We start from the raw sequence: 57,282 nt of genomic DNA on the forward strand, positions 1-57,282 counted from the left end.
GGTGCACTGGCATCTGCCAATTGCTGCCACATGATTTCGGTCTGGCGCGCCGGATCGCTTTCACCGCCGATCACAACATCACCGTTTGATGAGAAATCATAGACGATCTTCGCACAGCTTTTGAGATCGCAGTCCATGACCGAGCGGAACCCATCACAGTTCACTTCGATCCAGGCAAGCAAGCTTGCGGCCTCCGGCATCGGTTCTTGGCCTTGTGCAAGGCGATCCTGATAGGTTTGAAGACGTTGGGCTGCGGCAGACGATCGCAAAACGGTCACGGTGATGGCTCCGAAACAGAAAAAGGCAGGGACGATGCCCTGCCTTTAGCTACATGATTATATAAGTGATCGGCAAGCTTTGGCTTACCAGTTGGTCACTTCGTATTCGCAGGACACGTCATCATCATCGGTGTCGGTCAGTGCAACCGTCAGACGGCGCATCTGCGGATTGAAGCGTTTTATGAAGTTCAAAAGCAGCAGCGATTCTTCGGAAAGCTCGCCTGCGTCTTCGTCATCTTCATCCAGTTCACAGAGCTCAACCAGCTCAAGGAACAGTGCGCCGAGTGCGCGTTTGACGTCTTCACCACCTTTAAGACCGCCGGTCAGATCGCCAAGCGGGCCCAGGTCGATTTCGAGTTTGCGCAGATTAGCACTCATCTGATCGATGGCATCTTCATCAAGAACCATCTCGGCCGCGATCATATGCGTGCCAACTTCGTTGATGTTCATGAAACCGACGAACTCAAACAGGTCATCCTTGGTGCGACCGTCTGCCAGCAGCTTTTCGGTATGTGCTTCGAATTCGTCGAAGTCGATATCTTCGCCAAGATCGTTTTCAAGATCGCTCATGTCGCTCTCCAATCAAAATTTGCGCTGCTGATACTCTGGATTGCGGGAAAACTCAACCCGGACTGGTGACATGGCCATCTGCTATGCAGCCATCACATTGCATGCCAAACAATATTGCGAACGATAACGCATTATCACTAGGATTAGAATTGATCTGATCGACCGGCTTTGAATGGAACCCGTTATGCCCACCTTTACGCTTCTCGATATCATTGCATTTTGCTGGGCCTTTGCCTGGTGGGTTGGCTACACGCTGTTTGCCGATGCCAGTTCAAGGCGTCGTAATTCCATCTCGGCCCATATGGCGCGCAACCGTCATCGCTGGATGGAGCAGATGCTTAAACGTGACATCCGGATGGTGGATACATCGATTTCAAGCAACCTGATTACCGGCATCAGTTTCTTTTCCTCGACCACCATTCTGGTGCTAATCGGTCTGGTCGCGCTTTTAGGCTATACCGACAAGGCGATTGAAACCGTATCTGCCCTGCCCTTTGCCGCTGTCACCACGGCCGGTGTTTGGGAGTGCAAGGTGGTTTTGCTGATCGTGATCTTTATCTATGCGTTCTTCAAATTCACCTGGGCTTTCCGGCTCTCAAACTATTGCTCCATCCTGATCGGAGCAGCACCGGGGGCAGATTCACCCGATGCCGCCCGTGCGGCGGCGCGTGCATCACGGATGAGCATGATGTCGGCCCATAACTTCAACCGCGGTATCCGTGCCTATTTCTTTGCCCTGTCGGCATTGGCCTGGTTTTACCACCCGGTTGCCTTCATCATCTGCGCGACCTGGGTGACGCTTGTGCTGTTTAACCGCGAATTCCGGTCCCACGCATTGGATATCCTGAGCGGCCATCACTGAGCGCAGCACCGACGAAAAAGGGCCGCGTTTGCGGCCCTTTCTAGTTCATAAGCGGTTATCTTCAAACGGCCTGCGCCCGGCGGCGGATCGCGAAGGTCGCAACAATCAGCAACACCAGACCGACCGGAAGCGCCGCACTGTAAAGCAGCGTTACCCACCCCGATCCGGCATAGATCGTGCCGGCCGACAGCGAAGCGATCGCGACGGTACCAAACACACAGAACTCGTTGATGGCCTGAACGCGCGCCTGTTCGGACGGACGATAGTTTTCGGTCAGGAACGTGGTGGCGCCGACAAACATGAAGTTCCAGCCAATGCCAAGCAGCACAAGCGATACCCAGAAATTGCCCATCAGGTCCTGCCCGGCAAGACCGACAGCCAAACAGACAAAATTCAGGATCGCACCGGCCTGAATGACTTTAAGCGCCCCAAACCGTTTGATCAGATTGCCGGTAAAGAAGCCCGGCGCATACATACCGACAACATGCCACTGGATGATAAAGGCGGCATCGCCGAAGGCATAATTGCAATCAAGGATCGCAAGCGGCGTTGCTGTCATCACAAAGCTCATGACCGCATAACCAAGCGCGCCGGCGATGATCGCAACAATAACAGCCGGCTGGCCCATCACGGTTTTAAGCGGGCGGGCTGGTTCCGGATGCTTGTGTCCGCGCATATCGGGCAAGCGCAGCTGACCAATGGCAATCACCAACAGGAACTGCAAACCTATCAGGGCCACAAAGGTGCCAAGGAACGGCACCGTGTCAAACCAGTCACGCGCAAAGCTTGCCAAGTTTGGCCCGATAAAGGCCGATGCCAGACCGCCCAGCATGGTGTAGGAAATCGCACGTGCCCGGAACTCTGCCGGTGCGGCTTCGGCTGCGGCAAAACGATACTGCATGGCAATGGCATTCCCGGCCCCGATGCAGGCACATGCGATGCAAAGCAGCCAGAAATTGGCGTAATAAACAGCCCCCATTCCCGACACCGCCCCCATCATCGCAATGGCAGCGCCCATCCAGAAGCCAAACCGACGCCCCTTCTTGGCCATGATCACGGCCGACGGGGCGGTCATCCCCATCATGGCAATCATCATGCACGCAACCGGCAAGGTTGACAGCGACTTGTCACTGGCAAGCGAAAAGCCAATCACGGCAGCGACGGTAAAAATCAATGACATCGCACTAGCAGACAGCGCGACGCACAGACTTAAAATCATGATGTTCCGGCGAACTTCCGGGCTCGACATTTGGGGCTCCCTATCTTGGCGGTGGTGGCGCCAATTTCATGTTTTTGACAAAACGCGCCTTTGGCAACGGCTTGCGTCTTGCTCTACAAGTTTGTCCTGTTATATTGGCTCTTCACCTTACGGGATAGTGTCAATGCACGGCTTTGCCGACAAAAAGTTGAAGATCGCCGAAAACACTGCACGCCAGATTGGCGTTGCGGCGGTCCGTGCTGTCCCGAAAGTCGCTTTTTTCAAAGAGCGAACTTGACCTCATCCTAAAATTCCTTTTCTTGTGCATTTACCCCGCGTAAACATGCGGGTCGTATATGTGCATTACTGAATTATGCCCGCAGATAAAGCAGAGTTGAGCCAACCATGATTGCCCTGACCCTTCCCGATGGTGCCGTGCGCGAATTTGACGGCCCGGTATCGGGTTTCGATGTCGCCAAAAGCATCAGTTCTTCGCTGGCAAAGAAGTCCTTTGCCATCATCGTCAACGGTGAAGTGCGCGACCTCGCACGCGAGATTGACACTGACGCGACTATCGAAATCGTGACCAAGGGCCATGCAGAGGTTCTGCCTCTGATCCGTCACGATTGCGCACATGTCATGGCTGAAGCCGTTCAGGAACTTTATCCCGATACGCAGGTCACGATTGGCCCGTCCATCGAGAACGGTTTCTATTACGATTTTGCCCGCGAAACGCCGTTCACGCCCGACGATCTGGTCAAGATCGAAAAGCAGATGCACAAGATCATCGAACGCAATGAGCCGATCGTGCGCGAAGTCTGGGATCGCAACGAAGCGATCAAATTCTTCCTGGACAAGGGCGAAAAGTACAAGGCCGAGATCATCCGTGATCTGCCGGAAACCGAAACCATCACCTGCTATCGCCAGGGCGATTTCATTGACCTGTGCCGTGGCCCGCATGCGCCGTCTACCGGCAAGATCGGCAAGGCATTCAAGCTGATGAAGGTTGCCGGTGCTTACTGGCGTGGTAATTCCGACAATGAAATGCTGCAGCGTATTTATGGCACCTGCTGGGAAAGCAAGGAAGACCTGGATGCCTATCTGCACATGCTCGAAGAAGCGGAAAAGCGCGACCACCGTCGCCTCGGACGTGAGATGGACCTGTTCCACATGCAGGAAGAAGCCCAAGGTTCTGTCTTCTGGCATGACAAGGGTCTGAAGCTGTATCGTCGGGTTGAAACCTATATCCGTGATCGTCTCGATGATGCCGGTTATCAGGAAGTCCGCACGCCGCAGCTTGTCGATCGCGTGCTTTGGGAAAAATCAGGTCACTGGGAAAAGTTCCGCGAGAACATGTTCACCACGACGCCGGACGAAGATGATCCCGAACGTGTTCTGGCGCTTAAGCCGATGAACTGCCCGTGTCACGTGCAGATTTTCCGACTTGGCAGCAAATCCTATCGTGACCTGCCGCTACGTATGGCGGAATTTGGTTGCTGTCACCGAAATGAGCCCTCCGGCGGCCTGCACGGTATCATGCGTGTCCGCCAGTTCATTCAGGATGACGCCCATATCTTCTGCACCGAAGATCAGATTGTCTCGGAAACCAAGATTTTCTGTGACCTTCTGAAGTCGGTTTACAAGGATTTCGGCTTTACCGACATTCTCGTGAAGTTCTCGGATCGCCCGGAAGTGCGTGCCGGTGCGGATGAAATCTGGGACAAGGCAGAAACCGCCCTTCGTGAAGCCGCGGAAGAAGCGGGCCTCGCCCTTGAAGTCAACCCGGGCGAAGGCGCGTTTTATGGGCCGAAGCTTGAGTTCGTGCTGCGCGATGCGATCGGTCGTGACTGGCAGTGCGGCACGCTTCAGGCCGACTTCGTCCTGCCGGAGCGTCTCGATGCGTCCTATATGGGCGAAGATGGTGAAAAACACCGTCCGGTCATGCTCCATCGCGCGATCCTGGGCTCGCTCGAACGTTTCATCGGTATTCTGATTGAAAACTATGCCGGTCGTCTGCCGCTTTGGCTGTCGCCGGTGCATGCTGTTGTCTGCACGATTACCAATGACGCAGATGACTATGCACATGAAGTCAAGGCAGCACTTGAAGCCAAGGGCCTGAATGTTGAGCTCGATACCCGTAACGAGAAAATCAACTACAAGGTACGTGAACACAGCCATGCCAAGGTTCCGATGATCCTGGCACTCGGCAAACGCGAAGCCGAAGAAAAGACCGCTTCGGTTCGCCGCATTGGCTTCAAGCACCAGAAGACCTTTGGCATTGATGAACTGGGTGATGCGATGGCGGCAGAAATCCGCGATCGCGTGATCGAAGCCGAGTTCTAATCAAGCCACGAGACCCAAATAAAAAGCCCGCAAGTCAGATGCTTGCGGGCTTTTCTTTTAACCAAATTCCAAATTATTCCGGCGGAAGTTTCGGTTTGTCTGACGGCGGCAATGATCCGCCACCTGCCCCGGACAGATCCAGCTTCGGCATCCCGCCCCCGGCCCGGCTTGCTGTGCGCGGGTCTGCGCATAGGCAACCGATGGATGGCGCGCATTGCCAAACACCTGACCGATAAAGCGCCAGATTTTTGGCACCAGCCAGACCAGAAGCAGCACGAACACAGCAAGCAGCACAAAGAACACCACCGGATGGAAGGCAACCGTGTAAAGGGCGCCAAAGACAGCCACATCTTCGGCGACTGATGCGACGCTGTTGCTGATTGGCTCAGGTGATGTGTTGATCGCAGCACGACTTCCCGCCTTGGTAAAGTGGCTTCCGGCTGCAACAGTGCCGCCAACCAGCAATGCAATCGCGGTCTGAACACCATCCCCCAATCCGACATCAAGGCCGCCAAGGGCCCCGGCCGCAAGCAATGCGCCAGCAGGGATACGGATAAAGGTGTGAATCGCGTCCCACACGCTATCGACGATCGGAATTTTATCAGCAACGAATTCGATCAGATAGAGGAACATCGCAAGGGCGAGTACCCACCAGCTTCCCAGAACCTGCAGTTCTGGTGGCAAATCAAGCAGTCCGAAGTTGTTCATGAAACCGAGAACAACGACTGTGCCATACAGGTTTACACCGCTGGCCCAGGCCCCGCCCATTCCCAAAGCAAGAGTTTCAATCACACCCAAGAAAAACGCCCTTTCAAAGCCACAATTCTCACCAACAAATGACTGGGCAAAACTTCCAGTTGTGATAAATCACACTTTCAAAGCGTCCCAACGCACGTATTAATGCCAAATCAGATCCAAAGAAAGGTACGACGATGAACCGTGAAGGTGAAACCCCAAAAATGATCAAGGCATGTGCTGTGGTGATGATGCTTGCTACCCCGCTTCTGGCAGGCAACGCTTTTGCGATGGGAAGCTCCGATAGCTGGAGCTCCGAGGGAACCGATCTTTCGGCCGTAACCGAGCTTGTCGATACCGAAATGTACGAGATGGCGATCGATAAGATCGAAACCATGCTCGAAGACGATTCTGAAAACGCCGATCTATATAATTACCTCGCCTACAGCCAGCGCAAGATGGGCGATTTTGACAGTGCTGCGCAGAACTATGAACGCGCGCTGATGATCAACCCGGAGCATGCTGGCGCCCTTGAATATCAGGGTGAATTGTTCCTGCAGACAGGCAAACCTGAGATGGCAGCGGAAAATCTGGCGCGCCTACAAGAAGTTTGCGGTACGGGTTGCGACGAATACAAAACGCTGGCGAGTAAAATCAGCAACTAGTCGACATGCTGGACCTCAGAAAACCTATTCGTCAGGATAGGTTCCCTTTTGTGGGCAGAAAGGCCATATGTCTGCTTTGGTTGGACTTACGCAAACGGGAAGATACATGTCAAACGCTGTGATGAGCAAAAGCTATTCGGTCGTTTGCCTGCGGGCCGCAGGGCAGCAGATGGAGCTGGAAACGGTATCCGATTACAGCGCTGCCCTGAGTTCTGCAAAAAGTGCAATTGCCAATAAAAGCAATTCTGAAGTCCGTATCGTCGAAAACAAGTACGACCAGGCAAGCCGCAAGGATAAAAAGCAGGTCATCAAGATTCTGACGCCCGAAAGTGCTGGCGTGACAAGTGGTTCTGCAGCGCGCCCTGGCAAAAGCCCCGGCATGACGCGTGAAACCGCCAAACAGGCCACCAAGGGCATTATCAATATCGTCATTGCTGTAACCGTTTTGATCCTTTTGGTGGGGATCATGATCCCGTTGGCGATGCGATAATCGATCACCACTTTGAGCCGCCGCCGACTTCTTTATCTTCCTGATTTTCCAGCAGACCTGATCACAGTCCCCCTGTTTGCAACAGTTGTCTTTGCAGCCAAGGAAAGATATAACTTTCCCTGATACAGCGATGATCAGGTGAAGCGTGAAAATCAGGTCTGCGACAACAAAAAACAACCCACGCCGCAATTGGCGATGGCTCACTGCCGCAGCTCTCCTGCCGCTTCTTGCTGGCTGCAGCACGGATGATCTGTCCGGGCTTTGGTTCGGGTCATCATCATCGCCGCAAGAAATCACCGCACCATCAACCAATCAGGCGACCGCGACCGAAAAGGCGGCCTTTAACCGCGCGGCCTGTGGGCTGTTTTTCGGCAACGGAAACTTGCCCGGCACAGCGCAAGGCGGCAATGGTGCCTCTGCCCCCATTTCACTGGATGGCAGTCCGCAGGAAAACCTGCTGCAGGCCATTTCCTATGACATGGACGGAAACTACGAAAACGCCCGAAAACTCTATGTCTGGCTGACCGCAACACCACCTGACATGAAAGTTGATCTTGATTGCGGACAGGGTGTCCGTCTGTCGGGCAGTATCAATTCCCTCGCACAAAGACGGCTTGTCGCGCTTGATGCGGCGTCGCCTGAATATGCGCGCTCGGCAGAAATTGACAAAGTTGTCGCCGCGGCAACGGTTGCCCCAGGTCCGGAATTGCCCGATCCGCCGCAAGTCGAGCGAGATCGCCGATTTTATGAGACCGGCGGGGTTGTGGAGGCTGAGCCGGAAGCACCGACCACGACCGTGGAACGCATGGAAATGGAAGTCAGCGACAACACCGCTCAGCTAACGCGGGTTGAGAGACGTACGACGTCTGCTGCGCCGGCATCGTCCCCCGCCCCAGCTGCGACACCGCGTGCAACGGCGGCACCTGCCGCTTCATCGGCAACAGTGCCTGCCCAAACACCGCCTGCCGATACAGTTGCCAAACTGGCACCGGTCGCAGCGCCCGACCCGGCAGCATCTGCACGCCCGGCCCCTGTGCTTGAAGCACCGACTATTGCCGGGGACGCAGCGACGACCGAGCATACCGGTGTTCGCGTCACCTCAAACAGCCGCCCGGTCGAACAGGGTGAGCTTGATATCGTTGATCGCCAACCAGAGGCCGCGTCAATGATCGAACTGCCGATTACCACGGCGCAAACGCCTGCCCCTGCGCCTGCGCCAACTCAGGCGCCACAACAAACAACCGCACCATCAGCAACGCAGGCGAACGCCCCTTACTATGCTGTTCAGCTGGCAGCCTATCGCTCACGCGGTCGGGCTGAAGCCGCTTGGTCGGATTTCCAGAATGCTCGCCATGGCATGCTTGCCGCGGCCGATCATGAAGTCGTCAGCATTGCGATTGAAGGAAAAGGTCTGTTTTTCCGCTTGCTCACGGGGATGTATGGATCCTCTTCGGAAGCGACGCGGGCGTGTAACACCCTTAAATCCGCGGGCACAGATTGCCTTGTGCGCCGTGTTACCCCTTAAGCGTTTGCCGTTGCTTGGCTGATGCCGCCATCTTGCGTGACCGCATCAGTCCATCCGGCCGGGTTTTTCGACCGTGCCTTCGAACAAAGCCGGGCATTTTTGCCAACAGATACTCGATCTTTGCGTTGTGTCGGTAGTAGCGCCAACGCAGATGCTGGATAAACCGTCTTGTCCGTTTTGAGCCCGCCGCGAGCAGCGGGATGCCAAGGGCAATAAAGACCATGCCAAAAAATGGCGGCGGCAGCGGCAAAAACACCAACCCGATCAGCAAACAGACCACGCCTGCAAGCATCAAACCCATTGATTGCAAATGCTTAAGCTTGCGCAAAGCCAACCCTAACGCGCAGTTCCACCGACTTTGAATGTGGATTATCCAGACGATGCAAAGCCCTGCCAAAAGAATGTTCAAAGACATTTGATCAAGAGGGGAATTGCTATTGTGCGCGTCTGGAGTACATTGCACCCATGAACGCAAAAAATTCTACGGGAAAAACGACATGTTCTCCGTGCTAAAAGCCGACAAACCAAAAATGCCAACCGCCGATACCGCCCTGCCCGGCCGCGACGAGGCCCTGCCCGTTGCCGATGCCAATGTGGTGACAGGCAATCCGATGAAGGGACCGTTCCCTGAACATCTTGAGATTGCGATCTTTGGCATGGGCTGTTTCTGGGGTGCCGAACGGCTGTTCTGGAAAGCACCGGGGGTTTACAGCACGGCTGTTGGCTACGCCGGTGGCTACACCAAGAACCCGACATATCGCGAAGTCTGCAGCGGCATGACCGGTCACGCCGAAGTGGTCATGGTTGTTTTTGATCCGACCGTGACGTCTTATGCGGCGCTATTGAAGCTGTTCTGGGAAAACCATGACCCGACGCAGGGCATGCGCCAGGGCAATGATGTCGGAACGCAATATCGATCCGTCATTTATGCCCGCACGGCTGACCAGCAACAGACGGCGACGAAGTCGCGCGAAGAATACAACGCCGCCCTGAAAGCGGCTGGTCAGAGTGATGTGACAACCGAAATCACCGAGGCGCCGGAATTCTTCTACGCCGAAGACTTCCACCAGCAATATCTTCACAAAAACCCGGACGGGTATTGTGGCCTTGGCGGCACCGGCGTTTCGTGCCCTGGCATGTGACAAACGCCTTAATCAGACCGGTTTGCCGCCGTATTCCCGACTAAGATCCGCACAAACCCGGCGGATCTTAAGGCCCAGTTGCTCGATGTGATCGTTGGGAATACGCGCGGCCGGACCCGAAAGTGACAGGGCCGCAATTGGCAGGCCTGTCTCATCACGGACAACACCAGCGACACAGCGCAAACCAACCGCGTGCTCTTCATCATCAAGGGCATAACCGCGTTGTCTGGAACGTTCCAGATCCTGTTCCAGTGCGCTCTGCGTGATGAGGGTTCGCTCGGTAATCTTTGGCAAGCCATGCTGGGCAACCACGGAATTCAGTTCTTCTTCTGGCAAGAATGCCAACAGAGCCTTGCCCACACCCGAACAATGCATCAAGGCACGGCGGCCCGGCGTCACCAAGGCACGCATCATTTTACGGCATTCGACCTGCGACAGGAAGATAACCTCCCCACCATCTGCGACAGCAAGATTGACGGTTTCACCGCTGTCTTCCATCAAGGCCCGCATGTAAGGCCGGGCGATCTGGCTCAAGTTGCGGTTCTTGGTAAAGGCATTACCAACACTAAAGGCCTGCACCCCGACAAACCAGAGGGTGCGTTCCCCGTCAAACGCAACATAGCGTTCATGTTGCATGGTGGTCAGCAGACGGTGGGCTGTTGAGGGCGGCAACTTCACCTGTTGCGCAATTTCGGTCAGAGTCATCCCGTCTTCGCTTTCGGCAAGCGCGTTGAGGATGCTTAATGCTCTGACCAGTGACTGGACCTGCTGCATTCAGCGACTTCTCCCTGCAAGTGGTCGATTATCCCGACCATCATTGTCATGTTGTCTCTGAATGTTAGGAGATCATCGTGCGGCTTGCACGGACTTTTGACGCATCCAGACGAAAGTGGAGTAACTGACCAGATAAACAGTCGCGGCCACAAAGGCGCAAACCGTCCCCCAGACAAGCCCGAGCTCAGGATAACCAAGGGTCACTGCAAGAATGTAAATCCATAGTGCTCCCATCCCGCGCGGGAAATTCCGGATCACGGTATGAACCGTTTCAGCACCATAGGAGAAATGCAGGATCAGCATCATCGGATAAAGCGTGACCGGAAAGCCCGATAACAACCCGGCCCAGCGCGGCCCGATCCAAGCCGCCATACCACTGATCAACAGCACAATGATCGCCGCCAGTGCGGCGCGCAGCAACACAACACCCTTTGTCAGGCGGACGCGATTAAGAATGCGCACGTTCTCGATCTTGCGAAACAGCACCAGCGCAACAAAGATCGCAACCAAAAGAATGATAGCCGCCTGGGTCAAACTCATCGGGGCCAGCTGAAACAACCACGATACCGCGATATATGTCACGAATGCGCCCGCCGAACTCAGCAGGATTTGAGGAATAACCGGCAACCCCACACACCGCCGCGATACCAGAAAATAGGCATACAGAAATGTCAGTGTCGAAATCAGGCCAGGCAAGGTGTAAACCGCGCTTTCACTGGCAAAGGCGACACCCTGCTCGACCGCAATGAAGTATAAAAGAATGGCCGTCCCAAGGGGATAACCGGACAAAACACCGGCCACGCGTGGCCCGGCCCGCTCTGCAAGCACAGATAATCCCAGAACTGTCCCAATCGAGACAGCAATCTTGGCAAGGATCAGTTCCAACAGCCTTATCCTTCAACTCAAACAACGATGACAACTTATCAACAAAGTGACAACATCGGTATCCGGTTTCTCGAAGACAGGCAAGCGCAAACGGCTTTGAACCGCCTAAAAGAAAACGGCCAGCCCGTTGGACTGCCCGTTTTAGCTTATCTGGAATGGCCGAAAGCCTCGCTATCGACTAGGGGCTGGCATTTATCGCTATGGGTGCCTGAACAATCACGCCGCGCCACCCAAGGCCTTCATAGGTTTCGTAACCCGGTGTCAGGGCGTAGGCCACCAACGAACCATCATCAAGCAGATACGCCCCACGTGCGGGATCATCGACGCGCAAATCAACCCTTTCGCTCAGGACACCTTTGTCATCCGATGCGGCAAGAACCCGGTTATTGGAGTCCACAAGCATCACGCGTGTGCGTTCCCGTTCTTCAGGGCTGAAATTCAGGGCCTTGACGATCATTGGCGCTTGGTCTTCCCAGTCAAAGAAAACCCCCATCACACCTATAACTTCACCATCGACGGCGCCGCCCTTGCGCACGGCGGTTGCATAGATCGGGGTGGCCGCATTGTTCAGCAAGGGATTCTGTTCAACATCAGCCACGGCATAATGTCCGCCATCGCGACAACGCAATGCTTCGTGGAACCATGCATGGTCTGAAATATTCTGGCCATTCAGCCGGTAGGTATCCGGGCGACCATTGGCAAGGATGTTGCCGTTTTTATCTGCGATCCAGAGATCAAGATACACCGTGTAGGAATCAAGAATAACGCCCAACCGTTGCGACGCACGTTGGGCGATCGACTCATCCTGCGGGTTTTCGCAGACATCGACGACCGCCGCATCGGTTGCCCACCAGCGGACATCGCAGGAACGCTCGAACAGGTTTCGATCCATCAATTCGACAGCATAACGTGCCAGATCAGAAAACCGGTCGCCACGGGCCGTCTGGGCGGTTTCCTCCAGATCGCTTGCAAGCTTGAGAAACATTTCTTCAAGCTCTTCCGTGATCCCTGTCACTCGTTGGGAGATGTCCTTGACCTCGTTGGCAACTACACCAAAACCACGACCGACCTCGCCAGCGCGCGCGGCCTCGATCAGTGCATTCAATGCAAGCGTACGCGTTGCCCGTGTGACGGCCTTGATTTCAGTGATTTTCTCGTTGGCCTGCCCGGACATTGCCGTCGCAACCTGCAGAATTCTTTCTGGCATTCAAGTAAAGCTCCCATAAGGACGTCAAGTTCCCTCCTGCTGCTGTTCGCTTTTTACTCAGTCATCAATTCTGCTTATCTTTGCAGCATTATTCTATCATAGGTCACTTCGATCTGGGCGTAAATAATGGAATTCACGCCTGCCCCAAAACCGCGCGTTGCACCGATAGAGCGTTTATATACTCAGCGCGTTTTGGCCCGCACTTTCATTCACTTAGATCAGATGCGCGCTAGCGAAGCACGATCGTTCAATTCTGGCGTTTGATCATACTTCGGCGTGGGTGTCAGGCCGTGAAGGCAAGGATCGAATCTGCCAGCAGCTTGATCCCTGTCAGGAACAGAAGGCTATAACAAACCCGGTAGAACAAAGTCACACTTACCTTGTCATGGGCCCACAAGCCCAGCCATGTCCCGAACAACGCAACAGGAATGAACACCAGCGACGTCCCAAGATTTGACGCGTCAAATTGCCCAAGCAAGGCATACGGGATCAGTTTGACGTAATTGACGATAATGAAAAACATCACCGTCGTGCCGACAAAGATCGACTTATCCATTTTTTGTGGCAACAGATACACCGAAACCGGGGGGCCGCCGGCATGGGCGACAAAGCTTGTGAAACCTGCGAGCGTGCCAAGAATGGTGCCCTTGCTGATCGTCGCCGATCCGGGGGCGTTGCTTGCATTGCGGCCACGCAACCAATGATCGAGCGTAAAGATGATCGCGATCAGGGCGATGATCAGTTTGACGGCCGCTTCGTTCAGGTAGCTAAACGACAATGTGCCAACCAGAATGCCAAGCAAAGCGGCAGGCACGAGGATGATCATGTTCCGGCGGTCCCAACGTTTGCGATAGGCCCATACATTCGCAAGATCCATGAGGCACAGAATGGGCAGCATGATCGCAGCTGCGGCCTGCGGCGATACGGCCAAGGCCATCAGAGGCACGGCTACGACACCAAGTCCGCCCCCAAAGCCACTTTTTGATATGCCTGCAATCAAGACGGCGGGAATACCAACAAGATAAAAAAACGGATCCGAGATGAATTCCATCGAAAGTCCTTATTTGGGGTGAACATCCCGGATGTCGGGGATGGCGTGCTGGCCGATGGGATTATTGTTCTAGAAGTCGCGGCATCAGCTCAACAAAGTTACATGGCCGGTGCCGGATATCGAGTTGGTAGGTCAGGATTTCGTCCCAGGCGTCCTTGCAAGCACCCGTTGATCCCGGTAAGGCAAACAGATAGGTGCCCATGCAGACCCCGGCAGTTGCCCTTGACTGAACAGTTGAAGTGCCAATTTTCTGATAGGAAATCCAACGGAAAAGCTCTCCAAATCCCGGGATTTCCTTTTCATAAAGGGCACGATGGGCTTCGACCGTGACATCCCTGCCCGTAACCCCTGTGCCACCGGTCGTGATGATCACATCGATATTTTGATCGGCACACCAGGCCCCCAGCTGTTTGCGCAAGGCGACCTGATCATCGGGCAGAATTTCGCGCTCATATACCCGATGCCCTTTTTCGATGATCCGCTCGCACAGGACTTCGCCGGAGGTATCGTTATGGAGATCACGTGTATCGCTGACGGTCAGGACCGCAATATTGATCGATACAAAAGGTTGGCTTTTGTCAATTCCCGCCACGGTTCTCTCCATATCCCATGAAATGCTGCACCAACCTAATATGCCCTGAAACAGGTGCAAGCGTTTTCACATCCAACAGTGTTCTCAACGCCCATACCGAATCAGGAAACAACAAAAAACAGGCATCATTTGATACTTTATTAGCAAATCAACGCACCAACCGACCACACGATCAAACAAATTTCCCTGCGAACATCCGAACACATTTACTCAGAAATACAGACACTTAACGACCACTCAAAACAAATCACTTTATCAAAAATCGCGCAATTGGTATTACCAATTAAACACATCTACGTGACTTCGCTTGCCGGTGTGTAATTTTACGCTTAGAAAAGCGGTAAAGGACTACCAAATTGGCGCGCCGAAACGATGCGTCGACACCACCAAGTATATTCGGCAGGAAACAAAGGACCCATCATGAGCGACTTGCTTTGGCAACCGACGAAGGAACGCGTTGAGAATGCAAATGTCACCCGCTTTCGCGACTGGGTGAATGAAAAGTATGCGCTGAACCTTCAGAGTTTCACGGAGCTCTATGATTGGTCTGTGTCCGAACTTGAACATTTTTGGCAGGCTGTCGTTGAGTATGCCGAACTCAAGGCCGAAACATGGGGTGAGCGCATCCTGATTGACGGTAACAAGATGCCCGGTGCGCAATTCTTCCCCGATGCCCGACTGAACTTTGCCGAAAACCTTCTGGTGCGTGACGATGACAGCGATGCCCTGATTTTCTGGGGTGAGGACAAAGTCAAAACCTGCCTGTCCTGGGCCGAGCTTAACATTGCCGTTTCCAAATTCGCGCAGGCACTGCGTGCCGAGGGCGTTGGCAAGGGCGATCGTGTATGCGGCTATATGCCAAACATGTCGGAAACCGTGATTGCGATGCTGGCAACGGCCGCCATCGGGGCCACCTGGTCATCCGCCTCCCCCGATTTCGGGGTTCAGGGGGTTGTTGACCGGTTTGGTCAGATCGAACCAACCGTGATGATAACTGTTGATGGGTACCATTATAACGGCAAGCAACATGACATCCGCGAAAAGGTGCGCGATGTAGTTGATCGCATCGACAGCCTGAAAAAGGTGGTGATCGTCGCTTACGCATTTGACGGGGACAACACCACCGACATTCCCAATGCCGTAAGCTATGACGACTTCATTGCCCCCTTCCCGACGGAGCGGATCGTCTTTGAGCAGGTTGAATTCAATCACCCGCTTTACGTGATGTTCTCATCGGGAACGACGGGGAAACCGAAATGCATTGTGCATGGCACGGGCGGGACGCTGTTAAAACAGGTATCCGAGCACATCTTGCATTGCGACGTCGCCCCGGGTGATCGCGTGTTCTATTTCACCACCTGCGGCTGGATGATGTGGAACTGGTTGATGGCGGGACTGGCAGCGGGTGCAACGCTGCTGCTTTATGATGGTTCGCCCTTCTATCCGAACGGTAACATCCTGTTTGATTATGCCGACGCAGAAGGCATGACACTGTTTGGCACGTCAGCCAAGTACATTGACGCCCTTGCCAAGGCCGAACTGAAACCACGCGAGACGCACGACCTTTCAACGGTACGCGCCATGACATCGACCGGGTCGCCGCTTGCACCGGAAAGCTTTGATTACGTCTATCGTGACATCAAGGAAGACATCCATCTGGCATCGATTTCGGGCGGCACGGACATCCTTGGCTGCTTTGTGTTGGCATCCCCTGTCCTGCCAGTCAAACGCGGCGTCATTCAGACCCGCGCCCTTGGCGTTGCGGTTGATGTGTTTGATGATGACGGCAATCCAGTGCGCAATGAAAAGGGTGAACTGGTTTGCACCAAGCCATTCCCGTCAATGCCTGTCGGGTTCTGGAATGACCCGGATGGTTCGCGCTATCACGATGCCTATTTTGATCGGTTTGAGAACATCTGGTGCCACGGGGACTATGTCGAGCTTGATGACGATGGCGGCATGGTCATTTATGGCCGATCAGACGCGACACTAAACCCCGGTGGCGTCCGGATCGGCACGGCCGAGATTTATCGCCAGGTCGAAAAGCTGCCTGAAATTCAGGAATCGATTGTGATCGGCCAGGACTGGGATAACGACGTTCGCGTGATCCTGTTTGTTGTGCTGCGCGATAATTACGCGCTGGATACCGCGCTGATCGACAAGATCAAGAAACAGATCCGCGCCAATTGCACCCCGCGACATGTGCCGGCAAAGGTCCTTGCAGTTGCCGATATTCCCCGCACCAAATCGGGCAAGATTACCGAACTTGCGGTGCGCGATGTTGTCCATGGCAGACCGGTTAAAAATCAGGAAGCCTTGGCAAACCCGACGGCATTGGAGCTGTTTTCCAATCTGTCAGAACTGAAAAACTGATCCTCCAAAGCCCCGCCACAAAGAGCGGGGCTTTTTTCTGCCTCGCCACAGATCGCTTCGAGACAAGAAACCCGTGACACGAGCAACAGTCCGATTCCGCACTGCAGTGATGCATGTTTTTTAAACAGCATGGCCTCATGCACTTTTTTTGATCACACCCCTTCTTTTGATGAAAAAAAGTTCGTGCAATTCCAGACCTCACCCCGAACCCTGCACGTTTTCGTACTAGCGCTTTGAATATACGAAGAAAACGCAGCTTTGTATAAAGTATCTAAGTGAAACTACGCAGGATATAACTGCAGAAAAACTCTCAATTTTCCGCTCAATTCACGCTCCCGGCTCACGCCCCGAATTTTTCACACTTGACACAAGGCAGCCTAAAATTTCTTAATTTGGCGGTCCGATCTTCTTCGGACGGATGGATATGCGGCTGTGCATATCCAGGGTGGCATAAAAGCTAAAAACAATGCTTTGCTAACAAGGGAGCTATCTTATGAAAATTCAAACGATCCTTGCCGCTGGCGCAATGACCGTTGCAGCCGTTGCCGCGCAGAACGCACAGGCAGGTGCCGTGCTTGACGGCATCAAGGACAAAGGTTTCGTTCAGTGCGGCGTGAACACCGGTCTTCCGGGTTTCTCCGCTGCCAATGCCGAAGGTAAGTGGGAAGGTATCGACGTTGACGTCTGCCGTGCAACTGCAGCTGCACTGCTTGGTGACGCAAACGCCGTTCAGTATACCCCGCTGACCGCAGCTCAGCGCTTCACGGCACTGCAATCCGGTGAAATCGACATCCTGTCGCGTAACACCACTGCAACCACCACCCGTGACGCGAAACTGGGCCTGACCTTTGTTGGCATCAACTACTATGACGGTCAGGGCTTCCTGATCCCGAAAGGTCTCGGCGTTTCGAGCGCAACCGAACTTGACGGCGCAACCGTCTGCGTTGAGCCGGGCACCACGACCGAGCTGAACCTTGCTGATTACTTCCGCGCCAAAGGCATGTCCTTCGAGCCGGTCGTTATCGAAAACATCAACGAAGCAACCGCTGCCTTCTTCTCGGGTCGTTGCGACGTTTACACCACGGACGCTTCGGGTCTTGCTTCCATCCGTACCCAGATGGCAGAAAACCCGGATGACTATGTCATTCTTCCGGAAATCATTTCCAAAGAACCGCTCGGTCCGGTTGTCGCCCAGGGTGACGAACAGTGGTCGGACGTCGTTCGCTGGGCCTTCACCGCAATGGTTGAAGCAGAAGAGTATGGCGTGACCATGGAAAATGTTGACGACATGAAAGCAAACAGCACCAACCCGGGCATCCAGCGTCTGCTTGGCGTAACCCCGGGCATGGGTGAAGCTCTTGGTCTCGACGAAGCTTGGGCATACAACATCATCAAGCAGGTTGGTAACTATGGCGAAAGCTATGAGAAAAACGTTACCGCCAAGCTGGGCCTCGAGCGTGGTCTGAACGCTCTGTGGACCGATGGTGGCCTGCAGTATGCATGGCCGGTTCGCTAATCCCTAGCAAACCGACTATCTGAACCTACGAAGCTCCGCCCCACTGCCTGAACGCATGGGCGGAGCTTTTCGTTAGGTGCTTGCTGATTTTGGATACAATCTACACCTGAGGGTCATATGAGTAAGCCTCAAAATGCCCCGGGGGATGTGCGTTCCAAGGGGCTCGTCGATTATCTCAATGACGAAAATGTCCGTGCGGTTCTCTATCAGATCATCGCAATCGGACTGATCGTTCTTGCGGGCTGGTACCTGGTGTCCAACACCCTGTACAACCTTGAACAACAAAACATCTCTACCGGTTACGGGTTCCTCGATCTTGAAGCTTCCTTCGAGATCAGTGAAACCATGATCGAATACAGCGCTCAAAGCAGTTATGCGACGGCGCTGATGGTCGGTCTTCTGAACACTGTGAAGGTGTCGCTGCTCGGTATCGTTTTGTGCACGATCATCGGGACAATCTTTGGCGTTGCACGCCTGTCCTCGAACTGGATCGTTCGCAAACTGGCAACCGTTTATGTCGAAACGTTCCGAAACATCCCGGTTCTGTTGCAGCTGTTCTTCTGGTACGCACTGATCCCGGGGGCATTCCCGCACCCGCGTGAAGCGTTGGAACCCATTCCCGGCGTCTTGCTGACGTCGCGCGGCATGTATATGCCGGTTCCGGAACCGGATAATGCCTATACGCTGATGGCAATTGCCGCCGTCATTGCCTGCGTTGTGATCTATTTCGTCAAGAAATGGGCCAAGAAACGCCAGGATGCGACAGGTCAGCCCTTCCCGATGTTCCTTGCCGGTCTTGGCATTTTCGTCGGTCTTGTCTTCCTTGCCTATCTGGCAGGCGGCGCACCGACCGAACTGAGCATGCCGGCCCTGAAAGGCTTTAACATTCGGGGTGGTTACAACATTTCACCGGAATTCATGGCGGTTCTGATCGGCCTTACGGTTTATACCTCGACCTATGTCGCAGAGGTTGTCCGTTCCGGTATCCAGGCCGTTCCGAATGGCCAGTGGGAAGCTGCCGACAGTCTTGGCGTTCGCCGTTCTGTGGCCCTTCGCAAGGTGATCCTGCCGCAATCGATGCGCGTTGCGATCCCGCCGCTGACCAACCAGTATCTCAACCTGACCAAAAACAGCTCGCTTGCGGTTGCTGTCGGGTATCCGGATCTGGTTTCTGTATCCAACACGACCATGAACCAGACAGGTCAGGCGATCGAGGCGATCTCGATCTTCATGTCGATCTATCTTGGTTTGTCCTTGTTGACCTCGCTCTTTATGAACTGGTTCAACAAGAAAATGGCACTGGTGGAGAGGTAAAATGTCAGAAAACGCAAAACTACCTCCTCTTCCAACCGGCACAGTTACAACGCGGGCTGTTACCTGGGCCAAGAAGAACCTGTTTGATGGCTGGTTTAATACCCTCCTGACCCTTGGTTCGATTGCGTTCCTTCTGTGGCTGATTCCTCCGATCGTTGAATGGGCTATCGTCAATGCGACGCTGTCTCCGACGATTGAAGGCTGCGCAGAGGTCTCTGGCGCCTGCTGGGGCTTTGTAAACGCCAACTTGCGGCTGATCCTGTTTGGTACCTACCCGTTTGATGAACAATGGCGTCCGCTGCTGGCCATGATCCTTCTCATGGGCATCATCTGCGGGAGCCTCGGTGCCGTTAAGTATCCGAGCCTGCGCAAGGCCATCATCCCGATGTGGGTGATTGGCGTGCCGATTATTGCCATTCTGATGTGGGGCGGTATCTTTGGTCTCACCTATGTCCAGAACAGCTATTGGGGCGGCCTGCCGCTGACCCTGATCCTGTCCTCGATCGGTGTGATCTTTGCCTTCCCGTTTGGTCTGCTGTTGGCCCTTGGCCGTCAGTCGCACATGCCGGCAATCAAAACCGTCTCTGTGGTCTACATCGAAGTTATTCGTGGCGTGCCGCTGATTACGGTTCTGTTCATGGCATCGGTCATGTTCCCGCTGTTCTTGCCTGATGGGGTCACCATCGACAAGCTGCTGCGTGCACAGATCGGTATCATCCTGTTTACCGCCGCCTACCTCGCCGAGGTGTTCCGTGGTGGCCTGCAGGCTCTACCGCGTGGCCAGTTCGAAGCCGGTGACAGCCTTGCGCTGTCCTATTGGCAGTCCATGCGTCTGATCATTCTGCCGCAGGCTCTGCGTCTGGTGATCCCGCCGACTGTGAACAGCTTTATCTCCATGTTCAAGGATACCACGCTGGTCGTGATTATCGGCCTGTTTGACTTCCTTGGCACGGTGAAGCTGGCCCTTCGCAGTGACCCGGCCTGGACCAAGTATTACGTCGAAGGCTATGCCTTCGCAGCGGCAATATTCTTCCTGATCTGTTTCTCGATGGCGAAATATTCCGCCTATCTTGAAAAAGAGCTTCGCAAAGGCGAACAAAGGTAAGGAGTGAGGATTTACAATGACTGTAGCAACTGAAACCACTACCGGCGCTGTGCCTCCTCCGTCCAAAGAGGATGTCATCGTCGTCAACAAGATGAACAAATGGTATGGCAATTTCCATGTTCTTCAGGATATTGACCTGTCTGTTCGCAAGGGTGAGCGTATCGTTATCTGTGGCCCGTCCGGCTCTGGTAAATCGACGCTGATCCGCACCATGAACCGTCTTGAGACCTATCAAAGCGGTGAAATCTATGTCGACGGCATTCTGCTTGGCGACGATGTCAAAAACATCGAAGCCGTGCGCCGCGAAGTCTGCATGGTGTTCCAGCACTTCAACCTTTTCCCGCACATGACCGTGCTGGAAAACCTGACGCTGGCACCGATCTGGGTTCGCAAGATGCCCAAGAAAGAAGCCAACGATCTCGCCATGCACTATCTTGAGCGTGTACGCATTGCCGAGCAGGCCCATAAATATCCGGGTCAGCTTTCCGGTGGTCAGCAGCAGCGTGTGGCGATTGCCCGTTCGCTCTGCATGCAGCCGAAAATCATGCTGTTTGATGAGCCGACCTCGGCCCTTGACCCGGAAATGGTCAAGGAAGTGCTCGACGTTATGGTCGAGCTTGCCAAGGAAGGCATGACCATGCTGTGCGTGACCCACGAAATGGGCTTCGCCAAAGAGGTCGCAGACCGCGTGATCTTCATGGATGCTGGCCAGATCGTCGAAATGGCGGGTCCGCAGGAGTTCTTTGATAACCCGAAAAGCGACCGTACCAAGCTGTTCCTCAGCCAGATTCTGTCGCACTAACTGGTTATCCAACCATCCGACCTTTGCAAAACGGCCCCCATATGCGGGGCCGTTTTCGTTTTTGTGAAAATGATCCTTGCCCCGGCCCGCGCAATTGCCGAAACTCGGCCCAACAGATTCATCACCCGGAATGCCAATGACCCCGCCTGAAACCAGTTCCGCGACCCATCTGGCCTTTATCTCTGTCGAACATCTCAGCAAGCGGTTTGGCAACAAGCTGGCCCTTGATGATGTCAGCCTGCATCTGCCCAAGGGTGAGACACTTGCGATCATTGGACCGTCGGCCGCTGGTAAGAGCGTTCTGATGAAATGCCTGGTCGGGATTTACGGGGCGGACGGGGGCAAGATCATCCTGGATGGGAATGATGTCAGCCAGACCAATGCGCCCAAACGCGCCGAATGGGCCGAACGCATCGGCATGCTGTTTCAGCAAAATGCCCTATTTGACAGCCTGAAGGTCTGGGAAAACATCTGTTTCCGCCAGATCGAACTTGGTACGCTTAGCCGCAAGGACGCCAAGGAACATGCTGTTCATTTGCTTGGGCTTGTCGGTCTGGCATCAGAAAGTGCGGACCTGACACCTGGCGACCTGTCGGGTGGGATGCAGAAACGCGTTGGTGTCGCCCGCGCCATCTCGACCGATCCGTCGATCCTGTTGCTCGACAATCCGACGGCCGGGCTGGACCCGGTCCTGTCGAACCATATTGAGCGCATGATTGGTAAGATCGCCGAACAACGGGGCACAACGGTGATCTCAATCACCAATGACATGCAGATCGCCCGCACGCGCTATCAGAACCTGATGATGATGCATGACGGCAAGGTCTATTGGTCCGGCAAGACCAAAGACATCGACGATGCCCACAATGACCATCTGACCCAGATGCTCAATGGTTCGTCGCAAGGCCCGATCAGCATGCGAACCGGCAAACGTGAAGACCATGTCTATAGCTGAACCAAGAAGGCTGTCGGTTTAGCGAACCCCTACCCCTAGTTCGCTGTGTAAACCGATACATCGGCCTCGCGGATAACATCCGACCAGATTGGTCCCGGATGGCGATCGGTAAAGAGCGCATCAATTTCCGAAAGATGTCCAAGACGCACCATGGCGCGCCGGCCAAACTTCGAGGCATCGGTACACAGGAATGTCTGACGAGCGTTTGAGATAATCGCACGCGCCACACGGACTTCACGGTAATCGAAATCCATCAGACTACCGTCTTCATCCACGCCGGAAATCCCGACAATCGCGTAATCGACCTTGAACTGGTTGATGAAATCGATGGTGGCTTCCCCGATCACCCCGAAGTCACGTTGGCGCACGACCCCACCGGCAATGATCACTTCAAAGCCCTGGTTTGCCGCACAGATTTCCGCCACGTGTAGATTGTTGGTGATGATCTTAAGGCTTTTGTGACCCAGCAGCGCATGGGCTACTTCTTCGTTGGTCGTCCCGATATTGATGAAAAGTGATGCGCCTTCCGGGATATGTTCAGCCACCAGCTTGGCGATTTCGCGCTTGCTGCCAAGGTTGAGCACCTGACGATCGGTATAGGCCGTGTTTTCAGTGGTCGAAACGCTGGCAGCACCACCATGATAACGCGCGATCAGGCCCTCTTCGGCCATTTCATTGATATCGCGGCGGATGGTTTGCGGTGTGACAGAAAAATGTTCGGCAAGGGTATCAATGGTCATAAAGCTGTTGGACGCCACAAGCTCCAATATCTCTCTACGACGACGATCCAGTTTCCCCATGCCTCTCTCCTTCTGTCTTCCATTTTCATCTTTATTGGAAAATTTTCATTCCTGATCAAAATGCTTTCTCTGGCGCCATTTGGCAAGTCTTGTCCGATGACGGCGATCAGAACAAGCTGATGACTAGCCAACTGAAGCACGTGCCGAATCACCGACACTCTTGGCCTGATTGATCAAGCTTGCGATCATCGTTGGAGCCCGAAACGAAAAAAAGCCGGGCTTCAACCCGGCTTTTCTTATCTGTTCTTCTGGGGAACATCAGACCTGCTTGCGGGCGACAACGCGCTCACGAACTGCGGGTTCACTGCCCGTCGGATCGACTTCCCCCTCGCCGATGATGATCGCTTCACGCAGCAAGGTAGTCGCTTCTTCCAGCTGTGCCTGATCGCGTGTATGGGCAATGCAAATCGGGGTTTCGGCCGAAACCGGCTGCCCGACCTTGATGAAATCGGTAAAGCCGACGGCGAAATCGATCTTCTGATCGGCACGCGTCCGCCCGCCCTTCAGCGACACCAGCGCCAAGCCGACCTTGCGCGCATCCATAGAAAGTACGCGACCGGTCTTGGCCGCGGTGACCGTGTTGATCATCGGGGCGGCTTCAAGATACTTGCTGGTGTTTTCAACAAAATCTTCCGGGCCTCCAAGGCTTGAGACCATCTTGCCAAATGTTTCGGCCGCCTTGCCGCCTTCGAGCGCCTCTGTGGCCATGCGCAGGCCATCAGACACATCCGCAGCCACACCACTCACCGCCAGCATTTCGGCCGCCAAAGCCATCGTTACGTCATAGACGCGCTGTTCCAGGTGTTTACCGGTCAGGAAATCGATGGCTTCCTGCATTTCAAGCGCATTGCCGACTGCGTCGCCCAGCACCTGATCCATATCGGTCAGAAGTGCGACGGTGGGAACGCCGTTACGGGTGGCGACTTCGGTGATGCTTTCAGCTAGTTCACGGGCACGCTCATACTCGGCCATGAAGGCACCCGACCCGAACTTCACATCCATCACAAGGCTATCAAGGCCAGCTGCCAGCTTCTTTGACAGGATAGACGCCGTGATCAAGGGAATACTCTCGACCGTCGCGGTGACGTCCCGAATACCATAGAACCGCTTGTCAGCCGGGGCCAGATCGGATGTCTGGCCGATGATCGCACAGCCGACTTCGCGAGTAACCTTGGCGAATTCCTCAAGGTTTGGTGTGGTGCGATAGCCTGGAATGGAATCAAATTTGTCCAACGTACCGCCGGTATGGCCAAGCCCGCGGCCGGAAATCATTGGCACAAAGGCCCCACAGGCGCCAACAATCGGCCCCAGCATCAGGCTGACCTTGTCACCGACACCACCTGTGGAATGTTTGTCGACAACCGGACCATCAAGGCCAAGGGATTTCCAGTCCAGAACAGTACCGCTGTCGCGCATATTGCGCGTGAGCGCGGCACGCTCATCCATGGTCATACCGTTAAAGAAGACGGCCATGGCAAGGGCGGCCACCTGCCCTTCGCTGATGCTGTTATCGGTGATGCCCTTAACGAAAAAGGCGATTTCGGCGTCGGTCAGAACTTCGCCTTCGCGTTTACGGCGAATGATTTCCTGGGGCAGCATATGCTGTCTCCTGCGCGCTTGTCGTTAAATCAAATCAGCAGCTTTGAGTCATTCGACTTCACAAAGCGCTTGAAAAATACTGCAGCAATATCTTGATAAGATTGGCTGAACCGGTTTTTGACATTTCCAATGTCTGGTCATGGCTGAGCGGTGTCGCGCTCATGCCAGCTGCCAGATTGGTAATGTTTGAAACCGCCGCCACCTTGAAGCCAAGTCGACGGGCAAGGATGTTTTCGGGCACAGTCGACATTCCAACCGCATCCGCACCAAGAACCTTGAGCGCACGAATTTCAGCCGGTGTCTCAAAGCTTGGCCCGGTGCACCAGCAATAGGTTCCCTCAAACAGCTTGATACCCAGCTTTGCCGCAGCATCGTGCAAGCCCGATCCGATTTCCGGATCATAAGGCACATCCATCCCGACAAAGCGGTCATTGCCGTGATAGCCGATCAATGGGTTCGGACCAAACAGGCTGATGTGATCGGTAATCAGCATCAGGCTGCCCGGCACTGCATCCGAAATTAGGGACCCGGCAGCATTGGTAAGAAGAAGGCGCTCAGCCCCGAGCTCACGCAGGGTTTCAAGCGGCTGCGCCATCAGATCGGAACGACCATGTTCGTAATAATGCGCGCGTCCCTGCATGACCGCAACCGACACACCGCCGATCCGCCCAAGCACAAGCGTCCCGCCATGCCCGACCACGGTCGGGCGCGGGAATCCTGGCAAGTCTTCATAGGCGATGCTGATCGCATCACTGACAGCATCAACGACGCCGCCAAGGCCGCTACCAAGAACCAATGCGACTTCCGCCTTGAACCCGGGTGCCTTGCTGGCAATGACATCAAGTGCAGCTTTTACATTGCTCATTTAAGGTTCTCCGGCCCGAAGGAATGGGGAATAAGTTCTTCACGGCTCAGCGTCAAAAGCGTTTCACCAGAATCATTAATGATAAAGATTGTCGCATCCGCCCCCGTGAATTCGCGGATTTTCTGACGACACCCGCCACACGGGGTGCAGGCAATATCACCAAGCCCGACAACGACAATCTCGTCAAATCGGGTTTCACCCGACAGCACCATGGCCGAAATGGCCCCGGCTTCTGCGCAGACACCTTCCGGATAGGCCGCATTTTCAACGTTACAGCCCGAAATGACCTTGGCATCCGCAGTGCGCAGCGCAGCGCCAACAAAGAAGTTTGAATAAGGCGCATACGCCTTGTCACGGGCAGCAAGTGCCGCGTCAATCAGATCGCGCGGAGCCTGTTTCTGAGCAACCATTTGTTTGATCCTGTTTTGATTACCTATCGCGCCTGACCAAAGCGCAAAGTATCGGAAAACTGTGGTTCGGGCCTGCCGGCATCATAGGCCCAGACCCGAACCACGAAAAGCTTAGCGTTCCTTGACATAGGCGCGGCCAAGCGCCTTTGGCGGAATGGCGCGACCAATGAACCCGGCCAGAAGAATAACCGTCAGAACATATGGCAATGCCTGCACCAACTGGACCGGAACTTCGCCGATGCCCGGCAGAACAACACCCTGCAGACGGGTTGCCGCGGCATCAAGGAAACCAAACAGCAGGCAAGCAGCCAGTGCCGGGAACGGACGCCATTTACCAAACACCATCGCGGCGAGTGCGATATAGCCTTTACCTGCAGTCATGTCCTGCAGGAAGGATGCACCTTGTGCCGTTGAGAGATACGCACCGGACATCCCGACAAGAACACCACTGCAAATCACCGCACGATAGCGCATCATGACAACGCCAACACCGGCGGTATCGACCGCACCCGGGTTTTCACCCACGGCCCGCAAACGCAAACCGAACCGGGTCCGATACATCACCCACCAGGCTGCTGGCACCGCGATGAAGGCGACATAGACCAGAATGTTGTGGCCACTGAGCAGTTCTGAATAGATCGGCCCCAAAACCGGCACATCTCGAACAGCTTCTGCGCCCGGGAACGTGATCGGCTGGAAACGAGATGCTTTATCAAGCGCCGGCGTTTTGCCACCTTGCGCAAACAGGGCAATCCCGACAAGGGCTGTCAGACCCGACATCAGGATATTGATCGCCATGCCCGACACAACCTGGTTGCCCTTATGCGTGATGCAGGCAAAACCATGCAGCAATGAAAGCGCGATCGTTGTGGTAATCGCGGCCAAAAGACCAACCCAGGGGCTACCGACATAAAACGCAACTGCCGCCGCCGAAAACGCACCGCCCAGCATCATGCCTTCAAGTGCGAGGTTAATCGTCCCGGACCGTTCAGAAAACATGCCGGCAAGAGCGGCCAGGATCAGCGGGGTCGAGGTCCTTAGTGTTGCATCCAGCAACAGGATAATCAGCTGAAATGTATCCATTACGCCGCCTCCCCGGCATCCTGGTGCAGGCGCCACGCCGTATAGATCTTTGTCACGCGCGGACGGAACATATGTTCCATTGCACCGGTAAACAGGATGACGAGACCCTGAATAACCACGACCATGTCATTGGAGATGGTCGGAATTTCAAATGATAGCTCCGCCCCGCCCTGATACAGCATCCCGAACAGCAATGCGGCCAGGAAGATACCAAATGGGTGGTTGCGCCCCATCAGGGCAACGGCGATACCGACAAAGCCATACCCGGCGGTGAAATCGATCAGCAAGCGATGCTGAACACCCATGACCTCATTCAGCGCCATAAAGGATGACAGCGCGCCTGAAATCATCATCGCAATGATGATATACCGGCCGGGCTCGAGCCCCGCATAGGTCGCAGCCACCGCGTTGGCACCAACCGTGCGGATCGCATAGCCGCAACGGGTGTGCCAGATGAACAGCCAGACCATCACGCTAATGACAATTGCATAGACAAATGACAGGTTCAGCGGGCTCGATGCCATCTCGATGCCAAGGGCACCGGCGATGTCATGAATAAATGGCAAGCGCAGATGTTCCGCAATCTGTTCACTTTCCGGCGTCATGGAGCCTTCCGGACGCAGCACATTCACCAACAGATACACCATCAGCGACGACGCAATGAAGTTGAACATGATCGTTGTGATCACGACGTGCGAGCCGCGACGTGCCTGCAAATACGCCGGAATATAGGCCCAAGCAGCACCAAAAATCATCGCCGCCAGCATTGATACGACCAACATGATCGGGAATGGCAGGAAGTCCAGATAAAGAGCCGCCAGCGTCACCCCAAGGCCACCAACATAAGCCTGCCCTTCGGCACCGATGTTAAACAGGCCGCAATGAAACGCCACCGCAAAGGCAAGCCCCGTAAAGACGAAGTTGGTTGTGTAATAAAGCGTGTATCCCCACGCTTCTTCATAGCCAAATGCGCCATAAAGCAGGATTTCCACGACTTCGACCGGGTTTTCGCCAATCGCCAGAACCACAAGCCCGGAAACAACAAGGGCGAGCAGCAGGTTCAGCAATGGCAGCGCGCCGACATCAATCCAGCGCGGCAGTTCGACAGTCTTGCTCATGCCTGCCCCTCCACGGCCTTGGCCTCATTCGGGTCAACGCCTGCCATCATCAGACCAAGCACACGTTCATTTGCCTCGGATGCAGCAACTTCGCCGATAATGGCGCCGTCGCACATCACCAAGATACGGTCGGCAAGCGACATGATTTCGTCAAGCTCCACAGACACCAGAAGAACAGCCTTGCCGGCGTCCCGCATGGCAACAATACGTTTGTGAATGAATTCAATGGCACCGATATCGACACCACGGGTCGGCTGACCAACCAGAAGCAATTCCGGATCGCGCATGATTTCACGTGCCAGAACCAGCTTCTGCTGGTTACCGCCAGAAAAATTCGCCGCTTTCAAATCCGGATTATCCGGACGCACGTCAAATTCCGACATCAGGTTTGCTGTGGCGTCTGAAATGGCGTTCCAGTCCAGAAGTACGCCCTTCTGATAAGCGGGGTCATCCTCGTAGCCAAGAATAGCTGCCTCTTTGGCGGTAAAGGCCGTGACCATCGCCATGCGATGCCGGTCTTCCGGGACATGGGCAACACCACGACGCCGCAGTTCAGCAGCATCGACACCTTTGCCCGGGGTGACATCCTGACCGTTCAATTCCACGGTGCCTTCGCTGGCAGAGCGGATCCCGCCAAGTGCTTCGAGCAGTTCGCTTTGCCCGTTACCGGAAACCCCGGCAATGCCGACAATCTCGCCTGCGCGCACATTGAAAGTCGCATTTTTGACCTTGCGCACACCCTGGGCATTATCAACACACAGGTTGTCGACATTCAAAACGGTCGCGGCCGGGTTGGCTTCACCTTTTTCAAGGCGGAGCAACACCTTACGGCCAACCATTAATTCGGAAAGTTCTTCCGGGCTGGTTTCGGCTGTCTTGCGATGTGCCACCATTGCGCCATGGCGCATGACGGACACGTTGTCCGTTGCTGCCATGATCTCGCGCAATTTGTGGGTAATCAGGACAACCGTCTTGCGCTGCTCCTTGAGCGTATCAAGAATTCTGAAAAGATGATCCGCCTCTTGCGGTGTCAGAACACCGGTCGGCTCATCAAGAATAAGAATTTCAGCCCCACGATAGAGGGCCTTGAGAATTTCCACGCGTTGCTGAAGACCAACCGAAAGGTCCCCTACGGTGGCGTCCGGGTCGATATTGAGCGAGTATTCCCGCTCAAGGCGTTTAAGCTCTTCGCGGGCCTTGTCGACCCCGTCGCGCAGAACAGCACCACCTTCGACGCCCAGAATGACGTTTTCAAGAACCGAGAATGTCTCCACCAGCATGAAATGCTGATGAACCATGCCGATCCCGGCGGCAATCGCGTCTTCGGATCCCTTGATATCACAAAGCTTTCCATCGACATGAATGGTGCCTGCATCGGCCTGATAAAAGCCGTACAGGATACTCATCAGGGTCGATTTACCAGCCCCATTCTCCCCCACGATCCCGTGGATTGTTCCCTTGTCGACCTTAAGGTCGATTTCTTTATTGGCATGTACCGCACCGAACCGCTTGTCTATTCCACGCAGTTCAATAGCAGGTTGCACGGCCCCGGCTTCCCCGGCGCCGTGCATTTGATGCATCGTATCCGACACGACAAATCCCCGATTTGCTTTGACGACTGCCTTACATCGGGCAGGCGCTATCGCTCATGTAATCGTGTACATTAAGGCTACCGGAAACGATTGCTTCCTTGGCCTCGGCAACGGCTGCTTTCATATCGTCGGTGATCAGGCTTTCATTGTTTTCATCAAGCGCCCAATCAACACCACCTTCTGCAAGACCAAGAATGGTCAGGCCCTGCTCCCAATTGTCATTGGCAGCAGCGTCAAACGCTTCGTAAACAGCAACGTCAACGCGTTTCAGCATGGAGGTCAGAACCGACCCCGGATGCAGGCCGTTCTGGTTGGAGTCAACACCAATGCCGAGTTTGCCAGCGTCTGCTGCAGCCTGCAGCACACCAACGCCGGTACCGCCAGCAGCATGGTAAACAACGTCAGCACCACGGTCGAACTGGGATTTCGCCAGTTCACCACCTTTAACCGGATCGTTCCAGGCAGCACCGGTCGTACCGGTCATATTCTGGAAGATTTCAGCATCGGCGTTGGAATACTTGACACCCTGTGCGTAGCCACAAGCGAATTTACGGATCAGCGGAATGTCCATACCGCCAACAAAGCCGACTTTGCCGGTTTCAGATGCCATCGCAGCAAGAACACCTACAAGGAAGGAACCTTCGTGTTCCTTGAAGACAACCGACTGAACATTCGGCAGGTCTACGACCATATCAACGATGGTGAATTTGGTATCCGGGAATTCTTTGGCGACTTTTTCAAGTGCGGATGCCTGAGAGAAACCAATCGCAACAATCGGATCCATGCCGCGGCGCGCAAAGTTGCGCATTGCCTGCTCGCGCTGTGAATCGTTCTGGATTTCGAAGTCGCGGTAGTTGGTACCGGTGTCTTCCTTGTATTTCTCTGCACCCGTATATGCCGCCTGGTTGAACGAGCGGTCAAAACGGCCACCAAGGTCGTATACGACAGCCGGTCGAATTTCTGCAGCCGAAGCAACACCTGCATAGCAAGCGACAGCCGCGACCACCGAGGTCAGAAGCTTTTTCATTCCGATGCCCTTCATTGTTTGAATTCTGATTATGCCTTCCGCCAATTTCCTTGATCGGCGGAACTCCCTCATCGAAAAAACGTGGTTCACAACATGACGAAACGCACGCTTCGGTCCCTCAACCAAAGAAACACGGGCGATCATGCTGCGAATGCTAATGGTAACTACAGAATATAGTGCCCTGTAAATAGCCGAGGACGCAAGAGCTCGGCAAAACCTGTCCGTTTGGTCAAAATTGATCCGGCATTATCTGGTGTAAACATCCCCTACCTGCGGGGTTTCCCTTAGTTTTCGGCAAACGCTTGTTGAAACAGTTTCATCTTTATCCGGATAATTTTTTTCTCGCGATGTGGGCCCATCACGCTTGCGCGACACCACGAAACATGCCTGTCCCGGGCGAAATTGGTTCGCCGCCGATTCTTGTAAAATCGTGCTGTCTGGCTGCCGTTCCTGCGCAATGGTCCGGGTGTAATGTTCACCACACCGTCAAAAACCGGAAACATATCAGCTGATAAATTGGTGCTAACATCCACCGGGGCAAAGATTTTCCAACCCACATGGTTTGGCGTTTCGAAATGAATTTTCCCGCTTGGAGCGGGATCGTTTGTCTATTGTTGGAGATCAGGGATGAAAAGAACACTTACCGGGCTGCTGTCGACCTGCACCATATTGGCGCTTGGCGCCGGAACTGCCTTGGCAGACTACGACCTGCGTTTGGTTCATACCAATGACGTTCATGACCGCGTTGAATCGGTCACGAAATACAACAATACCTGCAGTGCCGAGGATGATGCTGAGGGCAAATGCTTTGGCGGATATGGCCGGCTTGCCACTGCCATTCGCAATGCCCGTGCCGAGGGCGGTAATGTTCTGGTGGTCGATGCAGGCGATCAGTTCCAGGGATCTCTTTTCTATTCGACCTACAAGGGGTCGCTGACCGCCGAACTGATGAACCTTGTTGATTATGATGCGATGGCGGTTGGCAACCATGAATTCGATGATGGCCCGGATGTTCTTGCCAACTTCATCAAATCCAGCCTGACACCAATCCTGTCGGCCAATATCGAAGCCACCACCGATGGCCTGAATGAGCTGATCAAGCCCGAAACCATTATTACGGTGGGCGGAGAGCGCATTGGCATCGTGGGTCTGACCACACCCGAAACCGCCGATATCTCAAGTGCGGGTCCGAACGTTAAATTCAACGATCTTGGCCAATCATTGCAGGCGTCCGTGGATCGCCTGACAGCACAGGGCATTAACAAGATCATCGCACTGAGCCATTCGGGTTCTTATGCCGACTTTGACTATGTCACCAACGTCAGCGGTGTTGATGTGATTGTTGGCGGTCATGACCATCTTCTGTTCTCCAACACCAATGACAAGGCGTCTCATCCCTACCCGGTCGTTATGAACGGTGTGGATGGCAAACCGGTGCTGATCGTTCAGGCATATGCCTATAGCCGCTATCTGGGTGATTTGAACGTCACCTTCGATGATGCAGGTGTTGCCACCACCTGGTCGGGCGAACCGATTGCCCTGGATTCCAGCGTCACACCGGCCGAGGATGTTCTTGCGGTCATCGAAGAAGCCAGCGGTCAGGTTGACGCAGTTCGCACGCTCGAAGTTGGCAGCTTTACTGCGCCCGCCGATGGATCACGTGAAACATGTCGTGCGATGGAATGCTCCATGGGCTCACTCGTTGCCGATGCCATGCTTTGGAAAGCTGGTGAAGATTATCAGATCGCCATCCAGAATGGCGGCGGTGTTCGCGCCAGCATAGATGAAGGCACTGTCACTATGGGTGAGGTCCTGACGGTTCTGCCGTTCCAGAATGCGCTGGCGACTTTCAAACTTTCAGGTGCGGATATCGTGGCGTCGCTTGAACATGGCGTATCGCTGGTGGAGGAAGGCAAAGGCCAGTTCCCGCAGGTTGCGGGTCTGACGTTTGATCTTGATCTTGCACAGCCTGTCGGATCGCGGGTTTCAAATGTGATGGTCGCAGAGGGTGATAGATTTACCCCCATAGCTACCGACAAAATGTATGGCGTTGTTTCCAACGACTTCATGCGCAATGGCGGCGATGGCTATGCCCTGTTCCGGGATAATGCCACGGATGTCTATGATTTCGGCCCGAACCTTGAGCAGGCAGTGGCGGATTATATCGGGCTCAACTCCCCGATGACGCCAAGCACCAAAGGCCGCATCAACCTGAAATAAGGTTGGGCATCCCGGTTTTCATCAACGAAAGGCAGTCCTGTGTGGGCTGCCTTTTTGTTTTGCTTGCCTTTGGGGCGGCACGAGGCTTATCAACGTCGCTTGTTATGCATGCCCCGTCACATCTGTGACGCACCACCACGAAGAGTACCCGTTCTCTATGACGTCTTCTGCCAATATACTCTGCTTTGGTGCCGCCCATTTTGACCGCACCTTGCAATGTACCGAGACTTTTGTCCCCGCTGCCTCCAACCCGGTGCGCACCCTGCACCGCAAACCCGGTGGGGTCAGCCGTAATATAGCGGTACATCTGAAACTGCTTGGCAACACGGTCGCGCTGCTGGGGGCTGTCGGGGATGATGGTGATGGCGATCAGGTCACCGAGGCGCTCTCAGACATTGGGATTGATACCCGCAATCTCATGAAGATCGATGGCATGGCAACGGCTGGCTATACCGCCCTTCTCGATGAAACAGGTGAACTTGCCTTGGGCATGATGAATGCCGAGGTTTATGATCTGTTGACCGTCGACCGCCTGGAACCCAACCTTGCTGATTGTCAGGCGTGGCCCTGGTGGTTGGTTGACGCCAACCTGCCAAGCGAAAGCATCGCGTGGCTTGCTGAAAACAAAGGCAAGGCTAAGCTCTGTGGGGCAACCGTATCGCCAAGCAAAGCAGCACGGTTCAAACCCGCCCTCGACAAGCTTGATCTTCTGATCGTCAATCGGGCCGAAGCACATGTTTTGACCAGCATCGAGATCAAGGACCTCAATCAGGCAAAGGCAGCTATCGAGTGCCTTCGCGACAAAGGCATTCCCGATGTCGTCATTACACTTGGCGCACAGGGTGTTGTATCGTCTTGCGCATCTGGAACGGCGTTTTGGTCACCCCTGCCGACCAAGGTCAAAGATGTCAATGGTGCCGGTGATGCCTTCTATTCCGGTTTTCTTACAGCCTATGCCAAGCCCGATACTGTGTTTGAGGACGCCATGGCGTCCGGCCTTGCCATGGCGAGTCTTACGGCAGAAACCGAAGGCACGACAGTTTGGGATGTTTCGCAGGAAGCTGTATCTGAGCGCGCAACACAGGCCCAAAGTAAACCGCTTTAACAAATCTGGCTTTGAAACCCGCCAGCTTGATGATTGCAAGCATCATTCAAGGCAGGTAGCTTGTCAGGAAATCCACATCAAACCGGAGCCATTCCGATGCATCCATTTTTCATCTTTGTGAAATGTGAACTGGGCAAAGCCTACGACGTCGCTGCCGAACTCGTTGAAGAGGTTGAAGGCGTGTCGGAAGTTTATTCGATCTCTGGCCCGTTTGAACTGCTGGTCAAGGTGTATGTCGAGGACGAACAGGATATCGGGCGCTATGTGAACGAACAGATTCACAAGCTGCCCTTCATCAAGGATACCCAGACCATCATTACCTTTAACGCCTTCACCTGATACTCACGAAGGCGCGCGAACACGAGACATGAAAAAAAGCGGCGTCCAACTGGCGCCGCTTTTTCTATTCAATAGAGATCACGGGTCTTAATTCCCGGCAGCACCCCGGATTACGTCCAGAATGACCTCTGTTCCCTTCTCGATCAGGACAACATCGTCGCCCACAATCTGACGCAGTGCGCCATCGCTGCGCGCAGGAAGCCGCGCTATCAGGTCATCGGGTAAATCGCGTTTGGCAATGTCCGGCGGCAAGGTGCCACCCCGCTCAAGTTTCATGGCAATTCCGGGCGGCAACCCTTTGTTCCCTTTGTCCTTATTGTCCTTGCCGTTTTTTCCCTTGTTCTTTTTGTTGCCGTCACGGTCCGGTTTGTCGTCAGCCTGTCCGGTTGCAACATCCAGCACATCGCGAATGATCCGGCGCTCTTCATCGCTGAAGACACCGCCACTTTGCGCAAGTTCGACAACATCATGCTCATGGATCGATTGCGTCGGATGTGACTGCCCAGGCGCGCTCAACGCAACACTGCCACCGAAGAAAATGAAACCGGCGGTGATTGTTTTGAACCAGCTTGGTGTGAACGGCATGGCGACCTCTTGCTCGTGAAAACATCGATTTTAATGTGGGCACTTTGCGCAAAATTGCGACAACCCAGTTATGACAACGCTTCGTGAGGTCTGTTTATGCCATATGTGGCAAAATTTTCCGGCAGGCAACGCAAGACCGCCGCTATCTTATTGTTTTTATAGACTGTTCAATATGTGGTATAGCTTGTCACTTGTTCGCTTGAACTTAACAGAATCAAGCTTCATCAGAACAACAGCATAAAGTTTTGCATGACCACCGGTAGTTATTCTGTTCATCTTGCCAAGACTGAAAACGATCTGAAAGCAGCGCAAGAACTCCGCTTTGAGGTTTTCTTTGGCGAGTTTCACGCCAAAGCCTTGACCGATCAACACTCTGCCGGTCTCGATAGCGACAAGTTCGATGCGTTCTGTGAACATCTGCTTGTTGTTGACAACCACAATGAGCAGAAAGTCATCGCAACGACGCGCCTGTTGCTTTCGGCGCAAAAGCCTGCGGAATTGGATTATATTGCGCAGGAAGAGTTTTCTATTCCCCTGCTTGATGCTGTGCAGGACAACTGCATGGAGGTTGGCCGTTCTTGTGTTCACAAAGACTACCGTGACGGCAAGGCCATTCAGCTTCTATGGCGTGGTATCACCAAGCTGATCTTCGATCATGACATCCGCTATCTGTTCGGATGCGCAAGCTTCCACGGGACAGACATCGATAACGTCGCCACGGAACTGTCCTACCTGCACCATTATCAGTTGGACGATGCAGCTCATGTGGCACGTGCACTCGAGTATCTGTCAATGAACCGCATGCCCAAAGCAGATATCGCCCCGGACACGGCCCTTGCTCAATTGCCACCATTGATCAAGGCTTATCTGTCTTTGGGGGGCGTTGTCGGCGATGGGGTCGCTCTTGATCCCGATTTCAAGACGCTTGATGTGCTGATCACCGTCGACGTCGCCAAGGTCCCGGACCAATATTACCGCTTTTACAAGAAGCAGGCGGATCGCCTTGAACTCGAACCTCTAAACACGTGATTCTCTTTTCATGTTGCACAGTCCTTCTTGGCGACATGAAAGACCGGATCTGGCATTTACCAAGGATTTTCAATCGTTTTGGACCAGACTGCACCTTCCAAAGAAACTGCCCAGATCACCCTTGCACAACATGTAAAGGCCGGAATCAAGTTCACGGTGCTTATGGTCTGGTTGTTTGTGTTGCTGATACCATTCCTGATGCTTGAGGGGCTTAAAATCCGCGCCAACGCGAAAATTGTACGCCTGTGGCATATCGGTGCGCGCAAGATTACCGGTATCCGGGTCGAGCAAAGCGGATCTCCCTGCGACACACTGCCCCTGCTTCTTTTGGGGAACCACACGTCCTATCTTGATATTCCGGTGATCAATTCGCTATTCACCGTCAATTTCATTGCGAAGTCCGAAGTCCGCAGCTGGCCTGGCATCGGGTTTCTGGCGCGCTGTTGCCAGACGATTTTTGTCGAACGTCGTGCCATCAAGTCCCACGAACAGATCAAGGTCCTGCGCGAAAAGATTTTGCCCGACCGTCGACTGGTCCTGTTTGCCGAGGGAACCAGCACCGATGGCAGCGTCGTCCTGCCATTCAAATCATCACTGATGGAATTTGTCTTTGACGAAAAAATCGCCGAGGTATGCCACGTCCAACCCATCACCGTACTGTGCCTGAAAAATGGTTCAGACGGTAATGAGGCAGCGCCCGAACCCGAGCGTGTCCTGTATCCTTGGTTTGACGACACCTCGCTTGCCTTCCATTTCTGGCGTTTCATGGCGACAAAGGGCTGCATCGTCAAAGTGCATTTCAGTCCAAGCCGCCCGGTTTCCGATTTTGCGAACCGCAAGGACCTGACCCAATGGGCCCACCAAGGCGTCCAGAACGGCTATGAGACGATCCTGAAAAACGCCTGACGCCCGTTACGCCTTGCGGGCCCGGGCCTGCGCCCAGTCTTCCTTCATCTGATACCACTTCTTCTCGCCAATCATCTTGCCGAGATACTGGTCGATCACCTTAAGCTTGATGATACTGGCAAGACCTGCCACCCGGGCAGGCCAGGTTTCCGGCAGGGCGCGCAAGGTCAGACTGATACCCGCCGTGCTGTATTCAATGAAATGCCACCAGCGGCTTGGAATAAAGATGGTATCACCCGGCTCGAGGATGCACTCATAGCCCGTAATATCCTTGAGCTTCGGATACCGCTCCAGATCCGGGTTGCGAAAATCAACATTGCACGAAACCGTCAGAGGATGCTGATAAAGCTTCCGTCCATTCTCACTGCCATACAGGATAACCCGTTTGGTCCCGGTCATCTGTGTCAGGAAAACGTGGCTGTGATCAAGATCGTAATGAATATCGACATAAGCATCCTGCCCGCCGACAAACAGGAACGGATGGTTCTTGAGAAATGTCACGCCAAGATCGGGATAGGAAAAATCCTCGCGCAGTTGTGGCATGTGTTTGAAGACATTAAACAGGAACATGCGAAGCGGCGTCGGCCCCGCCTGGATCAGATCAAGATACTCGCCAAACGGCATGCTCTGGGTTGAGTCCAGATAGTCATTGTCCGAGTTGGCAAATGCTTCGCTATACAGCGGTACCTCAACGTCCCCACAACCCTGCTTGAGATGGTCATAGGTCCATTTCTGCAATGCCGGCCAGTTGGCGGCGAAACTGCGCATGATAACGGGGCGTTTTGGCTTCAGGTACTGCTCGATGAAATCTTCTCGGTTCAGATCATCCTGTCGGTCAATACCCAGATAGCTTAAGTCGCGCGTCATTCAGGCCCCGCCGGTTTTATTATCTTTCGCCTTATGTTCGGATCAGAGAACGTCTTTCAGATACATCATAGCTCTCAGATGAAATCAAGCGCGGAACACTAGCGACGAGCCCCTAACCGTCTGAAACTCCTGATATCGTGACTCATGACAGAGACATCTTAAGGCGTCAGCCGGGCCGCGGTTTCATGTGTGGCGATCTTGACGAGGATACCGTATCCAGAAACGAAAAAAGCACCCCGTCTTGGGGTGCTTTTTCACTGGCGGGCAAGGAGGGATTCGAACCCTCGATAGGGCTTGTCACCCTATACTCCCTTAGCAGGGGAGCGCCTTCAGCCACTCGGCCACTTGCCCTCTATATCCTTGGTGTTCCCTGCGGAACGACGCCTTTCTTAAACATCGCCATGGCGCATGTCAATGCCCGAAACCCGCCTCAAGGACGTTTTCTTTTTAACAGTCCTGACAAATAAAACCAGCAGCTTTTTGCCTGCTTTGCTTAGTGCATTTCACGGTTGAGGGCAAAAAGAGTCTTCAAACCATCACACAGCTGTCATCGGTTGGAAAAAAACAGCTGTCATAAAGCGATGGTCGATTGGTTTTTCACCGTCATATGACGTAAATGCTGGTTGGAGAAAGATGCGTACGATCTATCAAAGCACCGACGATTTCGGTCACACCCTTCGTGCCCTGAAAATGACCAAGGAAGGTCACAACGATCCGGTTTATATGGGTCTTGTCATTCAGGACCGCGAAGTTCTGTTCCGCACCCGTGAAAACAGCTCACGTGATTTCGTTCTGCAAAAGATCAAGGAATTCGTCGCAGGTAACGCGGCGTCACTGGCATCCCAACCGGCCTGATGGCCGGTTTTTTATTGCCGCAAACATACTGCCTTGCCGTTGTTACCTGTCACTGACGCATCGGCAATTAGAAACACTCAGTCGCGCCGGGGCGACACTCCCCGTTCGCCCTGCAACTTCGCCGCCGGTCTCCCCGACCGGCGGCTTCTTTTATCTTTATGCCTTTGCGGTTTCCTGCCCGGCGACATAGCCCCGCCACATCAATAGCAACGCCACAACCAGCACCGGAAGAACGCCATAGTTCACCGGAACCCAGCCAGCACCAGCAATCAGCGCCCCACTCGCAATAGACGCCAACGTGGCCGTAAGGCTGTTCCCAAGCTCCATAAGGCTTTGGGCGTGCCCACGTTCGGAAACGTCATGCCCCTCGCCCAGCAATGTTGTGCCGGCCAGCAGCATCATGTTCCAGCCAAACCCAAGCAGGAATGAACTGATCAGAAAGGCGGAAACCGAAATCCCCGAAACTGCAAACGCCACGCTTGCCATCAAAACCAAGGCCCCCGTCGATGCCACCCGGCGCGGCCCGATCCGGTCGATCAATGGCCCTGCAACAAAGGCGGGCAAGAACATCCCGATCAAGTGCCAACGGATAACGTTTGCAGAGACATCAACGTCATAACCGCAATATTTCATGGCAAGCGGTGTCGCTGTCATGACCAGCACCATGATCCCCTGCCCGGCGGCACTGACGGCAATCGCCCCACTAATGACCGGACGCCTGAGCAGTTTCGCCATGACCGTCCGACTTGATCCAGTGCGTACTGGAATGCCGCCATCAGGCAACATCGTCATCAGGATCGCCCCAATCACCGCCAAACCGGCCAATGCGACATAGGCCCCGGCAAATGGAACCGGCAACATATCGCGGCTGGCAGCGGCAACTTCCGGTGCGATCAGTGCGGCCAACACACCCCCGCCGAGGACGAGTGCCGCTGCTCGGCCTTTTTGAGATGGACCGACTGTTTCCAGTGCGACGTAGCGATAATATGCGGCTGAGGCCTGATAGGTACCAATCAGCGCCGGCGCAAGTGCAACGATCCAGAACACCCCGACATAAATCCCATAGGCCACCAGAAGGCCACCAACGACACCAAACAGTGCCCCGACAGTGAGCCCGACACGCCGCCCGTGACGCTGCATCAACATGGCAAGCGGATGGACAGAAACCAGATTTCCGATCATGAGAACGCCAAGTGGTAACGTCGCCAGTGCCGGTGTCGGCGCAAGCGAGACACCAACAATCGATGTCAGGGTGATCCCGATCAATGAACAGGACCAATATAGTGCCTGGGCGACAAAAAGCAGACGCACAGGTCCATTGGTCAGCAACAACATGTTCCCAACTCCCAATTCGTAAACTGTGATGAAAAATGACTGTCTTCAGACCCCTGTCAGGTCGTCGCCATCAATGACTTGCGAGCAAAGCGTTCCGCATATTCCTGTGGACTGACAGACAGATGACGTTGAAACGCCCGGCGCAGCGTTTCCGGATGACGAAACCCGCAAAGTTCCGCGACCTGCCCGATTGCCAGCGCCTCGTCCTGCAACAGGGCACGGGCAGCCTCGACCCGAACGCGTTCGACATAGCGCGCCGGGCTCATGCCAAGATCGCGGGTGAAAACGCGTGAAAAGGTCCGTGGTGTCATGCCGGCGCGCTCGGCAAGCTTTTCAAGCGACAAGTCATTGGCAATATTGCCCGGCAGCCATTCAAGCAAGCTGGTCAGACGCGCCGTGGTGCCGGTTTCCGGGATCAGATAGGCACTGAATTGCGCCTGCCCACCCGGACGCTTGAGAAACATCACCAGCCTGCGCGCCACGGACAAGGCCAGGTTCCGGCCAAAGTCGGCCTCAATGATCGCCAGCGCCAGATCTATCCCCGCCGTCACACCGGCCGATGTAAAAACATGCGGATCACCATCCAGCCCCGCCGGGTCATAGCTATGCAATCGATCGCCCATCATCTGAATGGCCGGGTATTCCCGCGCCATTTGATCACAGCGCGACCAATGCGTGGTTGCCATCTTGCCATCAAGCACCCCGGCTTCCGCGAGAATAAGCGCACCAGAACAAATCGACCCCAGTCGCGGCACAATGGTGCTTGCCCTGCGGACCCATTCGACAATTTCGGCATTGTCGCGGATTGACCACACACCCGTGCCGCCCGGGATGAACAATGTGTCGATCCCGCTAAGATCAAGGTCACGCCATCCGATATCGGCACAGATCCGCACACCACATGACGTGTGCACCGGTCCGCTTTCTTCCGCGACAACGAGCCCTTCGTAACCCGTTGGTCGCCCCAACGCGGCCAACTCATCATTTGCCGAGCCAAACACCTGAAGCGGGCCAATGACGTCAAGGCTCATGACGCCCTCAAAGGCGTAGCAGGCGATTTTTCTTGGGGTTTTGGCTGGGTTCAACATCACGGCATCTCCTTGTCACAGATACAGGATGCCGGATATTCAAACTGGCAACAATGACAAACACCCCACGAATTTTGCCAACTGGCATTCGTGGGGTGTTCAAATCAATCAACTATCAAAGAAGGTTTTCGGTTCAGAACCCGCTTCGCTGCAGCAAGGCATAAAAGTCACGTATTGTGCCTTCCTTGGTCGTCATATCCTTGATGTCATCGACCAGCTTGTCAGTAAAGTTGGGTTGTTTGAGGTACCCAACCACCCTTTTTCGGGCCATGGCCGCGGATTTGCCTTCAATCAACACGCCGCTGGAACAGAACTGCACAAGCATATAGGCGCGCTTGCGCAGATGGAGCGACGGGTTATCGATCCGTTCAATCACCTTTTCACGCACAAGATACTCGGCAAGGCCATCGTCAAGCTTGGCCCCGATCTCCGTCTTCTGTTCTTCCGGAACATTGGAAGAGGCCAGCAGGTCATTCATGTGTTTGACCGTGGCCATCTTGTCGCGCGGCTTGGAGTCCGGATCGCAGAATGCCCGCAATGCCCGCATGTCCTTAACCGCATCGCGCATCATGTCGTAAAGCTCATCGGCGAAGTCTTCGACAATGCCACTGTTGGCAACCGCGATAAGCCAGGTCAGTTTGCGGAAATTCGGGATCAGGCGACCATTGATTTCGCTGACACCCTCAATCAGGGCGCGCGGGCCACCGACATTGCGCAGGCGTGCCCCACGTTCGGCAATCGCTTCGACCATCGGAGTGCCGTAAACAACGCCCTGCTCGGTGATCAGGCGATCAAGAATCCCTTCAAGCGGATCCGGGTCGCTTTCATGACGCTGCAGGTTGTTTGCACTTTTGAGCTCGCGCACGATGTAATCAAACATCGCTTCCTGGCTATTCGCCAGAAGGCCTGAACCAAACAGTGGGTTTAAAAGTTCAAGAATATCATCAGCGGCACCGCGATTACCCTTGGCCCGGCCAAGCGCCAGATCAATATGCAATGTAACCGCTTCGCCAAAGCTGCGCGAACTGCCAAGCAGCTCTTTCAGCGCGACCGGTGATCCGAGAATATCGGCAATCACATCATCGATCATCTTGCGCGCGGCTTCGTCTTTCTCGTCGCCCTTAACCTTAAGCGCCAGATCAAGCTTGCCAACCCAGTTGCGGGTCGATGACAGCACGCGCGTCAGCGCAACCATGGTCAGGAAGTCAGTATCTTCGGCAAGGTTCAGGCGACGGATTTCGTCGCGAACTTCGGTGATGGTGGCATCCTCGAAGGCCGGCAGGTCGACTTTTTCCACTTCTCGGGCGCGCGCAGAAAGCTGCTCGATCGCGCCATGAAGGTTGTTCATCGCCTCGATATGATCACCCTCGGTCGCCTTGGCATGCAGCCCGGCAACCTTGTCGACCGCAGTCGGCATCAGGGTGTCATGGAACATCAGCTTGCGGAGGTTCTGGTAATTATACATTACCTCGCAAGGTGTCAGAATTTCCTGTTCGAAATACTTGCGCAGCAACCGGTTGATGGTCGCGCGGCTTTCTTTCTGCAAAAGATCGTTGTCAGTCTCGCACAAAGGGGCTTCATCAATGGACGACACGCGCACGTCATCATCCTGATCCTCGCCTGCACCTTCTTTTTCGAGAAGTACCTTTTCGATATGACGACCGTCGCCGCGTTCCCAGTTACGAATAACGCGCACGGCAGAGATCTTGGTTTTCACAAGCTTTTCAGCTTCTGTAACCGCTTCCTTCTCGACATCGAATGTCGAGTGGATTATCCAGCGATCCCCACGCTGGACCATAACTTCAAATGTCGTATCCGACATAACGCGCTCTGGCTCCCTAACTTCCTGTTTGGGCGGCATGTGTCTGCCGTATAACTAGTCAGGCGCGTGTCCCAAATTTTATATTTATTCTTCTTTATTAAGCCAATCGGCATATTAAAACAATAGTTGGATGCACTTCAGCTATATACTTTCGGTTATTTCTTTAGTTTTTTCTCAATTTCCATCACTTTTGCGATTGAATTGCAAACACAATTCAACTGAACATAATGCGCGCAATCCTGTTGCGGTCATATTCAGGGAATCCGCGTCGCAATTTCACCGGTCAAATCGGCAAGCAGACTACTCATGGCGATCACCGTGCCCTCAATGGTCGGCGCATTGGGCGCACTTACTTTGTTGTATTTGGCAGCGGCGACGATCTTGCCACTTTGGAACTGAACGAGTTTCCAACGCGCTGTCAGATTGACATTACCATCTGCCTGGCGCTCGAACCGGTCGATATCGACAACGATCTGCCATTCGACCATATCGCGGGAATTCCATGGGAAGACCTCCAGCCGCGATGCGACACCGGTTCGGTCAAGGTTATCCATCAGAACACGATTGATGTTCTCCCCCAGCGGTTCGGCCCAGCGATAACCGGAATTGACCTCTGGTCGGTTGGCAGCACTTCGCGTGACAATGGTCGATCGATCCAGATAGCTTGGAATGCTGACGGGCCCGACTCCGATCACGCGCGTTGCACCAGACGAAGATGCGGGCTGTGCCATCGGCGACAGCAAATAGTATTGATCCGGGACGGACGGCGATGCGCAGGCGACCAACATCGTCGCTATCAGAAGCAACATGTATCGCGAGATCATTTTTTGAAGGGTCTGTCGCATCATTCATCCTCCTCCGGGCCACTTCTGCCAAGGATCAGGGCACTGGGGTTCTGTTCAAGAAAATCGGTCAATTCACGCAAGGAACGCGCCGTGGCACCAAGCTCTTTAAGCGCCTGCTCCAGATTATAGCGCACCGGCGACGTCGGTGCGGTTACATCGCGTACTCCGCCCAGGGCCTCACGCGCGGCATCAAGTGCGGTCTGGGTCGCCGGCAGGACGCTGGCATCAAGATTGGTGACAAGTGTGCTGATCCCGGCTGCGGCCTGTTGCAGGCTGACCATGCCGTCATTCAGTGCCGGTGAGGTCACGATATTCTCCATGCCCTCAACAGTGCCCAGCAGACGAATACCGATCTCTTCAATCGGGAAAGTTTCAACCTTTTCCAGAAGACTGGTGAGCGAATTGGCGATCTCGTCAAGCTTCTGCGGCAATGTTGGTAATTCGGGCAGATCGCCCTGCTCATTGCCAAGATAGCGCGCCGGGGTCACCGGATGCATCGACAGATCAACAAACAACTGGCCAGTGATAAAGCTTCCGGTCTTAAGGCGTGCGCGCAGGCCATTATCAATCAGGGTTTCAATGGTTTCCTGCGGATCAACGTCGCCGAGACGACCACCGACAATACTGACGCGCTCGGGCTCAAGGGTGACTTCCACAGGCACGCGGAAACTATGTTCTTGCACGACATATTCCAGATCAACGCTCTCGACCGTGCCGACACGAATGCCATTGAATTCCACCGGCGCGTCCCGCGAAAGTCCGCGCACCGATGAATCGAAATAAAGCACATAGCGCTGGCTATATCCTTCGGCCAGCAATTCTGCCTTTTCACGGTTTTCATACAGTCGAAATACCGTGTCGGCTTCGGCCATATCATCATCTATATGGGCTTCGGGGGTAAAGAAATTAATCCCGCCCGCCAGAACCGAGCGGACCGATTGCGCCCGAACTGCAAAGCCACCGGCATTCAAATCCAGTTCAATGCCGCTTGAATTCCAAAACCGCGTATTCCGTTTGATCAGCGCATCAAACGGTTTACGTACAAAGACAGAGATCGAAACTGCAGAAGCACTTGCATCAAGTTCGGTATCAATAACCTCCCCCACTTCGATACCGCGCAACAGGATCGGTGCTCCTTCGTCAAGTGAACCGACCTCCTGTGCCGTCAGGACAAAGCGCGTACCCTCTTCTTCATGGGGGATAAAATGGGGTTCTTCGTCGCCGACAAATTTGCGAACCCGTTCACCTGACTTGTCGGGCGCCACTTCGATATAGGCGCCGCTGACAATCGTTTCCAAACCACTAATGCCACGGGCACTAACGCGTGGACGTACCACCCAAAACCGCGTCTTATCTGTTAAGTATTCCTTGAAATCCGCATTGATGCGGATGGTCAGGCGCACATTTTCAAGATCTTCATCAAGGGTTATTGCGCTAACCTGCCCGACATCAACGTCGCGATACCGCACTGCTGTTTTTCCTGCGGTCAAACCTTCGGCATTTTCAAAAATCACAGTAATCTCGGGGCCTTTTGAGACGATATCACGCCACAACAGCCACCCGCCAACAATCAAGGCCACCAGTGGCACAAGCCAGATGATCGAAAAACGGCCCCAGCCTTTTTTGACGTCGGGTTTTTCCGGATGTTGTTCCGGTTTGGAATTATTCACGTCACTCATGACGGGACCCCCTGTTTTTCAACGCGGTCTTGTTTTGATTTTCTGCCACCCGACACAGCCACCCTGCCCGATTGCATTCCGGCCCGATCCCAAATCAGGCGTGGATCGAATGCCATGGCCGATAACATGGTCAGGATGACCACCCCGCAAAACGCCACGGCCCCGAAGCCCGGTTGGACCGTTGCGATATTGCCAAGCTTCACCAGGGCAGCAAGGATCGAGACCATAAATACATCGACCATCGACCATCGGCCGACAAGTTCGGTAACGCGGTAGATCAGGGTCCGTTCCCGAAGTGGCCCGGACAGGCCCAGTGCGGTTGCCAAATACACCCAGCCCAGCAACACGATTTTTACAATCGGCACCAGAATGCTGGCCGTAAAGACCACGATCGCTATCGGCCATTCCCCGGCATTAATCAGGGCAGTGACGCCTGAAAGGATTGTATCGGCTTCGCCCCGGCCAAGATAGGTCACGGTCATGATCGGAAACACATTGGCTGGCACATACAAAATCACCGCGGCCAACAACAACGCCCAAGCCCGCGACAAGCTTCTTGGTTTACGTAAATGCACCAGATCACCGCAACGCGGACAGCGAACATCTTCGCGCCCGTTGCCCAGAACAACCATCGCGCAGGTATGGCAGGTCAAAAGTGGTTCTTTCTGACGATCCGGACCTTGCGCACTATCAAGGTCATCAGATGTCGGATATCGCAGGGCGGCTGGCGCCAATCTTCGCCAGACATAGCGTGGATCCAGAGTGACATTCATCAGAAGTACAGTCGGGATCAGGCAGCAAATGGCAAAGAATGCCGGTCCGGCAATGACCTCGGCAAAATCGGTAAGCTTGGTCAACGCCACCAGCAATCCGATCAGGAAAACATCAAGCATCGACCATGGCCGGATCATCGCAAGAATGCGCCAGACCCGTTGCATGCCGGGCACCTGTTTATTCAGCGTAATCGGAAGCAAAACATAGATATGCGCAAGGATCAGTCCCAACGGCGCAAGCATCGATGTCACCGCAACCATGACGGCCAGAAACGGAAACCCTTCACGCCAGAAGGTCACAACACCACTGCCCAGTGTGTTGCTTTCAACCCGCCCTTCCATGGCAAAGGTCAAAACCGGATAGCTATTGGCAATCAGGAACAAAAGAAACGCCGTAATGGCCAGCGCCAAGGGCTTGTCAAAACGTGCCTGCACCGCACTATAAAGCGGCGAACCACATCGCACGCAATATGCGACACTGCCCGCCGGGATGTCCTCCTCGACATGGAGATAGTCGCAATGTTCACAGGCGATCAGTCGATGAGACATTGTTTTCCTGTTTTTACAATCCGTTACCCGGACTGGTTCGCTTATCAAAGTAAGCGACACTTTTGCCGACAAGTCAAATTGCGCCGCTTCGGGCGCATGAATGTCGGTGGCAAATAAGACGAAACAATGTTCAGAAAAGTCTGATTTTACATGCGGATTTCAGGCAGATGGCGGCGTGCCTCGGCGAGGACGATTTCGTTGACCTGATCAAGCAGGCGGCTGTTGATGGTTTTATGATGCCAGTAAAGAGGACGATCAATCTCGAACGGACATGGGCGCACCAGCTTTCCTGCGCGCAATCCTGCCTCCGCCTGATGTTGCTCAACCACGGCATAGGCCACGCCCTGCTCTGCCAGGGTCACGAACCCTTGTGAGCTTGGCACCGTATGGGCCGGAAATTCGCCGGGGTTGAGCCCGAAATACAGATAAAGAAACTGGTTTTGCAGTTCATCATGTTCGGAAAAATTCACCGCTGGACAGGCCCGCAAGGCATCCGCGGTGACCCCGTCCTTGAAATAGCGTTCCTGAAAGTCCGGCGAGACCACCATGAAATAGCGCATGAAGCCAAGCGAACGCACCCGACACCCTTGAATGGGGGTATCGCGCAGGCTGACCGCACCAACCACGTTGCCTTCCTGCAAGGATTGATGATTAAGCGATTCATCATCGACCACCAGATGGACAAGCAGGCCCAGCTTTTCAAACAGGCGCTTGGGCACATCGACAAACCAGGTCGCAAGACTATCGGCATTGACCGCCAAGGTTACCTGACCGAAACCGCTTTCGGGCTGCACCTCTGGCAATTCTCTGCCCAGATCTTGCTCGAGCAGGCGAACGCTTTGATAATGCGCAAGCAATCGCTGCCCGGCCGCGGTCGCAGCAATCGGTTTGGCGCGGACAATAAGCGGCTGCCCCAACCGTTCCTCAAGCAGTTTGACACGCTGAGAAATTGCCGACTGCGTCAGCCCCAACGCACGCGCCGCCTTTTCGAAACTGCCGAAATGGATAACCTCGGCACAGGCCTGAACCAGTTTGTAATCAAGCATGAGATATCATCATTTTTTCTAATGAATGATAAGTATAATTCGATTTTCTTAAATCTGAAAGCTGCTATCTACGACGCATCAACACACAAAGGACCGTCGAAGAATGCTTCTAACTTATCTCACCGGATTTGGCCTTGGCGGCGGATTGATCATCGCGATTGGCGCCCAGAACGCCTTTGTTCTTGGTCAAGGATTGCGGCGCAACCATCCGGTGATGGTGGCCTTCGTCTGTGCATTATGTGATGCGGTTTTGATTGCAGCCGGCGTTGCCGGGCTTGGAACGCTGATTGCCGCCTACCCGCTGCTGACAACGATTGCGGCCTGGGGTGGCGGCGCGTTTCTGATCTGGTACGGGTTTGGCGCACTCAAACGTTTGTTTGAGACCGAAACACTGTCAGAAGAAGCAATCTCAAAGACCGGTTGGAAGGCGGTTCTTGGCACCACGCTTGCTGTCACGCTTTTAAACCCGCATGTGTATCTTGATACCGTTGTCATGCTGGGCGGTATTGGCGGGCAATATCCGGCCGGTGAACGGTTTGGCTTTGCGCTGGGTGCCATGAGTGCCAGTTTTGTCTGGTTCTTTGCCATTGCGCTGGGGGCCGCGTGGCTTGCCCCCTATGTCGCCCGCCCGGTCACCTGGAAGATCATTGATGGCCTGACATGCGCTGTGATGTGGCTGGTGGCCTACAGCCTGCTGGCGCCAGAAATCCGAGCCCTTATGGCAGGTTAGCTGTTGGGAGCAGCAACAAACGCCTACTCGCCCATCGCCTCCTTGAAATGGCGGCGGCAAACCGGGACATAGCGGTCATTGCCACCGATTTCGACCTGTGCGCCTTCGCGGACCGGGTTTCCGTTTTCATCAACCCGTAGCACCATGCCGGCCTTGCGTCCGCAATGGCAGATGGTTTTAAGCTCATTAAGCTTGTCCGCCCAGGCCAAAAGCCATTTGGAGCCTTCAAAAAGCTGCCCTTGGAAGTCGGTCCGGATGCCATAGCACAGCACAGGGATGCCATGGATATCGGCAATATCGGAAAGCTGCCAGACCTGCTCTTTTGACAGGAACTGTGCCTCGTCAATCAAGACGCAATCGACTTTACCCTTTTCGACCTGCTCAAGGATCAGCGCGCACATATCGGTTTTGGCATCAAACAGCAATGCCGGGGCTTCGAGGCCAATACGTGAGGCAATCTTGCCTTCGCCAAAGCGGTCATCAAACGCCACTGTCATCAGCAACGTTTCCATGCCGCGTTCACGGTAATTGAAGCTCGCCTGCAGCAGCGTCGTCGATTTCCCTGCATTCATCGACGAGTAATAGAAAAACAGATTGGCCATGGGTCCCCCGATCAAGTCAGAACGGAAATACCCGATCATTCACGATTGATCAATACAGCGCAGCCGCTGTCAGCCATCATTTCGCGAAATATCAATATCGCGCATTTCGTTACGCATGAATTCCAGCAGCGACTGGATCTTTGCACTGCGCGTGACCCCTGCGGCGAAAACGGCATAGATCTTCAAATCCGGAAGACGGCAATCCGGCAAAACCCAAACAAGCCTGCCATCCCTGATTTCATTCTGAACATCACAAAACGGCACGACCGAAAGCCCATGCCCGCCCCGCATGAACTGTAATCGCGCTGTCGCGTTGTCGACCCGGACATTGCCTTTGACCCTAACTTTCTTTTCCGCGCCGTCACACATCAAGGTCAGGGTTTCAGGCACGCGGCTATACATGACCCAGTCATGGGACGCCAGCGCATCAACCGTTTCAGGGGCTCCTACCCGATCCAGATATGTTTGGCTCGCACAGATAATCCGCCGCGTTTGATAAAGCTTGAAACTCTTAAGGTCGGAGTTTTTAAGCGGGCCCGACCGGATACCTATATCAATGCCCATGCCGATCAGATCGACAACCTCGTCACTTAAATGCACATCAATTGCCACGTCCGGATATGTCTGCCGGAAGCGATCCAGAATGGGCACGATACGCAAATTCCCCAGATGGACCGAAGACGTGATTGAAATTTTGCCGACAGGCTCGTCACGCAACTCCTCGACCCGTTTACGGGCTGCTTCGGCTTCAAGCGTGATGGTCCGGCAACTATCGTAATAGCGGGCACCTGCATCGGTCAGGCTGAAGGTGCGTGTGCTTCGGCGCAGTAACGGCACACCCAGTTTGGCTTCAAGCTGCCGGATTTGATGGGATATGGCAGCACGGCTTAGCCCCATCTTGCGGGCTGCGGCAGAAAACCCGCCTTCATCAACCACGCGGGCAAAGACCATCATGGCCCGGACTTCATCAAGTGCTGACATTCTTAATGCTCAAATATTTCGACAATCTGTTTAATTATTCACTCTAACGCAAATTTAGTAAGCCGGATACCATCAGCGCAAATGAAATCCACGCACGGAGGAACTGATGCGTATTCTGATGATTGTTACCTCGCACGACAAAATGGGTGATACCGGCCACAAGACGGGTATCTGGCTCGAAGAGTTTGCCGCCCCCTATTACCTCTTCCTGGATGCCGGTGCCGAGATCACCCTTGCCTCCCCCAAGGGCGGGCAGCCGCCGCTTGACCCCAACAGTCAGGTGCCGGATGCCCTGACCGATGCGACCAAGCGTTTTGAAAACGATGCCGATGCACAGGCGGCATTTGCCACCACCGTCACGCTTGATGGCCTCAAGGCCGATGACTTTGATGCCCTGTTCTATCCGGGTGGTCATGGCCCGCTTTGGGACCTTGCGACGGATGCCAAATCGATTGCCCTGATCGAAGCCTTCACCGCACAGGACAAACCGGTTGCGGCAGTCTGCCACGGCCCGGCGGCACTGGTTGACGCCAAGGGCACAGATGGCAAACCGCTGGTGTCGGGGAAGAAAGTCACCTGCTTCACCAATGACGAAGAAAAGGCCGTCGGGCTTGAAAACGTTGTTCCGATCTCGATCGAAGACGAATTCAAAAAGCATGGCGGCCTGTTTGAACGTGGCGAAGACTGGGCGTCCTATGCGGTTGTGGATGGCAAACTCGTCACCGGTCAGAACCCGGCATCCAGCGAAGAAACCGCTGATGCTGTTCTGAAACTGCTTTCTGCGTAAATCGCTGGACCTTCCAGCGACTGGAAGGCGTATGTTCATGCCATAAAAACGAATCTTATGGAGATGAAACATGCGCCTGAAAGTCGAAAACATGAGCTGTGGTCACTGCGCAAACGCAGTGACCAAGGCATCCCAAAATGTCCCTGGCGTAGAAGATGCCAAGGTGTACCTTGAAGCCGGGGAACCGGCTGTATCGGGTGTGCCCGACCAAGCAGCCCTGATTGCTGCCATCGAAAAGGCGGGCTACCCGGCACAGGTGATCGAAGGTTAGATTTCAAATCCTCACACAAAAAAAAGCCGCCCGGTTGGGCGGCTTTTTCTTTGGTCTGATGATTACGATCAGCCGAGGATTTTATCGCGCAGAAGCTTGTTGACCATACCCGGGTTGGCCTTGCCACCCGTGGCCTTCATGACCTGACCGACGAACCAGCCAAGCATTTTCTCCTTGCCGCCTTTGATTTCCTCGACCTTGTCGGGGTTGGCAGCAATGACTTCATCAATCGCGGTTTCAATCGCACCGGTATCGGTGATCTGCTTGAGACCTTTTTCCTCAACGATCTTTTCGGGATCGTCGCCGGTTTCGATCATGATTTCAAAGACATCCTTGGCGATACGGCCAGAAATGGTGTCGTTCGAGATCAGATCGATCAGCTTACCAAGGTTATCGGCCGTGACCGGGCTGTCGGCAATACCGACTTCTGCCTTGTTCAGCGCCCCGAACAGGTTGGTGATCACCCAATTCGCGGCCAGTTTGCCATCACGGCCCTTGGCAACGACTTCGTAGTAATCCGCCTTTTCCTTTTCGGCGACAAGCACACCGGCATCATAAGCCGACAGACCGTTTTCACGCATGAAGCGGGCCTTTTTCTCGTCGGGCAGTTCCGGCAGTTCCTTTTCGATTTCCGAAACGAACGCGTCGTCAAAGACCAGCGGCAGCAAATCCGGATCCGGGAAATAGCGATAGTCATGTGCCATTTCCTTGGAACGCATTGAGCGGGTTTCGCCCAGACGCTGATCATAAAGACGGGTTTCCTGCTGGATTTCGCCGCCGCCTTCGATCACTTCGATCTGGCGTTTTGCTTCGATCTCGATCGCCTGCATCACGAAACGGATGGAGTTGACGTTCTTGATCTCGCAACGCGTGCCGAAACCTTCGCCGGGACGACGAACAGAAACGTTGGCATCACACCGCATGGAGCCTTCGTTCATGTTGCCATCACAGGTACCCAGATAGCGCACAATCGCGCGCAGCTTGGTCAGATAGGCACCGGCTTCTTCCGGTGAACGGATGTCTGGCATGGAAACAATTTCCATCAGCGCAACACCCGAACGGTTCAGGTCGATATGCGAATATTTCGGGTCCTGATCGTGCATCGATTTACCTGCATCCTGTTCAAGATGCAGGCGTTCAATGCCAACCGACTTGGTCGAGCCATCAGGCATATCCAGAATGATCGTGCCTTCACCGACAATCGGCTTGTCAAACTGCGAAATCTGATAGCCCTGCGGCAGATCGGCATAGAAATAGTTTTTGCGGGCAAAAACGCTTTCCTGGTTGATCTTTGCCTTAAGGCCCAGACCGGTTTTCACAGCCTGGCGCACGCATTCTGCGTTCACCACCGGAAGCATGCCCGGCATAGCTGCATCAACAAGGCTGACATTGCTGTTCGGCTCGTTACCGAACTTGGTCGATGCCCCTGAAAACAGCTTGGACTTGGAAATCACCTGACAGTGGACTTCCAGACCGACAACGATTTCCCACGGGCCGGTTGAACCTTCAAGAATATAGCTCATGGATCAGCCCTCCTGCCCGGCAGGTTTTGCGGTGAAGTTGGCCGCACTTTCAAGTACGCCACCAACACGCAGAACGGTTTCTTCATCAAACGGCTTACCAATCAGCTGCAGACCAAGCGGCAGTCCCCCGGCCGAAAGACCAGTCGGCACAGAAAGACCCGGAAGACCCGCAAGGCTTGCCGGAACGGTAAAGACGTCATTGAGATACATCTTGACCGGATCGTCTTCATTTTCGCCAATTGCGAATGCCGCAGACGGTGCTGTCGGCGTCAGGATTGCATCGACCTGTCCGAACGCAGCTTCGAAATCCTGATAGATACGACGACGGACCTTGAGCGCCTTGTTGTAATAGGCGTCATAGTAACCGGCCGAAAGCACATAGGTACCAATCATGATGCGGCGCTGGACTTCCTTGCCGAAACCGGCTGCCCGCGACTTCATGTACATATCATCAAGGCTGTCGCCTTCGTCCATGACACGCTGGCCATAACGCAGGCCGTCATAACGCGCAAGGTTCGAGGATGCTTCTGCCGGGGCAACAATGTAATAAGTCCCCAGTGCATATTTAGTATGCGGCAAGGTCACATCGACAACTTCGGCACCGGCATCACGCAGCATGGCAACCCCATCGTCCCAAAGCTTGCTGATTTCCGCAGGAATACCATCGACGCGATATTCCTTTGGAATACCGATTTTCATGCCGCGAATATCGCCGGTCAATGCCGCTTCGAAATCAGGAACAGCAACCGGGGCCGACGTGCTGTCCTTGGCATCGTGACCGGCCATCGAACCCAGCATGATAGCAGCATCACGCACGGTTTTGGTCATCGGGCCAGCCTGATCGAGCGAGCTTGCAAAGGCAACAATGCCCCAACGCGAGCAACGGCCATAGGTCGGCTTCAGACCAACAATACCGCAATAGGATGCCGGCTGACGGATCGAGCCACCGGTATCGGTACCGGTCGCGGCAAGCGCCAGGTCGGCCGCAACGGCTGCTGCCGAACCACCAGACGATCCACCCGGAACCAGATCCTTGCCGGATTTGTCTTTCCACGGGTTGACCACATTGCCGTAATAGGAGGACGTGTTGGACGAGCCCATTGCGAATTCATCAAGATTCGCCTTACCCAGCATCACAGCGCCATTGCCAAACAGGCTGGTGGTGACGGTGGATTCATATTCCGGTTTGAAACCTTCGAGGATGTGCGATGCGGCTGTCGTCTGAACACCTTCGGTGCAGAACAGGTCTTTGACCGCAATCGGCAGGCCTTCCATCTTGCCAGCACTGCCCTTGGCGCGCTTGGCATCGGATGCCTTGGCCATTTCCATGGCCTTTTCCGGGGTTTCGGTGATGTACGCGTTCAGATTGCGATGCGCGTCCATCGATTTCAGGTGTGCTTCGGTCAGCTCGACCGAGGTATAATCACCCTTTGCAAGCCCGTCACGGGCTTCTGCAAGTGTCAGCTTTGTCAGATCAGTCATTATTCAACCACCTTGGGCACAACAAAACAGCCAGCATCGATCATCGGTGCGTTTGACAGCACTTTTTGCTGGATATTGCCATCGGTGACTTCGTCCTTGCGCAGCGGCAGGGTCAGATCGGCAACAGATGTCAGCGGCTCGCAGCCTTCAACATCGACTTCTTGCAGTTCCTCGACGAAATCGAGGATACGGGTCAGATCTCCCGCCAGTTCGGAAAGGCCTTCTTCGGACACGTTGATACGCGACAGATAGGCGATACGGCGAACTGTTTCCTTATCCAAAGACGACATGGATGAAAGTCTCTCTTAAGGAATGACAAAAACCCGGCAGACAGAACTCTGCCAGAACGTGAATTACAGCGCGGAAACTAGCACCCCGCCGCCCCTGCCGCAAGGGTTGGTAACAACGAAGAGCGCCCGTTGTCGGGCTGTCTGGCAGATAAAACTCTCGGTCCTGAAAATATCACCTGCCGTGATCGGATCGAGGCATATGAAAACAAACAGGCCGGCAACATAAAGGCTGCCGGCCTGTTTCATGTTTTCACACTACCCCGGATGTCCGGGACAGAATGCATGTTCGGCTTAGCCAGGGCTCATGCCACGCAGACGTTCGGAGCGACGACGCAGCAGTTCCACGGTCAGAAGCAACAGGATCGAGACCGACACAAGTATGGTCGCGGCTGCCAGAATGGTCGGGGAAATCTGCTCACGCAGGCCGGTATACATCTGCCACGGCAACGTCTGCTGACGGGCAGAACCGACAAACAGAACAACAACCACTTCGTCAAACGAGGTGATGAAGGCGAACAGACCGCCTGAAATCACACCCGGCAGGATCAGTGGCATCTGAACCTTGAAGAAGGTGGTAACCGGGTTTGCACCCATGTTTGCTGCCGCACGGGTCAGGGACTTGTCAAAGCCGACAAGCGTTGCCGTCACCGTGATAATCACGAACGGAATACCCAGAACGGCGTGCGCCAGGATCACCTTCACATAGCCGACAAAGGCCTGGTTGAGCCCCAGTTGGAGTTCAAGCCAGTTACCGAGCGGCGCGTAGAAGAAGAACATACCCGTCGCCGAAATGATCAGCGGCACGATCATCGGTGAAATCAGAACCGCCATCATCGCCTGACGGCCCGGGACGTGCGACTGGCTAAGACCGATCGCCGCAAGCGTACCCAGCGAAACCGAAATCAGCGTCGCAATCGGTGCAATGATCAACGAGTTCTTGAGCGGCACCATCCATTCGTCGGTACCGAGGAAATCGCGATAATGCTTGAGGCTATAACCCTCTGCCTTGAAACTCAGCATTTCAGGCGTGAAGGTAAAGAAGTTCTCGGCATTGAAGCTGAGCCAGATCACCGGCAGAAGCGGTGCGATCAGGAAGAAGAACACAAACGCACAGATGAACATGAACGTGTTGTGCCAAAGAACCTGACCCGGCGTGTAATAGATCGGAACACCGGCACGGTATTTGCCGCTGCCGACCCAGTTTGCAAACCAGCCCATCGAAATGCCGACGATAAAGCCGCCAAACAGGCCACCAAGACCACCGAAAATCAAGCCAACCGCACCGAAAACCACGCCAGTTGCGAGCGTTTTCTGTTTGCTTTTGACCTTGATGATTTTCGAGAAGACAAAGGCCAGTACCGCCCCGACTGCAGCACCAATGATAAACCCGGTCCATGGGCTACCAAAGATGTTGCCGGTCACGAAGCCGAACATCGCGCCCAACACAGCCACAAGCGGCATGGTGAAGGACATCAATTCAGGCCGTTTCGTATAAGAGATTACTTCATTCATGGCCTTAGCCCCCCAACTTCACGTTATCGATGCCCACAATCTTGTCGTAGCACCAGTACAGGCCAAGAACGACGACGAGAAGAATGGACCCGAGTGCGGCCGCAAGGCCCCAGTTGAGCGAGCTGGAAATGTGATAGGCAATTCGGTTGGAGATGAAGACACCATCCGTACCACCAACAATTTCCGGCGTGATGTAGTAACCGATCGCAAGAATGAACACGAGGATCGAACCGGCACCAATGCCCGGCACCGACTGAGGGAAATAGACGCGCCAGAAGGCAGTCCAGTTCGTCGCACCAAGTGACTTGGCCGCGCGCTGATAGCTTGGCGGAATGGTTTTCATCACAGAATAGAGCGGCAAGATCATGAAGGGCAGCAGGATGTGGGTCATCGCAATCACCGTACCTGTTGCGTTGTTCATCAGGATCAGACGATCCGCATCATTGACAAATCCAAGCCAGACAAGGATTTCGTTGATCACCCCTTGCTGCTGCAAAAGCACCTTCCAGGCTGACGTACGCACCAGAAGCGACGTCCAGAACGGCAGAAGAACCAGGATCATCAGGATGCTTGCCGTGCGCATCGGCAGGTTGGCCAGAAGCCATGCCACCGGATAACCAAGCACAATGCAGCTGGCGGTAATGATCAGCGCCATGATCAGCGTACGCGTAAACAGCGTCGTGTAGATCTGCTGGTTGTCAGGCTTTGACTCAATTCCGTCCGGCGTCAGGGTCATATCCACCGAGTTCAGGAAGTAACCCGGTGTCAGGCTCGGAGAATAGAGCTTGATCATGGACCAGACTTCGGCAGAACCCCAATCTTCGTCTTCTTCGACAAAGGCTTGACGGAAACCAAATTGCGGCAGCTGATCAATATTGGCAGCCGCGGCCTGCAGGGCGCTTGCACCCGGCCCGCCATAGCTATTGATTGCCGACACGGTCTCCGGACGAGTCAAATCCATGCCAAGAGCGCCATAAACGGACTCCCACGGATCTTCTTCAGAAACCGTGTCCTCGTCCATAATGGCGGCCCAAATCGCGAAATCAGTATAGGCTTTTGCGGTCCATGGCAGCATTTCGACAATGTCTGCGGACGGCACGAAGCCAACATCACCGCTCATGTCTTCGTCAGACATAAGCGCCAGCATTTCGCGGCGCTGATCAAGGAATCCTTGGCCACCGGTTC

55 protein-coding genes and 1 tRNA gene (2 of these 56 cut by a window edge) are annotated in these 57,282 nt (G+C 54.4%); 21 read left to right on the top strand and 35 right to left on the bottom strand.

Features of this window, described 5'->3' with window-relative positions; genetic code table 11:
* On the bottom strand, positions 1-278 hold the start of the coding sequence (locus ACXAF0_RS12120; protein ID WP_475346102.1) for a peptidoglycan DD-metalloendopeptidase family protein. 517 nt of this gene lie to the left of the window's left edge; 278 of the gene's 795 nt are visible here — the first part of the coding sequence; it begins with the start codon at positions 276-278; the stop codon falls past the left edge of the window.
* Positions 279-362: 84 nt separating this feature from the next.
* Complete coding sequence (locus ACXAF0_RS12125) at positions 363-848, bottom strand: hypothetical protein (RefSeq protein ID WP_475346103.1); 486 nt, start codon at positions 846-848, stop codon at positions 363-365.
* Between the two features lie 184 nt (positions 849-1,032).
* Between ACXAF0_RS12125 and ACXAF0_RS12130 the strand changes: the two genes are divergently transcribed.
* Positions 1,033-1,710 (top strand): DUF599 domain-containing protein, encoded by a 678-nt coding sequence (locus ACXAF0_RS12130; protein WP_475346104.1) that lies wholly within the window; start codon positions 1,033-1,035, stop codon positions 1,708-1,710.
* A gap of 61 nt (positions 1,711-1,771) precedes the next feature.
* On the opposite strand, the gene ACXAF0_RS12135 is transcribed toward ACXAF0_RS12130, so the two are convergent.
* On the bottom strand, positions 1,772-2,959 hold the full coding sequence (locus tag ACXAF0_RS12135) for an MFS transporter (RefSeq protein ID WP_475346105.1): 1,188 nt from the start codon (positions 2,957-2,959) through the stop codon (positions 1,772-1,774).
* Between the two features lie 354 nt (positions 2,960-3,313).
* Here ACXAF0_RS12135 and thrS point away from each other — a divergent pair, with 354 nt between their 5' ends.
* Positions 3,314-5,251: a threonine--tRNA ligase gene (thrS, locus tag ACXAF0_RS12140; RefSeq protein ID WP_475346106.1), complete on the top strand. Its 1,938-nt coding sequence runs from the start codon at positions 3,314-3,316 to the stop codon at positions 5,249-5,251.
* A 57-nt stretch (positions 5,252-5,308) separates the two neighbouring features.
* Here the strand turns inward: thrS and ACXAF0_RS12145 are convergent, their stop codons facing one another.
* On the bottom strand, positions 5,309-6,043 hold the full coding sequence (locus ACXAF0_RS12145; protein WP_475346107.1) for a DUF4126 domain-containing protein: 735 nt from the start codon (positions 6,041-6,043) through the stop codon (positions 5,309-5,311).
* Between the two features lie 140 nt (positions 6,044-6,183).
* Between ACXAF0_RS12145 and ACXAF0_RS12150 the strand changes: the two genes are divergently transcribed.
* The 3 genes from ACXAF0_RS12150 (at position 6,184) to ACXAF0_RS12160 (ending at position 8,666) form a co-directional block, all read left to right on the top strand.
* Positions 6,184-6,651: a tetratricopeptide repeat protein gene (locus ACXAF0_RS12150; RefSeq protein ID WP_475346108.1), complete on the top strand. Its 468-nt coding sequence runs from the start codon at positions 6,184-6,186 to the stop codon at positions 6,649-6,651.
* 106 nt (positions 6,652-6,757) lie between these two features.
* Complete coding sequence (locus ACXAF0_RS12155) at positions 6,758-7,141, top strand: hypothetical protein (RefSeq protein ID WP_475346109.1); 384 nt, start codon at positions 6,758-6,760, stop codon at positions 7,139-7,141.
* Positions 7,142-7,286: 145 nt separating this feature from the next.
* Positions 7,287-8,666 carry an SPOR domain-containing protein gene (locus tag ACXAF0_RS12160; protein WP_475346110.1) on the top strand — a complete coding sequence of 460 codons (1,380 nt, stop codon included), beginning with the start codon at positions 7,287-7,289 and terminating at the stop codon, positions 8,664-8,666.
* Here ACXAF0_RS12160 and ACXAF0_RS12165 read toward each other — a convergent pair.
* On the bottom strand, positions 8,656-9,075 hold the full coding sequence (locus ACXAF0_RS12165) for a PGPGW domain-containing protein (RefSeq protein ID WP_475346111.1): 420 nt from the start codon (positions 9,073-9,075) through the stop codon (positions 8,656-8,658). The two genes, ACXAF0_RS12160 and ACXAF0_RS12165, sit on opposite strands and share 11 nt — an antisense overlap.
* A gap of 88 nt (positions 9,076-9,163) precedes the next feature.
* Here ACXAF0_RS12165 and msrA point away from each other — a divergent pair, with 88 nt between their 5' ends.
* Positions 9,164-9,808, top strand: coding sequence for a peptide-methionine (S)-S-oxide reductase MsrA (gene msrA / locus ACXAF0_RS12170; protein WP_475346112.1), 645 nt, complete (start codon positions 9,164-9,166; stop codon positions 9,806-9,808).
* Between the two features lie 12 nt (positions 9,809-9,820).
* On the opposite strand, the gene ACXAF0_RS12175 is transcribed toward msrA, so the two are convergent.
* From ACXAF0_RS12175 to moaB, 5 genes are all read right to left on the bottom strand, one after another.
* Positions 9,821-10,582, bottom strand: a complete 762-nt coding sequence (locus ACXAF0_RS12175; protein ID WP_475346113.1) for an IclR family transcriptional regulator — start codon at positions 10,580-10,582, stop codon at positions 9,821-9,823.
* 72 nt (positions 10,583-10,654) lie between these two features.
* Entirely contained in the window at positions 10,655-11,467 is an 813-nt protein-coding gene (locus ACXAF0_RS12180) for a hypothetical protein (protein WP_475346114.1), read from the bottom strand.
* A gap of 178 nt (positions 11,468-11,645) precedes the next feature.
* Positions 11,646-12,674: a methyl-accepting chemotaxis protein gene (locus ACXAF0_RS12185; RefSeq protein WP_475346115.1), complete on the bottom strand. Its 1,029-nt coding sequence runs from the start codon at positions 12,672-12,674 to the stop codon at positions 11,646-11,648.
* Between the two features lie 283 nt (positions 12,675-12,957).
* Complete coding sequence (locus ACXAF0_RS12190; RefSeq protein ID WP_475346116.1) at positions 12,958-13,725, bottom strand: sulfite exporter TauE/SafE family protein; 768 nt, start codon at positions 13,723-13,725, stop codon at positions 12,958-12,960.
* Between the two features lie 61 nt (positions 13,726-13,786).
* Complete coding sequence (gene moaB / locus ACXAF0_RS12195; protein WP_475346117.1) at positions 13,787-14,317, bottom strand: molybdenum cofactor biosynthesis protein B; 531 nt, start codon at positions 14,315-14,317, stop codon at positions 13,787-13,789.
* Positions 14,318-14,737: 420 nt separating this feature from the next.
* On the opposite strand from moaB, the gene ACXAF0_RS12200 reads away from it, so the two are divergent.
* From ACXAF0_RS12200 to ACXAF0_RS12225, 6 genes are all read left to right on the top strand, one after another.
* Positions 14,738-16,690, top strand: coding sequence for an acetoacetate--CoA ligase (locus tag ACXAF0_RS12200; protein ID WP_475346118.1), 1,953 nt, complete (start codon positions 14,738-14,740; stop codon positions 16,688-16,690).
* A gap of 493 nt (positions 16,691-17,183) precedes the next feature.
* Complete coding sequence (locus ACXAF0_RS12205) at positions 17,184-18,206, top strand: amino acid ABC transporter substrate-binding protein (protein WP_475346119.1); 1,023 nt, start codon at positions 17,184-17,186, stop codon at positions 18,204-18,206.
* A 117-nt stretch (positions 18,207-18,323) separates the two neighbouring features.
* A complete protein-coding gene (locus tag ACXAF0_RS12210) occupies positions 18,324-19,520 on the top strand; it encodes an amino acid ABC transporter permease (protein WP_475346120.1) in 1,197 nt (398 codons plus the stop codon).
* A gap of 1 nt (position 19,521) precedes the next feature.
* Complete coding sequence (locus ACXAF0_RS12215) at positions 19,522-20,625, top strand: amino acid ABC transporter permease (RefSeq protein ID WP_475346121.1); 1,104 nt, start codon at positions 19,522-19,524, stop codon at positions 20,623-20,625.
* 91 nt (positions 20,626-20,716) lie between these two features.
* Positions 20,717-21,427: an amino acid ABC transporter ATP-binding protein gene (locus ACXAF0_RS12220; protein WP_200892681.1), complete on the top strand. Its 711-nt coding sequence runs from the start codon at positions 20,717-20,719 to the stop codon at positions 21,425-21,427.
* A 136-nt stretch (positions 21,428-21,563) separates the two neighbouring features.
* Positions 21,564-22,382: an ABC transporter ATP-binding protein gene (locus ACXAF0_RS12225; protein ID WP_475346122.1), complete on the top strand. Its 819-nt coding sequence runs from the start codon at positions 21,564-21,566 to the stop codon at positions 22,380-22,382.
* A 35-nt stretch (positions 22,383-22,417) separates the two neighbouring features.
* Here ACXAF0_RS12225 and ACXAF0_RS12230 read toward each other — a convergent pair whose 3' ends face one another.
* The 8 genes from ACXAF0_RS12230 to ACXAF0_RS12265 all read right to left on the bottom strand — a co-directional run bounded on the left by ACXAF0_RS12230 (position 22,418) and on the right by ACXAF0_RS12265 (position 30,876).
* A complete protein-coding gene (locus ACXAF0_RS12230) occupies positions 22,418-23,182 on the bottom strand; it encodes a DeoR/GlpR family DNA-binding transcription regulator (protein ID WP_062955067.1) in 765 nt (254 codons plus the stop codon).
* Between the two features lie 258 nt (positions 23,183-23,440).
* Complete coding sequence (gene deoA, locus ACXAF0_RS12235) at positions 23,441-24,781, bottom strand: thymidine phosphorylase (RefSeq protein WP_475346123.1); 1,341 nt, start codon at positions 24,779-24,781, stop codon at positions 23,441-23,443.
* 58 nt (positions 24,782-24,839) lie between these two features.
* A complete protein-coding gene (locus ACXAF0_RS12240) occupies positions 24,840-25,646 on the bottom strand; it encodes a purine-nucleoside phosphorylase (RefSeq protein ID WP_475346124.1) in 807 nt (268 codons plus the stop codon).
* Complete coding sequence (locus ACXAF0_RS12245; protein ID WP_475346125.1) at positions 25,643-26,056, bottom strand: cytidine deaminase; 414 nt, start codon at positions 26,054-26,056, stop codon at positions 25,643-25,645. The genes ACXAF0_RS12240 and ACXAF0_RS12245 overlap by 4 nt, the downstream gene beginning before the upstream one ends.
* 111 nt (positions 26,057-26,167) lie before the next feature.
* The gene (locus ACXAF0_RS12250; RefSeq protein WP_475346126.1) at positions 26,168-27,139 is read right to left on the bottom strand and encodes an ABC transporter permease; all 972 of its coding nucleotides are present in this window, start codon (positions 27,137-27,139) and stop codon (positions 26,168-26,170) included.
* On the bottom strand, positions 27,139-28,257 hold the full coding sequence (locus tag ACXAF0_RS12255) for an ABC transporter permease (protein ID WP_475346127.1): 1,119 nt from the start codon (positions 28,255-28,257) through the stop codon (positions 27,139-27,141). Before ACXAF0_RS12255 ends, ACXAF0_RS12250 begins: the two co-directional genes overlap by 1 nt.
* Positions 28,254-29,837: an ABC transporter ATP-binding protein gene (locus tag ACXAF0_RS12260; protein ID WP_475346241.1), complete on the bottom strand. Its 1,584-nt coding sequence runs from the start codon at positions 29,835-29,837 to the stop codon at positions 28,254-28,256. Before ACXAF0_RS12260 ends, ACXAF0_RS12255 begins: the two co-directional genes overlap by 4 nt.
* Positions 29,838-29,880: 43 nt before the next feature.
* Complete coding sequence (locus ACXAF0_RS12265; RefSeq protein ID WP_475346128.1) at positions 29,881-30,876, bottom strand: BMP family lipoprotein; 996 nt, start codon at positions 30,874-30,876, stop codon at positions 29,881-29,883.
* 627 nt (positions 30,877-31,503) lie between these two features.
* On the opposite strand from ACXAF0_RS12265, the gene ACXAF0_RS12270 reads away from it, so the two are divergent.
* The 3 genes from ACXAF0_RS12270 (at position 31,504) to ACXAF0_RS12280 (ending at position 34,540) form a co-directional block, all read left to right on the top strand.
* Positions 31,504-33,096 (top strand): bifunctional metallophosphatase/5'-nucleotidase, encoded by a 1,593-nt coding sequence (locus tag ACXAF0_RS12270; RefSeq protein ID WP_475346129.1) that lies wholly within the window; start codon positions 31,504-31,506, stop codon positions 33,094-33,096.
* 157 nt (positions 33,097-33,253) lie between these two features.
* On the top strand, positions 33,254-34,201 hold the full coding sequence (locus ACXAF0_RS12275) for a PfkB family carbohydrate kinase (protein WP_475346130.1): 948 nt from the start codon (positions 33,254-33,256) through the stop codon (positions 34,199-34,201).
* A 96-nt stretch (positions 34,202-34,297) separates the two neighbouring features.
* Positions 34,298-34,540, top strand: coding sequence for an Lrp/AsnC ligand binding domain-containing protein (locus ACXAF0_RS12280; RefSeq protein WP_044828849.1), 243 nt, complete (start codon positions 34,298-34,300; stop codon positions 34,538-34,540).
* Positions 34,541-34,627: 87 nt separating this feature from the next.
* On the opposite strand, the gene ACXAF0_RS12285 is transcribed toward ACXAF0_RS12280, so the two are convergent.
* Entirely contained in the window at positions 34,628-35,125 is a 498-nt protein-coding gene (locus tag ACXAF0_RS12285) for a hypothetical protein (RefSeq protein ID WP_475346131.1), read from the bottom strand.
* A 249-nt stretch (positions 35,126-35,374) separates the two neighbouring features.
* Between ACXAF0_RS12285 and ACXAF0_RS12290 the strand changes: the two genes are divergently transcribed.
* Together ACXAF0_RS12290 and ACXAF0_RS12295 are read left to right on the top strand one after the other, a co-directional pair.
* A complete protein-coding gene (locus tag ACXAF0_RS12290) occupies positions 35,375-36,154 on the top strand; it encodes a GNAT family N-acetyltransferase (protein WP_475346132.1) in 780 nt (259 codons plus the stop codon).
* A 78-nt stretch (positions 36,155-36,232) separates the two neighbouring features.
* On the top strand, positions 36,233-37,060 hold the full coding sequence (locus ACXAF0_RS12295; protein WP_475346133.1) for a lysophospholipid acyltransferase family protein: 828 nt from the start codon (positions 36,233-36,235) through the stop codon (positions 37,058-37,060).
* 6 nt (positions 37,061-37,066) lie between these two features.
* Here ACXAF0_RS12295 and ACXAF0_RS12300 read toward each other — a convergent pair whose 3' ends face one another.
* Entirely contained in the window at positions 37,067-37,927 is an 861-nt protein-coding gene (locus ACXAF0_RS12300) for a cupin-like domain-containing protein (RefSeq protein WP_475346134.1), read from the bottom strand.
* Between the two features lie 258 nt (positions 37,928-38,185).
* Positions 38,186-38,278: transfer RNA gene (locus ACXAF0_RS12305), tRNA-Ser, on the bottom strand.
* Between the two features lie 282 nt (positions 38,279-38,560).
* Here ACXAF0_RS12305 and ACXAF0_RS12310 point away from each other — a divergent pair.
* The gene (locus ACXAF0_RS12310) at positions 38,561-38,782 is read left to right on the top strand and encodes a hypothetical protein (RefSeq protein ID WP_475346135.1); all 222 of its coding nucleotides are present in this window, start codon (positions 38,561-38,563) and stop codon (positions 38,780-38,782) included.
* A gap of 156 nt (positions 38,783-38,938) precedes the next feature.
* Here the strand turns inward: ACXAF0_RS12310 and ACXAF0_RS12315 are convergent, their stop codons facing one another.
* The 7 genes from ACXAF0_RS12315 to ACXAF0_RS12345 all read right to left on the bottom strand — a co-directional run bounded on the left by ACXAF0_RS12315 (position 38,939) and on the right by ACXAF0_RS12345 (position 47,919).
* Positions 38,939-40,117, bottom strand: a complete 1,179-nt coding sequence (locus tag ACXAF0_RS12315; protein ID WP_475346136.1) for an MFS transporter — start codon at positions 40,115-40,117, stop codon at positions 38,939-38,941.
* A 56-nt stretch (positions 40,118-40,173) separates the two neighbouring features.
* Positions 40,174-41,205, bottom strand: coding sequence for a GlxA family transcriptional regulator (locus ACXAF0_RS12320; protein ID WP_475346137.1), 1,032 nt, complete (start codon positions 41,203-41,205; stop codon positions 40,174-40,176).
* A 133-nt stretch (positions 41,206-41,338) separates the two neighbouring features.
* Positions 41,339-43,027 carry a hypothetical protein gene (locus ACXAF0_RS12325; protein WP_475346138.1) on the bottom strand — a complete coding sequence of 563 codons (1,689 nt, stop codon included), beginning with the start codon at positions 43,025-43,027 and terminating at the stop codon, positions 41,339-41,341.
* Between the two features lie 254 nt (positions 43,028-43,281).
* On the bottom strand, positions 43,282-43,875 hold the full coding sequence (locus ACXAF0_RS12330) for a PqiC family protein (RefSeq protein ID WP_475346139.1): 594 nt from the start codon (positions 43,873-43,875) through the stop codon (positions 43,282-43,284).
* Positions 43,872-45,551: a PqiB family protein gene (locus ACXAF0_RS12335; protein ID WP_475346140.1), complete on the bottom strand. Its 1,680-nt coding sequence runs from the start codon at positions 45,549-45,551 to the stop codon at positions 43,872-43,874. Before ACXAF0_RS12335 ends, ACXAF0_RS12330 begins: the two co-directional genes overlap by 4 nt.
* Positions 45,548-46,873: a paraquat-inducible protein A gene (locus tag ACXAF0_RS12340; protein ID WP_475346141.1), complete on the bottom strand. Its 1,326-nt coding sequence runs from the start codon at positions 46,871-46,873 to the stop codon at positions 45,548-45,550. Before ACXAF0_RS12340 ends, ACXAF0_RS12335 begins: the two co-directional genes overlap by 4 nt.
* Before the next feature lie 146 nt (positions 46,874-47,019).
* On the bottom strand, positions 47,020-47,919 hold the full coding sequence (locus ACXAF0_RS12345; RefSeq protein WP_475346142.1) for a LysR family transcriptional regulator ArgP: 900 nt from the start codon (positions 47,917-47,919) through the stop codon (positions 47,020-47,022).
* A gap of 103 nt (positions 47,920-48,022) precedes the next feature.
* On the opposite strand from ACXAF0_RS12345, the gene ACXAF0_RS12350 reads away from it, so the two are divergent.
* The gene (locus ACXAF0_RS12350; protein ID WP_475346143.1) at positions 48,023-48,649 is read left to right on the top strand and encodes a LysE/ArgO family amino acid transporter; all 627 of its coding nucleotides are present in this window, start codon (positions 48,023-48,025) and stop codon (positions 48,647-48,649) included.
* A 23-nt stretch (positions 48,650-48,672) separates the two neighbouring features.
* Here the strand turns inward: ACXAF0_RS12350 and ACXAF0_RS12355 are convergent, their stop codons facing one another.
* Together ACXAF0_RS12355 and ACXAF0_RS12360 are read right to left on the bottom strand one after the other, a co-directional pair.
* Complete coding sequence (locus tag ACXAF0_RS12355; RefSeq protein ID WP_475346144.1) at positions 48,673-49,251, bottom strand: thymidine kinase; 579 nt, start codon at positions 49,249-49,251, stop codon at positions 48,673-48,675.
* Positions 49,252-49,320: 69 nt separating this feature from the next.
* The gene (locus tag ACXAF0_RS12360; protein WP_475346145.1) at positions 49,321-50,232 is read right to left on the bottom strand and encodes a LysR family transcriptional regulator; all 912 of its coding nucleotides are present in this window, start codon (positions 50,230-50,232) and stop codon (positions 49,321-49,323) included.
* Between the two features lie 106 nt (positions 50,233-50,338).
* Here ACXAF0_RS12360 and ACXAF0_RS12365 point away from each other — a divergent pair, with 106 nt between their 5' ends.
* Both ACXAF0_RS12365 and ACXAF0_RS12370 read left to right on the top strand, forming a co-directional pair.
* The gene (locus ACXAF0_RS12365; RefSeq protein ID WP_475346146.1) at positions 50,339-51,019 is read left to right on the top strand and encodes a type 1 glutamine amidotransferase domain-containing protein; all 681 of its coding nucleotides are present in this window, start codon (positions 50,339-50,341) and stop codon (positions 51,017-51,019) included.
* 70 nt (positions 51,020-51,089) lie between these two features.
* Complete coding sequence (locus ACXAF0_RS12370) at positions 51,090-51,290, top strand: heavy-metal-associated domain-containing protein (protein WP_475346147.1); 201 nt, start codon at positions 51,090-51,092, stop codon at positions 51,288-51,290.
* A 68-nt stretch (positions 51,291-51,358) separates the two neighbouring features.
* Here the strand turns inward: ACXAF0_RS12370 and gatB are convergent, their stop codons facing one another.
* The 5 genes from gatB to ACXAF0_RS12395 all read right to left on the bottom strand — a co-directional run.
* Positions 51,359-52,813, bottom strand: coding sequence for an Asp-tRNA(Asn)/Glu-tRNA(Gln) amidotransferase subunit GatB (gene gatB, locus ACXAF0_RS12375; RefSeq protein ID WP_475346148.1), 1,455 nt, complete (start codon positions 52,811-52,813; stop codon positions 51,359-51,361).
* Positions 52,814-52,816: 3 nt separating this feature from the next.
* The gene (gene gatA / locus ACXAF0_RS12380; protein WP_475346149.1) at positions 52,817-54,295 is read right to left on the bottom strand and encodes an Asp-tRNA(Asn)/Glu-tRNA(Gln) amidotransferase subunit GatA; all 1,479 of its coding nucleotides are present in this window, start codon (positions 54,293-54,295) and stop codon (positions 52,817-52,819) included.
* Positions 54,295-54,585 carry an Asp-tRNA(Asn)/Glu-tRNA(Gln) amidotransferase subunit GatC gene (gene gatC / locus ACXAF0_RS12385; RefSeq protein ID WP_475346150.1) on the bottom strand — a complete coding sequence of 97 codons (291 nt, stop codon included), beginning with the start codon at positions 54,583-54,585 and terminating at the stop codon, positions 54,295-54,297. The genes gatA and gatC overlap by 1 nt, the downstream gene beginning before the upstream one ends.
* A 291-nt stretch (positions 54,586-54,876) precedes the next feature.
* Positions 54,877-56,097, bottom strand: coding sequence for an ABC transporter permease (locus ACXAF0_RS12390; RefSeq protein ID WP_475346151.1), 1,221 nt, complete (start codon positions 56,095-56,097; stop codon positions 54,877-54,879).
* 4 nt (positions 56,098-56,101) lie between these two features.
* Positions 56,102-57,282 carry the 3' portion of an ABC transporter permease gene (locus tag ACXAF0_RS12395; protein WP_475346152.1) on the bottom strand. The gene runs 409 nt beyond the window's last position, so the window shows 1,181 of its 1,590 coding nt (coding positions 410-1,590); the start codon falls outside the window, past its right edge; its stop codon occupies positions 56,102-56,104.

Source organism: Thalassospira sp. ABD4_177 (assembly GCF_056160125.1).

What these genes read in the sequence shown, in the direction of transcription:
- msrA (WP_475346112.1), top strand. Translation starts at nt 9,164, where the DNA reads ATGTTCTCCGTGCTAAAAGCCGACAAACCAAAAATGCCAACCGCCGAT.
- ACXAF0_RS12245 (WP_475346125.1), bottom strand. Translation starts at nt 26,056, where the DNA reads ATGGTTGCTCAGAAACAGGCTCCGCGCGATCTGATTGACGCGGCACTT.
- ACXAF0_RS12200 (WP_475346118.1), top strand. Translation starts at nt 14,738, where the DNA reads ATGAGCGACTTGCTTTGGCAACCGACGAAGGAACGCGTTGAGAATGCA.
- ACXAF0_RS12325 (WP_475346138.1), bottom strand. Translation starts at nt 43,027, where the DNA reads ATGTCGGATACGACATTTGAAGTTATGGTCCAGCGTGGGGATCGCTGG.
- ACXAF0_RS12310 (WP_475346135.1), top strand. Translation starts at nt 38,561, where the DNA reads ATGCGTACGATCTATCAAAGCACCGACGATTTCGGTCACACCCTTCGT.
- ACXAF0_RS12340 (WP_475346141.1), bottom strand. Translation starts at nt 46,873, where the DNA reads ATGTCTCATCGACTGATCGCCTGTGAACATTGCGACTATCTCCATGTC.
- ACXAF0_RS12130 (WP_475346104.1), top strand. Translation starts at nt 1,033, where the DNA reads ATGCCCACCTTTACGCTTCTCGATATCATTGCATTTTGCTGGGCCTTT.
- ACXAF0_RS12300 (WP_475346134.1), bottom strand. Translation starts at nt 37,927, where the DNA reads ATGACGCGCGACTTAAGCTATCTGGGTATTGACCGACAGGATGATCTG.
- ACXAF0_RS12315 (WP_475346136.1), bottom strand. Translation starts at nt 40,117, where the DNA reads ATGTTGTTGCTGACCAATGGACCTGTGCGTCTGCTTTTTGTCGCCCAG.
- ACXAF0_RS12350 (WP_475346143.1), top strand. Translation starts at nt 48,023, where the DNA reads ATGCTTCTAACTTATCTCACCGGATTTGGCCTTGGCGGCGGATTGATC.
- ACXAF0_RS12155 (WP_475346109.1), top strand. Translation starts at nt 6,758, where the DNA reads ATGTCAAACGCTGTGATGAGCAAAAGCTATTCGGTCGTTTGCCTGCGG.
- ACXAF0_RS12185 (WP_475346115.1), bottom strand. Translation starts at nt 12,674, where the DNA reads ATGCCAGAAAGAATTCTGCAGGTTGCGACGGCAATGTCCGGGCAGGCC.
- ACXAF0_RS12215 (WP_475346121.1), top strand. Translation starts at nt 19,522, where the DNA reads ATGTCAGAAAACGCAAAACTACCTCCTCTTCCAACCGGCACAGTTACA.
- ACXAF0_RS12260 (WP_475346241.1), bottom strand. Translation starts at nt 29,837, where the DNA reads ATGCATCAAATGCACGGCGCCGGGGAAGCCGGGGCCGTGCAACCTGCT.
- ACXAF0_RS12250 (WP_475346126.1), bottom strand. Translation starts at nt 27,139, where the DNA reads ATGGATACATTTCAGCTGATTATCCTGTTGCTGGATGCAACACTAAGG.
- ACXAF0_RS12220 (WP_200892681.1), top strand. Translation starts at nt 20,717, where the DNA reads ATGAACAAATGGTATGGCAATTTCCATGTTCTTCAGGATATTGACCTG.
- ACXAF0_RS12150 (WP_475346108.1), top strand. Translation starts at nt 6,184, where the DNA reads ATGAACCGTGAAGGTGAAACCCCAAAAATGATCAAGGCATGTGCTGTG.
- ACXAF0_RS12330 (WP_475346139.1), bottom strand. Translation starts at nt 43,875, where the DNA reads ATGATGCGACAGACCCTTCAAAAAATGATCTCGCGATACATGTTGCTT.
- ACXAF0_RS12280 (WP_044828849.1), top strand. Translation starts at nt 34,298, where the DNA reads ATGCATCCATTTTTCATCTTTGTGAAATGTGAACTGGGCAAAGCCTAC.
- gatC (WP_475346150.1), bottom strand. Translation starts at nt 54,585, where the DNA reads ATGTCGTCTTTGGATAAGGAAACAGTTCGCCGTATCGCCTATCTGTCG.
- ACXAF0_RS12320 (WP_475346137.1), bottom strand. Translation starts at nt 41,205, where the DNA reads ATGTTGAACCCAGCCAAAACCCCAAGAAAAATCGCCTGCTACGCCTTT.
- ACXAF0_RS12240 (WP_475346124.1), bottom strand. Translation starts at nt 25,646, where the DNA reads ATGAGCAATGTAAAAGCTGCACTTGATGTCATTGCCAGCAAGGCACCC.
- ACXAF0_RS12335 (WP_475346140.1), bottom strand. Translation starts at nt 45,551, where the DNA reads ATGAGTGACGTGAATAATTCCAAACCGGAACAACATCCGGAAAAACCC.
- ACXAF0_RS12190 (WP_475346116.1), bottom strand. Translation starts at nt 13,725, where the DNA reads ATGGAATTCATCTCGGATCCGTTTTTTTATCTTGTTGGTATTCCCGCC.
- ACXAF0_RS12345 (WP_475346142.1), bottom strand. Translation starts at nt 47,919, where the DNA reads ATGCTTGATTACAAACTGGTTCAGGCCTGTGCCGAGGTTATCCATTTC.
- ACXAF0_RS12290 (WP_475346132.1), top strand. Translation starts at nt 35,375, where the DNA reads ATGACCACCGGTAGTTATTCTGTTCATCTTGCCAAGACTGAAAACGAT.
- ACXAF0_RS12355 (WP_475346144.1), bottom strand. Translation starts at nt 49,251, where the DNA reads ATGGCCAATCTGTTTTTCTATTACTCGTCGATGAATGCAGGGAAATCG.
- ACXAF0_RS12365 (WP_475346146.1), top strand. Translation starts at nt 50,339, where the DNA reads ATGCGTATTCTGATGATTGTTACCTCGCACGACAAAATGGGTGATACC.
- ACXAF0_RS12210 (WP_475346120.1), top strand. Translation starts at nt 18,324, where the DNA reads ATGAGTAAGCCTCAAAATGCCCCGGGGGATGTGCGTTCCAAGGGGCTC.
- ACXAF0_RS12125 (WP_475346103.1), bottom strand. Translation starts at nt 848, where the DNA reads ATGAGCGATCTTGAAAACGATCTTGGCGAAGATATCGACTTCGACGAA.
- ACXAF0_RS12265 (WP_475346128.1), bottom strand. Translation starts at nt 30,876, where the DNA reads ATGAAAAAGCTTCTGACCTCGGTGGTCGCGGCTGTCGCTTGCTATGCA.
- ACXAF0_RS12135 (WP_475346105.1), bottom strand. Translation starts at nt 2,959, where the DNA reads ATGTCGAGCCCGGAAGTTCGCCGGAACATCATGATTTTAAGTCTGTGC.
- ACXAF0_RS12225 (WP_475346122.1), top strand. Translation starts at nt 21,564, where the DNA reads ATGACCCCGCCTGAAACCAGTTCCGCGACCCATCTGGCCTTTATCTCT.
- ACXAF0_RS12275 (WP_475346130.1), top strand. Translation starts at nt 33,254, where the DNA reads ATGACGTCTTCTGCCAATATACTCTGCTTTGGTGCCGCCCATTTTGAC.
- ACXAF0_RS12285 (WP_475346131.1), bottom strand. Translation starts at nt 35,125, where the DNA reads ATGCCGTTCACACCAAGCTGGTTCAAAACAATCACCGCCGGTTTCATT.
- ACXAF0_RS12270 (WP_475346129.1), top strand. Translation starts at nt 31,504, where the DNA reads ATGAAAAGAACACTTACCGGGCTGCTGTCGACCTGCACCATATTGGCG.
- thrS (WP_475346106.1), top strand. Translation starts at nt 3,314, where the DNA reads ATGATTGCCCTGACCCTTCCCGATGGTGCCGTGCGCGAATTTGACGGC.
- deoA (WP_475346123.1), bottom strand. Translation starts at nt 24,781, where the DNA reads ATGCTGCCCCAGGAAATCATTCGCCGTAAACGCGAAGGCGAAGTTCTG.
- ACXAF0_RS12230 (WP_062955067.1), bottom strand. Translation starts at nt 23,182, where the DNA reads ATGGGGAAACTGGATCGTCGTCGTAGAGAGATATTGGAGCTTGTGGCG.
- ACXAF0_RS12205 (WP_475346119.1), top strand. Translation starts at nt 17,184, where the DNA reads ATGAAAATTCAAACGATCCTTGCCGCTGGCGCAATGACCGTTGCAGCC.
- gatA (WP_475346149.1), bottom strand. Translation starts at nt 54,295, where the DNA reads ATGACTGATCTGACAAAGCTGACACTTGCAGAAGCCCGTGACGGGCTT.
- ACXAF0_RS12255 (WP_475346127.1), bottom strand. Translation starts at nt 28,257, where the DNA reads ATGAGCAAGACTGTCGAACTGCCGCGCTGGATTGATGTCGGCGCGCTG.
- ACXAF0_RS12360 (WP_475346145.1), bottom strand. Translation starts at nt 50,232, where the DNA reads ATGTCAGCACTTGATGAAGTCCGGGCCATGATGGTCTTTGCCCGCGTG.
- ACXAF0_RS12370 (WP_475346147.1), top strand. Translation starts at nt 51,090, where the DNA reads ATGCGCCTGAAAGTCGAAAACATGAGCTGTGGTCACTGCGCAAACGCA.
- ACXAF0_RS12390 (WP_475346151.1), bottom strand. Translation starts at nt 56,097, where the DNA reads ATGAATGAAGTAATCTCTTATACGAAACGGCCTGAATTGATGTCCTTC.
- gatB (WP_475346148.1), bottom strand. Translation starts at nt 52,813, where the DNA reads ATGAGCTATATTCTTGAAGGTTCAACCGGCCCGTGGGAAATCGTTGTC.
- ACXAF0_RS12175 (WP_475346113.1), bottom strand. Translation starts at nt 10,582, where the DNA reads ATGCAGCAGGTCCAGTCACTGGTCAGAGCATTAAGCATCCTCAACGCG.